The 57,671-nt window shown below is 47.2% G+C and carries 51 protein-coding genes and 3 tRNA genes (2 of these 54 cut by a window edge); 42 read left to right on the top strand and 12 right to left on the bottom strand.

Annotated features, from left to right (window positions below; translation table 11 throughout):
• The 16 genes from Q7P68_RS02475 to lepA form a co-directional block, all read left to right on the top strand.
• Positions 1-798: the 3' portion of a 4-(cytidine 5'-diphospho)-2-C-methyl-D-erythritol kinase gene (locus tag Q7P68_RS02475; protein WP_304222370.1), read on the top strand. It extends 219 nt beyond the left edge of the window; 798 of the gene's 1,017 nt are visible here — the last part of the coding sequence; the start codon falls outside the window, past its left edge; the stop codon is at positions 796-798.
• Positions 799-838: 40 nt separating this feature from the next.
• Positions 839-1,120 carry a septation regulator SpoVG gene (gene spoVG, locus Q7P68_RS02480; protein WP_304222372.1) on the top strand — a complete coding sequence of 94 codons (282 nt, stop codon included), beginning with the start codon at positions 839-841 and terminating at the stop codon, positions 1,118-1,120.
• Between the two features lie 6 nt (positions 1,121-1,126).
• Positions 1,127-1,198, top strand: a tRNA-Gln gene (locus Q7P68_RS02485).
• A 48-nt stretch (positions 1,199-1,246) separates the two neighbouring features.
• Positions 1,247-1,858, top strand: a complete 612-nt coding sequence (locus tag Q7P68_RS02490; protein WP_304222374.1) for a 50S ribosomal protein L25 — start codon at positions 1,247-1,249, stop codon at positions 1,856-1,858.
• Positions 1,859-1,939: 81 nt separating this feature from the next.
• Positions 1,940-3,421, top strand: coding sequence for a tRNA lysidine(34) synthetase TilS (tilS, locus tag Q7P68_RS02495; protein WP_304222375.1), 1,482 nt, complete (start codon positions 1,940-1,942; stop codon positions 3,419-3,421).
• Positions 3,414-5,303, top strand: coding sequence for an ATP-dependent zinc metalloprotease FtsH (gene ftsH, locus Q7P68_RS02500; RefSeq protein WP_304222377.1), 1,890 nt, complete (start codon positions 3,414-3,416; stop codon positions 5,301-5,303). The genes tilS and ftsH overlap by 8 nt, the downstream gene beginning before the upstream one ends.
• A gap of 8 nt (positions 5,304-5,311) precedes the next feature.
• A complete protein-coding gene (locus Q7P68_RS02505) occupies positions 5,312-6,898 on the top strand; it encodes a hypothetical protein (RefSeq protein WP_304222379.1) in 1,587 nt (528 codons plus the stop codon).
• Between the two features lie 46 nt (positions 6,899-6,944).
• Positions 6,945-8,750 (top strand): S1C family serine protease, encoded by a 1,806-nt coding sequence (locus tag Q7P68_RS02510; RefSeq protein WP_304222381.1) that lies wholly within the window; start codon positions 6,945-6,947, stop codon positions 8,748-8,750.
• A gap of 44 nt (positions 8,751-8,794) precedes the next feature.
• Complete coding sequence (locus tag Q7P68_RS02515; protein ID WP_304222383.1) at positions 8,795-9,145, top strand: STAS domain-containing protein; 351 nt, start codon at positions 8,795-8,797, stop codon at positions 9,143-9,145.
• A complete protein-coding gene (locus Q7P68_RS02520; RefSeq protein ID WP_304222385.1) occupies positions 9,142-11,304 on the top strand; it encodes a chemotaxis protein CheA in 2,163 nt (720 codons plus the stop codon). The genes Q7P68_RS02515 and Q7P68_RS02520 overlap by 4 nt, the downstream gene beginning before the upstream one ends.
• Positions 11,305-11,310: 6 nt before the next feature.
• On the top strand, positions 11,311-12,168 hold the full coding sequence (locus Q7P68_RS02525; protein WP_304222386.1) for a CheR family methyltransferase: 858 nt from the start codon (positions 11,311-11,313) through the stop codon (positions 12,166-12,168).
• Positions 12,165-13,247: a protein-glutamate methylesterase/protein-glutamine glutaminase gene (locus Q7P68_RS02530; RefSeq protein ID WP_304222388.1), complete on the top strand. Its 1,083-nt coding sequence runs from the start codon at positions 12,165-12,167 to the stop codon at positions 13,245-13,247. Before Q7P68_RS02525 ends, Q7P68_RS02530 begins: the two co-directional genes overlap by 4 nt.
• A gap of 60 nt (positions 13,248-13,307) precedes the next feature.
• Positions 13,308-13,682, top strand: a complete 375-nt coding sequence (locus Q7P68_RS02535) for a response regulator (protein WP_304222390.1) — start codon at positions 13,308-13,310, stop codon at positions 13,680-13,682.
• A 1-nt stretch (position 13,683) separates the two neighbouring features.
• A complete protein-coding gene (locus Q7P68_RS02540) occupies positions 13,684-14,142 on the top strand; it encodes a chemotaxis protein CheW (protein ID WP_304222392.1) in 459 nt (152 codons plus the stop codon).
• 27 nt (positions 14,143-14,169) lie between these two features.
• Positions 14,170-16,053 (top strand): ATP-binding response regulator, encoded by a 1,884-nt coding sequence (locus tag Q7P68_RS02545; RefSeq protein ID WP_304222395.1) that lies wholly within the window; start codon positions 14,170-14,172, stop codon positions 16,051-16,053.
• A gap of 105 nt (positions 16,054-16,158) precedes the next feature.
• Positions 16,159-17,964 (top strand): translation elongation factor 4, encoded by a 1,806-nt coding sequence (lepA, locus tag Q7P68_RS02550; RefSeq protein ID WP_304222398.1) that lies wholly within the window; start codon positions 16,159-16,161, stop codon positions 17,962-17,964.
• A gap of 27 nt (positions 17,965-17,991) precedes the next feature.
• On the opposite strand, the gene Q7P68_RS02555 is transcribed toward lepA, so the two are convergent.
• Both Q7P68_RS02555 and Q7P68_RS02560 read right to left on the bottom strand, forming a co-directional pair.
• Entirely contained in the window at positions 17,992-19,716 is a 1,725-nt protein-coding gene (locus Q7P68_RS02555) for a 6-hydroxymethylpterin diphosphokinase MptE-like protein (RefSeq protein ID WP_304222400.1), read from the bottom strand.
• Positions 19,717-19,725: 9 nt separating this feature from the next.
• Complete coding sequence (locus Q7P68_RS02560; RefSeq protein ID WP_304222402.1) at positions 19,726-21,264, bottom strand: peptidylprolyl isomerase; 1,539 nt, start codon at positions 21,262-21,264, stop codon at positions 19,726-19,728.
• A 233-nt stretch (positions 21,265-21,497) separates the two neighbouring features.
• Here Q7P68_RS02560 and Q7P68_RS02565 point away from each other — a divergent pair.
• Both Q7P68_RS02565 and Q7P68_RS02570 read left to right on the top strand, forming a co-directional pair.
• Positions 21,498-21,571 (top strand) — tRNA-Asp (locus tag Q7P68_RS02565).
• 76 nt (positions 21,572-21,647) lie between these two features.
• Positions 21,648-21,720, top strand: a tRNA-Pro gene (locus Q7P68_RS02570).
• A gap of 408 nt (positions 21,721-22,128) precedes the next feature.
• Here the strand turns inward: Q7P68_RS02570 and Q7P68_RS02575 are convergent.
• Both Q7P68_RS02575 and Q7P68_RS02580 read right to left on the bottom strand, forming a co-directional pair.
• Positions 22,129-23,046, bottom strand: a complete 918-nt coding sequence (locus Q7P68_RS02575; protein WP_304222404.1) for a DUF6544 family protein — start codon at positions 23,044-23,046, stop codon at positions 22,129-22,131.
• Positions 23,043-23,441 (bottom strand): FMN-binding protein, encoded by a 399-nt coding sequence (locus Q7P68_RS02580; RefSeq protein ID WP_304222406.1) that lies wholly within the window; start codon positions 23,439-23,441, stop codon positions 23,043-23,045. Before Q7P68_RS02580 ends, Q7P68_RS02575 begins: the two co-directional genes overlap by 4 nt.
• A 236-nt stretch (positions 23,442-23,677) precedes the next feature.
• On the opposite strand from Q7P68_RS02580, the gene Q7P68_RS02585 reads away from it, so the two are divergent.
• The 7 genes from Q7P68_RS02585 (at position 23,678) to Q7P68_RS02615 (ending at position 29,878) form a co-directional block, all read left to right on the top strand.
• Positions 23,678-24,661, top strand: coding sequence for a potassium channel beta subunit family protein (locus Q7P68_RS02585; protein WP_304222408.1), 984 nt, complete (start codon positions 23,678-23,680; stop codon positions 24,659-24,661).
• Between the two features lie 97 nt (positions 24,662-24,758).
• Positions 24,759-25,727 (top strand): LEA/WHy family protein, encoded by a 969-nt coding sequence (locus Q7P68_RS02590; RefSeq protein ID WP_304222411.1) that lies wholly within the window; start codon positions 24,759-24,761, stop codon positions 25,725-25,727.
• Between the two features lie 103 nt (positions 25,728-25,830).
• Positions 25,831-26,388, top strand: a complete 558-nt coding sequence (locus Q7P68_RS02595) for a hypothetical protein (protein ID WP_304222413.1) — start codon at positions 25,831-25,833, stop codon at positions 26,386-26,388.
• A 46-nt stretch (positions 26,389-26,434) separates the two neighbouring features.
• Complete coding sequence (locus tag Q7P68_RS02600; RefSeq protein WP_304222416.1) at positions 26,435-27,310, top strand: ribokinase; 876 nt, start codon at positions 26,435-26,437, stop codon at positions 27,308-27,310.
• Positions 27,311-27,511: 201 nt separating this feature from the next.
• Positions 27,512-27,745, top strand: coding sequence for a thioredoxin family protein (locus Q7P68_RS02605; RefSeq protein WP_304222417.1), 234 nt, complete (start codon positions 27,512-27,514; stop codon positions 27,743-27,745).
• A gap of 3 nt (positions 27,746-27,748) precedes the next feature.
• Positions 27,749-28,933 carry a permease gene (locus tag Q7P68_RS02610; RefSeq protein ID WP_304222420.1) on the top strand — a complete coding sequence of 395 codons (1,185 nt, stop codon included), beginning with the start codon at positions 27,749-27,751 and terminating at the stop codon, positions 28,931-28,933.
• A gap of 9 nt (positions 28,934-28,942) precedes the next feature.
• Complete coding sequence (locus tag Q7P68_RS02615) at positions 28,943-29,878, top strand: cation diffusion facilitator family transporter (RefSeq protein ID WP_304222422.1); 936 nt, start codon at positions 28,943-28,945, stop codon at positions 29,876-29,878.
• A gap of 97 nt (positions 29,879-29,975) precedes the next feature.
• Here the strand turns inward: Q7P68_RS02615 and Q7P68_RS02620 are convergent, their stop codons facing one another.
• The gene (locus Q7P68_RS02620; RefSeq protein ID WP_304222424.1) at positions 29,976-30,995 is read right to left on the bottom strand and encodes an endo-1,4-beta-xylanase; all 1,020 of its coding nucleotides are present in this window, start codon (positions 30,993-30,995) and stop codon (positions 29,976-29,978) included.
• A gap of 99 nt (positions 30,996-31,094) precedes the next feature.
• Between Q7P68_RS02620 and Q7P68_RS02625 the strand changes: the two genes are divergently transcribed.
• Positions 31,095-31,922, top strand: a complete 828-nt coding sequence (locus Q7P68_RS02625) for a glycoside hydrolase family 16 protein (protein ID WP_304222425.1) — start codon at positions 31,095-31,097, stop codon at positions 31,920-31,922.
• On the opposite strand, the gene Q7P68_RS02630 is transcribed toward Q7P68_RS02625, so the two are convergent.
• The 3 genes from Q7P68_RS02630 to Q7P68_RS02640 form a co-directional block, all read right to left on the bottom strand.
• Entirely contained in the window at positions 31,903-32,580 is a 678-nt protein-coding gene (locus tag Q7P68_RS02630) for a hypothetical protein (RefSeq protein WP_304222427.1), read from the bottom strand. The two genes, Q7P68_RS02625 and Q7P68_RS02630, sit on opposite strands and share 20 nt — an antisense overlap.
• Positions 32,581-32,623: 43 nt before the next feature.
• On the bottom strand, positions 32,624-33,739 hold the full coding sequence (locus tag Q7P68_RS02635; RefSeq protein WP_304222429.1) for a DUF362 domain-containing protein: 1,116 nt from the start codon (positions 33,737-33,739) through the stop codon (positions 32,624-32,626).
• Positions 33,740-33,812: 73 nt separating this feature from the next.
• A complete protein-coding gene (locus tag Q7P68_RS02640; protein WP_304222431.1) occupies positions 33,813-34,814 on the bottom strand; it encodes a diguanylate cyclase in 1,002 nt (333 codons plus the stop codon).
• A gap of 209 nt (positions 34,815-35,023) precedes the next feature.
• Between Q7P68_RS02640 and Q7P68_RS02645 the strand changes: the two genes are divergently transcribed.
• From Q7P68_RS02645 to bamJ, 7 genes are all read left to right on the top strand, one after another.
• On the top strand, positions 35,024-36,331 hold the full coding sequence (locus Q7P68_RS02645) for an ABC transporter substrate-binding protein (RefSeq protein ID WP_304222433.1): 1,308 nt from the start codon (positions 35,024-35,026) through the stop codon (positions 36,329-36,331).
• A gap of 83 nt (positions 36,332-36,414) precedes the next feature.
• Positions 36,415-37,395 carry a carbohydrate ABC transporter permease gene (locus Q7P68_RS02650; protein ID WP_304222434.1) on the top strand — a complete coding sequence of 327 codons (981 nt, stop codon included), beginning with the start codon at positions 36,415-36,417 and terminating at the stop codon, positions 37,393-37,395.
• Positions 37,388-38,260, top strand: coding sequence for a carbohydrate ABC transporter permease (locus tag Q7P68_RS02655; protein ID WP_304222436.1), 873 nt, complete (start codon positions 37,388-37,390; stop codon positions 38,258-38,260). Before Q7P68_RS02650 ends, Q7P68_RS02655 begins: the two co-directional genes overlap by 8 nt.
• A 40-nt stretch (positions 38,261-38,300) precedes the next feature.
• Positions 38,301-39,350: a LacI family DNA-binding transcriptional regulator gene (locus Q7P68_RS02660; protein ID WP_304222438.1), complete on the top strand. Its 1,050-nt coding sequence runs from the start codon at positions 38,301-38,303 to the stop codon at positions 39,348-39,350.
• Positions 39,337-42,375, top strand: coding sequence for a beta-phosphoglucomutase (pgmB, locus tag Q7P68_RS02665; RefSeq protein WP_304222440.1), 3,039 nt, complete (start codon positions 39,337-39,339; stop codon positions 42,373-42,375). The genes Q7P68_RS02660 and pgmB overlap by 14 nt, the downstream gene beginning before the upstream one ends.
• Before the next feature lie 31 nt (positions 42,376-42,406).
• On the top strand, positions 42,407-44,083 hold the full coding sequence (locus Q7P68_RS02670) for a sensor histidine kinase (protein WP_304222443.1): 1,677 nt from the start codon (positions 42,407-42,409) through the stop codon (positions 44,081-44,083).
• A 131-nt stretch (positions 44,084-44,214) separates the two neighbouring features.
• Entirely contained in the window at positions 44,215-44,913 is a 699-nt protein-coding gene (gene bamJ / locus Q7P68_RS02675) for a BamJ family beta-barrel-assembly machinery protein (RefSeq protein WP_304222445.1), read from the top strand.
• Between the two features lie 100 nt (positions 44,914-45,013).
• On the opposite strand, the gene Q7P68_RS02680 is transcribed toward bamJ, so the two are convergent.
• A complete protein-coding gene (locus Q7P68_RS02680; protein ID WP_304222447.1) occupies positions 45,014-46,198 on the bottom strand; it encodes a nucleoside-diphosphate kinase in 1,185 nt (394 codons plus the stop codon).
• A 156-nt stretch (positions 46,199-46,354) separates the two neighbouring features.
• Here Q7P68_RS02680 and Q7P68_RS02685 point away from each other — a divergent pair, with 156 nt between their 5' ends.
• The 8 genes from Q7P68_RS02685 (at position 46,355) to proC (ending at position 53,954) form a co-directional block, all read left to right on the top strand.
• Entirely contained in the window at positions 46,355-47,515 is a 1,161-nt protein-coding gene (locus Q7P68_RS02685) for an ABC transporter substrate-binding protein (RefSeq protein WP_304222450.1), read from the top strand.
• 92 nt (positions 47,516-47,607) lie between these two features.
• Positions 47,608-48,501, top strand: coding sequence for a branched-chain amino acid ABC transporter permease (locus tag Q7P68_RS02690; protein WP_304222452.1), 894 nt, complete (start codon positions 47,608-47,610; stop codon positions 48,499-48,501).
• Positions 48,498-49,547: a branched-chain amino acid ABC transporter permease gene (locus Q7P68_RS02695; RefSeq protein WP_304222455.1), complete on the top strand. Its 1,050-nt coding sequence runs from the start codon at positions 48,498-48,500 to the stop codon at positions 49,545-49,547. Before Q7P68_RS02690 ends, Q7P68_RS02695 begins: the two co-directional genes overlap by 4 nt.
• A 2-nt stretch (positions 49,548-49,549) precedes the next feature.
• Positions 49,550-50,320 carry an ABC transporter ATP-binding protein gene (locus tag Q7P68_RS02700; protein WP_304222457.1) on the top strand — a complete coding sequence of 257 codons (771 nt, stop codon included), beginning with the start codon at positions 49,550-49,552 and terminating at the stop codon, positions 50,318-50,320.
• Entirely contained in the window at positions 50,314-51,024 is a 711-nt protein-coding gene (locus Q7P68_RS02705; protein ID WP_304222459.1) for an ABC transporter ATP-binding protein, read from the top strand. Before Q7P68_RS02700 ends, Q7P68_RS02705 begins: the two co-directional genes overlap by 7 nt.
• 13 nt (positions 51,025-51,037) lie before the next feature.
• The gene (locus Q7P68_RS02710; protein WP_304222462.1) at positions 51,038-52,309 is read left to right on the top strand and encodes a glutamate-5-semialdehyde dehydrogenase; all 1,272 of its coding nucleotides are present in this window, start codon (positions 51,038-51,040) and stop codon (positions 52,307-52,309) included.
• Between the two features lie 14 nt (positions 52,310-52,323).
• Positions 52,324-53,127, top strand: coding sequence for a glutamate 5-kinase (gene proB / locus Q7P68_RS02715; protein ID WP_304222464.1), 804 nt, complete (start codon positions 52,324-52,326; stop codon positions 53,125-53,127).
• On the top strand, positions 53,124-53,954 hold the full coding sequence (gene proC / locus Q7P68_RS02720) for a pyrroline-5-carboxylate reductase (RefSeq protein ID WP_304222467.1): 831 nt from the start codon (positions 53,124-53,126) through the stop codon (positions 53,952-53,954). The genes proB and proC overlap by 4 nt, the downstream gene beginning before the upstream one ends.
• A gap of 14 nt (positions 53,955-53,968) precedes the next feature.
• Here proC and Q7P68_RS02725 read toward each other — a convergent pair whose 3' ends face one another.
• From Q7P68_RS02725 to trxB, 3 genes are read right to left on the bottom strand one after another with little or no spacing between them, the layout of a single operon-like run.
• Positions 53,969-54,859: a GNAT family N-acetyltransferase gene (locus tag Q7P68_RS02725; protein ID WP_304222469.1), complete on the bottom strand. Its 891-nt coding sequence runs from the start codon at positions 54,857-54,859 to the stop codon at positions 53,969-53,971.
• Positions 54,860-54,865: 6 nt separating this feature from the next.
• A complete protein-coding gene (locus tag Q7P68_RS02730) occupies positions 54,866-56,563 on the bottom strand; it encodes a glycoside hydrolase family 3 protein (RefSeq protein WP_304222472.1) in 1,698 nt (565 codons plus the stop codon).
• Positions 56,560-57,498, bottom strand: a complete 939-nt coding sequence (trxB, locus tag Q7P68_RS02735) for a thioredoxin-disulfide reductase (protein ID WP_304222475.1) — start codon at positions 57,496-57,498, stop codon at positions 56,560-56,562. Before trxB ends, Q7P68_RS02730 begins: the two co-directional genes overlap by 4 nt.
• 150 nt (positions 57,499-57,648) lie before the next feature.
• Here trxB and Q7P68_RS02740 point away from each other — a divergent pair, with 150 nt between their 5' ends.
• Positions 57,649-57,671, top strand: partial view of a methyl-accepting chemotaxis protein gene (locus Q7P68_RS02740; RefSeq protein ID WP_304222476.1) — the beginning only. It continues 1,960 nt past the right edge of the window; 23 of the gene's 1,983 nt are visible here — the first part of the coding sequence; it begins with the start codon at positions 57,649-57,651; its stop codon lies off the right edge, out of view.

The raw sequence follows: 57,671 nt of genomic DNA on the forward strand, positions 1-57,671 counted from the left end.
GAGCAAAATATAGCATATAAAGCGGTTCGCTTGTTTCAAAGCGCGTCTGGTGACGATTCTGGCTGGTATATATGCCTAGAAAAGCGTGTTCCTCTTGGAGCTGGTTTGGGAGGAGGTTCTTCCGATGCCGCTGCGGTCCTTTTAGCGCTTAACCAGCTGACAGGTTATCCGCTTTCTAGGCAGCAATTAGAGAATTTGGCTGCAAAACTGGGAAGTGATGTTCCTTTTTTTATTAAGTGCGGCATCACAGAAACCACCGACTATAGCGCAGCTAATGCCAGTACGGTGAACACCGGTACGACTAACGCCGGTACGGCGTACGCTGGTACAGCGTACGTAACCGGCCGGGGTGAACAAATCGAACTGATCGATGTCCTTGCTCCCTGGTGTGTTGTGCTGGTTAATCCAGCCTTGCATAGCAGCACTCCGGAGGCTTTTGCTATGCTGGATACGTTCCGTCAGAAGAGTGGAGCCTATCCAAAGCCGCTTATTGGTAGGGACCGGTTAGTGCGAATGTTAGAAACGCATCCCGCTTCATGGACCTTTTATAATGATTTTTTAGAAGTGTTCATGGAAATTGGAAGACCGGAGATGCAGCAAAGTTATTCTGCAATTCTTCGGGATTTAAAAGCCCTTGGAGCTGATTTTGTGAATTTGTCGGGCTCTGGTTCTACCTGTTATGGGGTTTTTTCAGCTGTCGAGAGCGCAAAAACAGCTTATAAAACGCTTTTGAATCGCTGGCCCTTTGTAGAATTAACGTTTCCCCTTGCGCGCAGAGGTAATGCAGTAGTACAATAAGGTGTACAACTATACCTGGGCCGAAAAAGAGGAGAGCGTCATGGAGATCACCGACATCAGGATTCGCAAGGTGGCCGGAGAGGGAAAGCTTAAGGCATACGTGACGGTTACATTTGACGACTGCTTTGTTGTTCATAATGTAAAAATTATCGAAGGCAAAAGCGGTGTTTTTATCGCCATGCCAAGCAGGAAAACCCGTTCCGGAGAATACAAGGATGTCGCCCATCCAATCCATCCGGAATTTAGGGCAGAACTGCAAAAGAAAATCCTGGATGTATACGATTCCGGAAATGTTCAGGATGATCCAACGGTAGAATTGTAATTTTTTTGGGACGTCGGCAAGTGGTAAGCCACCGGGTTTTGGCTCCGGCATTCGCAGGTTCGAGTCCTGCCGTCCCAGTTAGGTGCATAAATATTTTGAAAGCGCGGTCAGGGAAGGAGTTATATAATGGATCACGTTGTTTTTACTGCTCAGAAAAGAGCTACCACTGGGTCTGCTGAGGCTGCCCGTTTACGACGCAGCGGTAAAATTCCTGCGGTAGTATACGGAAGGTCGGGAAAGGCCTTTTCGATTGTTTTGGATGCCCTTGAGTTCGGAAGAAAAGTAAAGGGTATTTCTGAAAGTACCCTCCTCAATCTTAGCATCGATGGAGCAGAGCATGAAGTCTTTATTAAAGATACCCAACGGGATATCTTTAAAGGGACCTTCCTTCACGTCGATTTTTATGAGGTCGAAAAAGGAAAAGCCCTGCACGCAAAGGTTCCTGTACATGTGGTAGGAACAGCCCAGGGTGTTCGTGAAGGCGGTGTTTTGGAAGCTCCGCTGCATGAATTGGAAGTTGAGTGTCTTCCGAAAGATCTGCCTGAACATATCGATGTAGATGTATCCAATCTGAAGGGTAATCAGTCTATTCATGTTCGGGATCTTAAGTTGGCTTCCGGTATTAAGATTTTAACAAGCCCCGATCAGGTAGTAGCGCTGGTCAAGTTTTCCAAAGCAGAAGCAGCCGCTGAATCTGCTGCTGAAGCTGCCCCTGCGGCAGAAGCCCCTAAGGCATAGGTTTCTTGCTTCCGATGAAGGCCGGATAGGACAGGTATTGGCCTGTCTCTGTTCCGGCTTTTTTGTTTTTATGGAAAGAATATGAAATCCCGAACAGCGAAAACCGCAGCAGAAGAGGTAGAGATTTCGGTGGACGCTGTAGTCAAAAAATATAGCGAGAGTCTGGCAGGACAAACCGTCCTTATCGCCCTTTCTGGCGGTGCTGATTCTGTGTCTCTTTTATATGAATGCGCGAAATGTGCTGAGCGTTTGGGATATTCTCTTCGTTGTGTTCATGTTAACCATCGATTGCGTCCTGCCGAAGAGGTAGAACGGGATGCATATATAGCAAGACAGCATTGCAAAAGATTAAAAATACCGCTCACCATTGTAAACATTGCACCCGGGGCTATAGAAGAGTATGCAAAAAAAAATAAGGTAGGGATTGAAGCTGCAGCGCGTTTTTTTAGGCATAGGATTTTTCGTAAACAAATGGCGCGCTGGTCTGCCCGTTGGTTGTTTTTAGGCCATACCCAGGATGATATGCTTGAGCTCGCTCTCATGCGATTTTTACAAGGCTCAGGGCCTGCAGGGTTAGCCTCGCTTCCTGAAAAGCGAGGCCGGATATTGAGACCCCTTATCAATACCAGCCGCCGAAAAATAGAAGCCTATCTTAAGGCTCGGAACATAGAATATGTAACGGATTCCACTAATTCTGACACGAAGTATTTAAGGAACCGAATACGTCATATCGTAATGCCCGTTTTAGATAGGGAGTTCCCCTTCTGGAGGTCTGGCGTACAGCATGGAGGAAACACCCAAGGCCTTGTAGCAGCTTTCCTTCGCGATAGGGCTTTACAGAAGATCAATTGGGAGCCCTATGCATCCGGTTCTGTTCGCGGCTATCGTACTATGGCCTCTCATTTCTGGAACCAAAGCATACCAGTCCGGGAAGAATCGATGTTTCAGGTGATAGATACAATAAGGAAAAGTGAACATCGATTGGCTTTGCCTCGTTTGGAACCAGATGCTCAAGTATCTCGTGTAGTTCCATCGGTGAGGCGGAGGGCTATCCGGCAATTTGCTACAGCTCATGTGGATAATTTAGAAATATCCGATTGCAGGTTCATCAACACACCGGAATGGATTGTTATCCAAGAAAAAACATCATTCTTTTCCGATTCCGGCTTTTCAATTCTATTAACAGCTCCCGGCATTCATATAGTGGAGAACTATGAAATTGTTATACGAGCTCCGCAATCTTTGGAAGCCTATGAGCATGAACAAACCAGCGCCCTTGTTGGGCTGCCCTGTGTGTTTCGGTCCCCTCAGGAAGGGGATAGTCTGCTCTACAAAGGTCACCATCGGAAATTGTCCGAGCTCAGGACTATGGTTGGGAAAACCTCTTGGCGTAACCACTGGGTTGTGGAAGATGCGCTGGGTATTGCCGTTTATATGCTTAAAGATATACATTCAGAACTATCATATTTCTGGCGCCACCAAAGGCTCTTAGCAGCTACTGGGGCAGTGGATAGAAATGCCAGTTATATGTTAGAAATAAAATTACGGGGGAACCATGCTTAACGATCAGAAAGATGATATGCCGTCTCGGCCACCGGTACAGGGCGGCCGAGGCAGCCGTTTTGCCTTGATCTTTTTTATACTCGTTTCAGGCCTTTTTATTGCCTATTTTGTGAAAAATGACAAACCGGTCACCCAGGAGGTGCCCTATTCCACCTTTGTCATGCGTCTGGAGCGAAACGAAGTCGATGCGGTTAAAATTATCGATGGTAACGAGATACAAGGAGCCTTTAAATCCTCTAATGGGGATCTTGTTCAGTTCAGGACCCTTATTCCCTATCAGGATCCGCAGCTTATTCCGCTGCTTAAAGAGAAAGGGGTTCGTATTACAGGATCTGTGAGCGGTATTTCCCCTATGATGATTTTTCTGGAATTCCTTCCCTGGCTTATTGGTTTTGTTTTCATATGGCTCATGTTTAGAAATGCTCAAGGGGCAGGGAATAAGGCTTTCCAATTTGGCAAAAGCAGAGCTAAACGGTATCTGGAAATAGGTAAACGCATCACCTTTGCTGATGTGGCAGGCCAGGAAGAAGCAAAATACGAACTCCAGGAAGTGGTTGCATTCCTTAAAAATCCACAGAAGTTTACCAAAATGGGCGCTAAAATTCCCAAGGGCGTGCTCCTTGTCGGCATGCCTGGTACCGGAAAGACCTTATTGGCCAAGGCGGTAGCGGGAGAAGCGGGGGTAGCATTCTTTCACATGTCTGGTTCGGATTTTGTGGAAATGTTTGTCGGTGTCGGCGCAAGCCGGGTTCGAGATCTGTTTGAACAGGGCCGCAGAAGCGCCCCCTGTATTATTTTTATTGATGAACTTGATGCGGTGGGACGCACCCGTGGGGCCGGTTATGGCGGCGGTCATGACGAGCGGGAACAGACACTGAACCAAATGCTCGTTGAGATGGATGGTTTTGATTCCAAAGATGGGGTCATTATTCTTGCCGCTACAAACCGCCCCGATGTCCTTGATCCGGCGCTTCTGCGGCCCGGCCGCTTTGACCGTCAGGTAGTGGTGGCCATGCCGGATATAAAGGAACGGGAGGCTATATTCCGTATACATGCAAGCAAGGTACCCCTTGGTTCCGATGTTGATTTTTCTCGGCTTGCCCGGGCGACTCCGGGTACGAGCGGCGCTGATATTGCTAATTTGGTGAACGAGGCGGCCCTCTTTGCGGCCCGAAAGGATAAGGCCGTTGTAGAAATGGCAGATTTCGAAGAAGCAAGGGATAAAATTCTTATGGGTGTGGCCCGAAAATCCCTTGTTATGTCCGAGCGGGAACGGCGAATGACAGCGATTCACGAATCCGGCCATGCACTGCTGCATTATTATCTCAAGAATGCCGATCCATTGCATAAGGTTACCATTGTACCCCATGGCCGAGCCCTGGGCATGGCCATGTCATTACCCGAAGAAGACACTTACAGCAGAACCCGCGGCTGGATAGAGGATAGAATTACTATCATGTATGGCGGCTGGGCTGCCGAAAAATTGATATATAACGAAACAACAACAGGAACTAAGCAGGATATACAGCAAGCCACCGATTTGGCACGCCGGATGGTATGCGAATGGGGCATGGCCGAAGATATCGGACCTATTTCCTTTGGACAGGAAGAGGAACCCATATTTATCGGTAAAGAGATAGCCCGTCACAAGGATTACTCGGAAGATACGGCCCAGAAAATCGATAAGGCTATCCGAACCGTCCTGGCAAGGGCGATAGAAACGGCTCAGACTATACTGCATCGGGAACGGGAAAAACTGGAGCGGCTTGCGGATTCCTTAATGGCCAGGGAAACCCTTTCTGACGAAGAAGTCAGAGAGCTCTTAGGGCTTCCTCCACGGCAGCCGACCAATTTTGAGGGGGCCATGGTCCAGACTGAATAGGAGTGTTTATGAGAGGAAGGTCCATATTGGCGGGAGTAGTAATTGTTATTATCAATTTTTTGTCCAGCCTTCCTCTCTACGCTCAAATTGATGAGTTTCCCCTGGCACAGCAATATGTGGAAGGGGCTATAAAGGCTATTCATGAAGGCCGATGGCAGGATGCGGAAACAATCCTCGAAAGCGGATATGATTTTGCATCCGCATCTTCCGATTTATCCTATCTTATGGCCCTTGTTCGTTTGCAGCTTGCAAGGCCCATTGGTTCGGTGCTGGAATCGATACGGCAGGCCCAAATGACTGACCGATGGCACCGATATTCGGCAGAGTCCGCTTCTTTTTTAGAGGCCCAAACACTCATTGTCCTGCGGCAATTTGATCAGACCCAACAAATACTCAAATCCCTTTCTACCTCTGCAGATGTAGTATATCTGCAATTAAAAATCCTCGCTTTGCGCAATGCTCAGGGTGAGTTTTCTCAGCTATTCTCAAAAGCGGTACAATTATATCCATTGGATCCACGATTTGCAGCCCTTTATTTCAGCTACATGAAAGATAAGGTTCCCTCCTCTCAGGATACAAAACTTATTCCTCTCCTTTTAAACCGCTTACCCGCCCTGCAAAAGGCAGATCCCTTATTGCCAATTTTAGCTGTTCCTTTTATTCAGGATACTGCTGAAAAGCGACGTGTCCTCGAAGCCTATCGTGCCCTTGGGAACGACATGCTTCCTGTGCTTCCTCTCGCCTTGGATCTAGGTGTTATAGATGAAAAAAATGCAATCCTAGAACTATTTCGTTATAAAACTCTTGATGCAGCGCTGGTACGGCGTGTTTGGTCCCGGTTGCGGACAAATGAGAGCCGCCAGATCTTTTCGCAGCAACTTTCAGTGTTCTCGGGGACTATGACCGAGGATTCTGACTCTGATGGCATCCCAGAGGTAGAGGTCGGCTACAGTAATGGCAAGCTCAGCACCTATCAATATGATGCGAATCAGGATCGCATTCCTGAAATTAAAGTGTTATTTGAACAGGGACTCCCTAAAGAAGGCCATATAGCTCCCTTTGAAGGAACCCTAGATGTCCAGGTTCTCTGGGATTCCTATCCTGTTGTGGAAAAGTTTACCACAAGAGATCTTACCTACATACCTGCGCCGTCTAGCTTTAACTATGCACCCTTTACATTAAAGGCTCTCGTTGGTTCCTATCCCGATGTATCGGTTCTTTTCCCGGAACGGGAATCCTTTGTACCTCGGCTTACAGAAAGGGCTCTCATCTCTTTTGCTGCAAAAATAATTCGGCCAGGTACAATAGCAAATGACGCGATAGAAACGATAGAGTTGAGTAGTGGTATTCCTCTCCGTGCTGTCGAAACACGAAAAGGCCGCATTGTTTCTATACTCGAGTTCTCGCTGGGAAAGCCTATACTGCAGCGCCTCGATATGGATCTGGATGGCAGAATGGAAACGATACGGCGTTTTCCATCCACTATAGGAATTGTAGATTCACTTAATGGGCTCGATTATCGGTATAAATTTGAGGTCATTGAAAGTGACTGGGACGGGGATGGCATTTATGAATACAAGGAACGGCTTCGATAAATAATCTCTGTAACCTCCGCATCTATGAAAGGATTTAATTGATACTATGTCTTTAAAGAAAATAGGCTGGCGGCTTTTTCCTCTTTTGGTGTTTCTCTTTGTATCCTGCGTATCCGCATCGCATCGTCTTGAGCCTCCCCGTTTTGCTATGGAACTCAGATTTTCAGATCTTGAGCGGCTTACAGAAGCGGAGCCGACACAGGCTATACATGCAATTCAAGTTTTTAAGGAGCGGTATCCCGCTCTCGATGCCCAACAGACAGAACAGCTTGATACACTATATCAACGGGCTTGTAAAACCATTATTGCAAAGACCCATGAAGCAATAGATGCAAAGCAGTGGACTAAAGCGCGATCTTTGCTTCGTTCCTTGTTTGTATTGGACTTAGCTCAGGAATTTCCCGAAATCTCGGAGGGCAAAATCCTTATGTTGCAGGCGGAGGATTTTCTTTCCGGGGGTAAAGACTTGGAAGCCTTTCTCGCATTATTGCAGGCAGCCCAATCCGGTTTCGATGTATATGCGGATAGGGCATTGCCTTTTTTTAAAAGGGCAATAGAACTCAATCTGAGACCCCTGGCATTATACATTTATCAATTGGCTTTACAGTCTGATTCACGAGTGCAGGATTCAGAAAAAAGCTATTTGCGGGGGCGAGACAGCACGGCGGAAATGATTCGGGGCGTTGCCACAGTTCTCGTGGACCGGGGGATCCGTATAGAAAAGGGCCGTTCCTATGCGGACCGTGTGCTCGGTTCGGCATTTTTTATTGATAAAAGCGGGCTGCTTATTACTAATTATCATGTCATTGCCAGCGAGGTTGATCCTAAATACAACGGGATTTCCCGTATGTTTATCCGTATGGGGGATGCTTCCAGCCCCAAAATCCCTGCCAAAGTGATTGGCTGGGACCCAATAATGGACCTGGCGGTTATCAAGGCCGAAATTGTGCCCGAATATGTGTTCTCTGTAATAGGATCCGATACGGCCCAGGTTGGTGAAAAGGTGTATGCTATTGGGTCTCCAGCGGGCCTTGAAAAAACGGTTACCTCAGGTATTATTTCCGCCCTTAACAGGCGTCTCTTGCAGCTTGGTGATGTTATCCAACTGGATGCGGCGGTAAATCACGGAAACTCTGGCGGCCCTGTGGTAAATGAACAAGGGAATCTGCTTGGCGTTGTATTTGCCGGGATTGAACAATTCCAGGGGATTAATTTTGCAGTTCCTGTTCAGCGCTTGGTTTCGGCTCTTCCAGCGCTTCTTGCCGGCGGGGAGGTAGAGCGGCCATGGTTAGGCCTCGTTTTAAGCGAGGACCGTTACGGGGTAAATGTTTTATATGTTGCACCAAATACTCCCGCATTTGAGCAAAATATACCCGTGGAAAGTACTCTGAAGCGGCTCAATGGGAAAGCTCTCTCAGATTTTCACGGCAATTCCATTGCCGCCTTGCAAGACCAATTATTGCTCTGTCAAAGCGGGGAGCTTGTTTCCCTTGAAACAACCGATGGACGGCAAAGGCTTTTAGCACTAGCGAAGCGCCCCATAAAACCTTTAATTGATGCCATCAAATTAGATACAAAAGAGCGGCTTACTGCACCTCTTTTTGGAATGCTCCTTTCTCCGGGCTTTGGCTCTGCCATAGCCCCCCAATATCAGATTAAAAAAATAGTGCGGGGATCCATTGCTGATGAGAGCGGCCTCTCAGAAAATGACCCCCTGATCATTCAGGGATTTTCTGTGGACGAAAAACAGGGACTAGTCTCTCTCGATATTTCGATTAAAAAGCGAAAAATGGGGTATTTAGAAGTCATGATGCGGCTTTACGGATCCCTAGAAATCACAGATACGTTGTAAATATAAGGGATTGCATTATTCTGAAGCTCCTCTATACTAGAAGTATGACACAAGATCGTTCGAGCAAGGAACCGGCTCATGCCTTTCAAATGGCATGGAATGGCTCCTTATCAATTGAACAGGCTCAGAATCTGTATTTGGATCTCGTGAAAGCATTTGCACAGAGCCAGCATGTTGTTTTGGATCTTTCTGAGGTCACCGATATGGACACCGCGGTAATTCAGCTTATCTGTGCTGCGTCAAAGGAAGCAAGCAATCGCGGCGCTGAATTCCAGGTTAGCGGCAAACTCAGAGAGGAGCTCCAGTCTAAACTACAGCGATACGGTTTTGTTTCAAAAATTACCATTTCGGGGCAGGAATTTGATTCCCAATGGTGCATGCAGGGGAAGTTATGATTGATAAGTTCAAGGATGCCTTTAAAGAAGAAGCTTCTGAACTGTTGAGCAATCTGGAAGATCAGCTGCTTGCACTGGAGCAGGATCCGGGCAACCAAGAAATTATCTCCGCAATTTTCAGAGCCATGCATACCATAAAAGGTTCTGCTGCTATGTTTGGCTTTGATGAAATTTCCCGTTTTACTCATCAGGTCGAAAATGCCTTTGACAAGCTGCGGAATGGCCTTATTCCGGTAAGTAAACATCTTATCGATATAACCCTGCAAGCGAGAGACATCATCAGTACCTTACTTACTGAACCTTCTGCGGACTTACAGAAGGAAATGTTAGGTTTAGAGCAGGAATTTAACCTGTTGGCGAATGGAGAGAATCAGGAAAAGCCCAAACAAGAAAATATAGCAGAGCTACAGGCTGAGAAGAAAACTGAGGGTGAGGTTCCTGCAGAACCATTCCCAGATGAACACAATAAAAAAATAACCACCTATCGTATCCATTTTGAACCTAAGCCGGACCTCTTTAAAAATGGCACCAATCCGCTGCCGCTGATCGATGAGTTATATGGGTTAGGGCAGCTGTCCATCATTGCGCTGAAAAGTAAGATTCCTCCCCTTTCTGAATTAGACCCTGAATCTTGCTATATAGCATGGGATATGACACTGACAACCCCTGAGGGGATAGATGCGATACGGGACGTTTTTATTTTTGTGGAAGATCTGGCCCGGATTGATATCGTACCATTGCAAACGGCTGATGCAATTTCAACTCAGCCAAGCGGTGAGGAAGTAAAAAGGCTTGGTGAAATACTCGTGGATCGGGGTGTTGCAAGTCCCGATACCATAGAGCATATAGAACATGAAAAGCGAAAAATTGGAGAGCTTTTGATAGAAAAAAATATTGCCAGCCCAGAGGATGTACAAAGTGCGCTGGTTGAACAGGAACATTTAAAGCAATTAAAGGAACGTCAGGAAGTTTCTACTTCTACTATCCGGGTTCCCAGCGAACGGCTGGATTCTCTTGTAGATCTGGTTGGTGAACTCGTGACATTACAAGCCCGGCTTGCCCGTACCGCCGCATCTATTCAGGACGGTGGACTTACGGTGATTTCAGAACAGTTTGAACGGCTGGTATCCCAGCTGAGAGATACCACCATGGGTATCCGCATGCTGCCCATAGGTACTACCTTTAATCGGTTCCGCAGACTTGTGCGGGATTTATCCGCCGAACTTGGCAAAGAAATAGATCTTGTTACCGATGGTGAAGAAACGGAACTGGACAAGACCGTTATAGAAAAATTAACTGACCCGCTTGTCCATATTATTCGCAATAGTGTAGATCATGGAATCGAAGTCCCTGAAGAACGAGAACGGAGAGGTAAAAAACGAAGGGGTACGATTAGTCTTTCCGCCCTGCATTCGGGGGCTTATGTACTTATCCGAGTGAGTGATGACGGTGCTGGAATGAACCGTGAACGGATCTATGCAAAGGCGGTAGAAAAGGGTCTCATTGCTGAATCTATGCCGCTCTCGTCGTTAAGCGATCAGGAAATTTTCCAGCTGGTTTTTGCCCCCGGTTTTTCTACTGCCACAAATGTAACCAGTGTTTCAGGCCGCGGGGTCGGAATGGATGTGGTAAAACGGCAGATAGATTCTCTGGGGGGCTCGGTGATTGTTGAATCATCCCCAGGAACGGGAACCAATATAACCTTAAAAATACCTTTAACCCTCGCAATTATCGATGGACTCCTTGTAAGGGTAGGGGATGAGCTTTATGTAATTCCCTTGTCGGTTGTCGACGGATGTGTGGAAATTAAACGGGAAGACCTGTTACTACAGCAGAAGAGCCGGTCTATTTTAACGTATCGCCAGCGGGTGCTTCCCTATGTGGCGTTACGGGATCTCTTCGCTATTCCAGGTTCATTGCCGGAGATAGAACAAATCGTGGTGGTCAATGCTATGGATTCTCCAATCGGTTTTGTGGTGGACCAAGTTATTGGAGACTATCAAACAGTTATAAAGCCCTTGGGGCTTTTGTTTAAGAAAAATGATGGCATTTCGGGGGCAACCATACTTGGGGATGGAACGGTTGCCCTCATTGTGGATGTGAACCGGCTTGCTTCGCTGGCCCAGCAGCGGGAAGCCCGTAAAACACAGACTGTATAGATAGTCATGGAGCCATTTTTTACTCCAGATACACTTACCGAAGCAGATTTTCAGCGCCTCTCCCAATTTATAGAAGGACATCTTGGTATTAAAATGCCGCCTTCAAAGCGGATCATGCTCGAAAGCAGGCTGCAAAAGCGGCTGCGGGCACTGAAGTATGCTCACTTTTCCCAGTATATTGATTTTGTATTTAGCAATGAGGGTCTGCGTTCGGAACTGTATCATATGATTGATGCGGTTACGACAAATAAAACTGACTTTTTCAGGGAAGCGGATCATTTTAATTTTTTAATGAATCAGTGGCTGCCTCAGCATGTTTCTCAATGGGATGCTTCCCGGCCATGTAAAATATGGTCCGCAGGCTGCGCGAGCGGAGAAGAAGTATATACCCTCATGATTGTTATGGAGGAATTCAAACGTGTACATCCTTCATTCTGTTATTCGATAATAGGAACCGATATTTCCGTTAAAGTGCTTCAGGAAGCCCTGAATGGAGTCTATGATGAAGAAAAAATTGCCAGTTTACCCCTGGAATATAAAAAACGGTATTTCCTGAAGAGCAAAGACCCAAGCCTGCATGAGGTGCGAATAAAAAGCGAATACCGTAACAAGGTACGTTTTGAACGGCTTAATCTTATGGATTCTGAATATCCATTTAAACAGGACTTTGATATTATTTTTTGCAGAAACGTCATTATTTATTTTGACAGGACAACCCAGGAGCAGCTCGTGTATCATCTTGCACATCATCTTAAGTATGAAGGCTTGCTCTTTCTTGGTCATTCCGAATCTATGACCGGCATGGATCTGCCTTTTACTATTGTCGCTCCGACTACTTATTGTAAAAATAAGGAGCTCTTATGAAAGGTTCAAAAATAAAAGTCCTGATTGTCGATGATTCTGCGGTGGTCCGTCAGACACTTACTGAAGTTTTAGAATCAGACAACCAGATTTCTGTCATAGGTACCGCCATGGATCCCCTGTTTGCAATAAAGAAAATACAGGAAGAACGGCCCGATGTAATCATATCTGATGTAGAAATGCCTCGCATGGACGGTCTTAGCTTTCTTAAACAAATCATGTTGGATCCCCATCCCATTCCGGTGGTCATTTGTTCATCCAAAACTGAGACCGGAAGCGAAAACGCACTTAAAGCTCTCGAATATGGGGCTGTTGAGATTATACAAAAACCCAAAATGGGAACCAAGGAATTCCTTGCAGAATCTAAAGTCCGCATCTGCGATGCAGTAAAAGCTGCCTATCAGGCAAGGGTAAAGCAATTACCTCCCAATTTTGCAGCCCCGGTGGTTCAGCCCAAACTAACCGCCGATGTAATATTGCCAAAACCAGAACCGGTTTCGGGAAATTTAGAGACAACGGAAAAGGTGGTCGTTATTGGGGCATCCACAGGCGGAACGGAGGCTCTCCGAGAGTTTTTAGAAGTACTGCCAGTCGATGCTCCTGGTATTGTTATTGTACAGCATATGCCAGAACATTTTACCGCCGCCTTTGCTAAACGGCTTGATGGTCTCTGCAAGATAACGGTAAAAGAAGCAGAGGATAATGATACGGTGCTCCGAGGTAGGGCTCTCATTGCACCGGGTAACAAACATACGCTCCTTAAGCGCGCCGGGGCTCGATATTTTGTTGAGGTGAAGGATGGCCCCTTGGTATGCCGTCACCGGCCGAGCGTAGACGTTTTATTCCGTTCTGCAGCCCGCTATGCGGGAAAAAATGCCCTGGGGGTCATCATGACCGGTATGGGAGACGATGGCAGCAGAGGTATGAAGGAGCTGCATGATGCCGGTGCGTATACTATTGCACAAGATGAAGCATCCTGTGTGGTGTTTGGCATGCCCAATGAAGCCATTAAAGCGGGGGCAGTGGATATAGTACTGCCCTTGCAGAAGATTGCCAGCGAGGTGCTGCGAAAAGCCTATTAGAAATAATTTGATAAATCTGATAAATTGGTTCATACTTAAAGTAGCTCTGGGAGGATATGTATGCCTAAACGGGTCCTGGTTGTAGATGATTCTGCTGCAATTAGACAAAGTATTACCTATGTGCTGCAACAAGGCGGCTATGAAGTAATCGAAGCCAAGGATGGCCAAGATGGACTTGATACGATGGCTCGTATTGAAGTTCCTGATCTCATAATTACCGATGTGAACATGCCAAATTTAGACGGTATCGGGTTTATACGCAGGATTAGGGAGCAGATTAAATATAAGTTTGTACCCATTGTTGTTTTAACTACCGAATCTCAGGGTGAAAAAATGAATGAGGGCAAGGAAGCGGGGGCGACCGCATGGATTGTAAAACCCTTTAGTGCCGACAAACTGCTTGGGGTCGTAAAGAAAGTAATTGGTGCGGCTTAAAATGGCAGATCAGTATCTAACCTTTGATATCAATGACGAACGCTATGGTTTTTTAGTCCGGAATATCGAAGTGGTGCTGGAAATGCTTCCCATTACCAGGGTGCCAAACTGTGCCGCGTCTATACTGGGGGTCATAAATCACCGAGGATCGGTGGTTCCGGTTATTGATTTACGCAGAATGTTTGGCTTACCCCCCCTCGAGTCTCTCGGAGCAGCTTCTATAATTATTGCGGAAACAGAATATCAAAACGAAGCTGTCACTATCGGCATACTTGCTGATCAGGTGTATGAAGTTATTTCAATATCAGAAAAAGATATTGAATCCCAGCCTCAGATTGGGAAAAATATCCAGGAAAGTTTTATTTCAGGGCTGGCAAAGGTCCAGGATAGATTTATTATTTTATTTTCTCTTGAAAAAATTCTTAAAGCCATAATGAATGAGTCACTCATCATGAGGTAAGTATAATTTAATATCCTAGGATGAATCATGGCAAAAATCATAATCTGCGAAGATGAAAATATCGTAGCCCTTGATATTAAGCGACATCTGGAACGATTTGGTTATGAAGTCGCAGGAATATATGATTGTGCAGAAAATGCAATTTCTGCATGTGCTCGTGATAAGCCCAATCTGGTATTGATGGATATACAGCTATCCGGTGCTATGGACGGACTGGACGCCTCAACTATTATTTATCAGAACCACAACATTCCAGTGATCATGCTGACCGCATACGCTGACGATATTACGCTAGCACGGGTAAAAGACGGACTCCCCTTTGGCTATATTCTGAAGCCCTTTGAGGACCGGGAATTAAAAACTGCGATAGAAATTGCTCTTTTTCGCCATGAAATGGACGAAAAACTCCGTAAAAGCGAAGCCCGGTACCGGACCCTGTTCGAAGATGCTCCGACGGCTAATTTTACTGCCGATGGTAATGGTATTTTAACAGACTGCAATACAACCTTTATCAAACTTCTCGATATTAAAAACAAAGAAGATGTAATAGGGCAGTCTATTTTTTCATACTTTGCCGATACAGACAATGGCAATCGTCTTTGGCAGTCCTTTTTAAATCGTACTAATGGTGTTTCACAGGATTGGGAACTTAAAAGATCTGATGGAACTAGAGTGTTTGTGCTGGCAACCCTTTCTATCCTACCCCGAACCGAAGACAAACCCTTGGAAATACAGGGCTATCTCCTGGACAATACGGAACACCGAGATCTGGAAAACCAATTGCGACAGGCTCAAAAAATGGAAGCCATCGGCCGTTTAGCTGGCGGTATAGCCCATGATTTTAATAACATTATTACCGCCATTATGGGGTACGGTAATCTGCTCCGAGAAGATATTGAAGATAATCCGCTGCTCAAAGAAGAGGTAGAAGGAATACTTTCTGCTACCCAGCGGGCGGTTAACCTTACAAGGCAATTGCTTTCTTTCTCCCGCAAACAAGCTGTTGAGGCAAAGGTGGTCAATATCCACGATATCCTCAAGGATCTGGAAAAAATGATCCAGCGCTTGGTAAACGAAAATATTCAGGTGACTTTGGCGCTGAACGCCAGTACCCCCTTTGTTTCGATAGATCCAGGGCAGTTTGAACAGACTATTGTGAACCTGGTAGTAAATGCCCGGGATGCCATAAAGGGAAATGGGTCTATTATTATTCAGACAAAAAGCGTGATCTGTGATAATACATGTCACCAACATGGTATAAAACAAGGGAAATGGCTGCAAATAATAGTAAAAGACAATGGTTGCGGCATCTCCGCAGAAGATATGCAGCATATATTTGAACCCTTTTTTACCACTAAGGAAAAAGACAAAGGAACCGGTCTCGGCCTTTCCACGGTGTATGCAATTATTTCACGCAGCGGCGGCCAAATTGCTGTAGAAAGTACGGTCGGCGCGGGGACTACCTTTTTTATCTACTTACCCGAAGTAGAAGAGAAATCAGAGTCTATCTCCAATACAGCCCAGAAGGTAGAACCAAAAACCCGGTCGGGTACCATTATTGTCGCTGAGGATGATGAGTTTATTCGAGGGCTTATTAGCAGGCTGCTTGCAAAAAGCGGCTACCGAGTATTAGAGTCCACCGATCCCCATGATGCGATCCGAATAGCGGAACATGAAAAAGACTATATGCTTCTCACCGATATCGTCATGCCCCAAATGAATGGATATGATCTTGCCACCAGGTTAAGTGAGAAGAGTCCGGGATTAAAGGTTCTTTTTATTTCAGGGTACCAGGACCGGTCTTTTATTGTGCCGGAAAAGAACCTTGAAAATATAAAAAGTCTTTTCCTTGAAAAACCTTTTTCCCACGAAGTACTGCTTGAGACGATCGATAAACTCGCAGTACTCTAGGTACATACCAAAATTGTTCTGATACCTTCTCTGCCAGCTAAGAAAAGTAATATTCAGGCATCGAGTCCTTGCGGTTTTAGAGAATTTCCGCTATAGTCCGCCCATATGAATGAGACAGAGCATATCAGGAATTTTTGTATTATAGCCCACATAGATCACGGAAAATCCACCCTGGCGGATCGGCTTATCCAGAAGGCAAAACTGGTGGATGACCGTAATTTCCAGAATCAAATTCTGGATAATATGGATATTGAACGAGAACGGGGGATTACGATTAAGAGCCAGGCAGTAACGATTCCCTACCATAGCCTGGACGGCAAGGATTATGAACTTAACTTTGTAGATACCCCCGGCCATGTGGACTTTACCTACGAAGTTTCCAGGGCAATCAGCTCCTGTGAAGGGGCCCTTCTTCTTGTGGATGCAACCCAGGGAGTACAGGCCCAAACCCTTTCCAATATGTACCTTGCATTGGAACACAATTTGGAAATAATTCCGGTAATTAACAAGATTGATATGCCTGCCGCCGATGTAGAGTCCACTAAACATCAAATTGAACACGATTTGGGGCTCGATGCGGAGCATGCGCTTTTAGTCTCTGCTAAACAGGGAATCGGTATTGATGAGCTTTTCGAAGCAATAGTTCATCGTATCCCCGCGCCTCGCGGCAGTTCGGACAATCCTCTCCAGGCTCTCATTTTTGACTGCCACTACGATCCCTATCGGGGCGTCATTGTCCACCTTCGGGTGTTCCAGGGACATATAAAGCCGGGAATGAAAATCCGCTTTATGAACAACAACGCAGAGTATGAGGTAGAAACGGTTGGTGTCTTTAAGCTTGCCCTGGTCGAACAGCCGGAACTTAAAGCCGGAAGCGTGGGCTACATGATAGCGGGCATAAAAACCGTGAGCGATGTACGGGTCGGTGACACGGTTACCAATGCAGAGCGTCCCTGCGACAAGCCCCTGCCGGGCTTTAAGGAAGTAAAACCCGTTGTATTCTCATCAATATACCCTGTGGATTCAAATGACTACGAAGAACTCAAGGACAGCCTCGAAAAACTTAAATTAAACGATGCCTCGCTTATTTACGAAAAGGATTCATCCGCTGCCCTCGGGTTTGGGTTCCGATGCGGCTTTCTTGGCCTTTTGCACCTGGAGGTTGTACAGGAACGGCTCGAACGGGAATTTGACCAATCTATTATCTTTACCGCCCCCTCGGTTAAATATAAGCTCCATTTGCGGAACGGCGAAGAAATCTATGTGGACAATCCCACCGAATATCCCGATGAGGGGAAAATAGACAGCGCAGAGGAACCCTACATCCGCGCATCCATTATCACACCCACGACCTATCTGGGGTCAATTATGAGCCTCTGCACGGAAAAACGGGGTGTCCAGACCAACATGACCTATTTGGACGAAAAACGGGTGGAGCTGATTTATGAGATGCCCCTGGCCGAGGTCCTTTTTGATTTTTATGACAAGCTCAAAAGTATAAGCCGCGGATATGCGAGCTTTGATTACGACATAACGGGCTACAAGCCCACAGAACTGGTTAAGCTTGATATTCTCTTAAACGGCAAGGTGGTCGACGCCCTTTCCCAGCTTGTGTTCAAGGGCAATGCCTACGAACGGGCCCGTACCATTTGTGAGCGCCTCAGGGATGAAATTCCCCGCCAGCAGTTTAAGATTCCCATACAGGGTGCTATCGGCAGCCAGATTATCGCTCGGGAAACCGTAAATGCCCTGCGAAAGGACGTCCTTGCCAAGTGTTACGGCGGAGATATTACCCGTAAACGGAAACTCCTTGAAAAACAGAAGGAAGGCAAGAAACGCATGAAAATGGTGGGCGACGTAGAACTACCCCAGAATGCATTTCTTGCGGTCCTAAAATCTAAGGACGAGTAAGACGGGAAAAGGGGGCTAGGTGGTTGCTTAGGGTTGATTAGCATTTTTAAGGGCCAGCTCTACTATTTTGATGAAGTAGTCGAGCTCTGCGCGAACCCGTTTTAAAAAACTGATGTCATTGGTCCCGGGACGCTGCCTGCCGGCAGCGGCGCATTCCGGGACATGGGCCCATAGGTAATCGCAGTAGTCTATTAGCTGGTCGAGCTCGTCCGCCGCCGCCGGAGCTTCACCGGAGAGTATAGCCCTGAGCCGCCTCAGAGACGCAAGCTCCTCGGTGAGCAGGGCCTGGATGGCAGCACACCTATCGGTGCCATCTCCATCATGGGGGCTAGTTGCAGGCGATCCGCCTTGTAGGTTCATCAATATGCTAATATTCTGCTCTTCTCGTACAAAATTATTTGGTGAGAGCTCTGATTCGTGACTTGAGGGCTCTTCAAAAAGCTCCGAAAGGCTCCCTCGGCGGATATGCAAATCAAGCCCCGCGGGCCGTATATCTACAAGACGCTCATGGGAAGCAAATTCCCTGACAAAAAGATCCCGGTACCGCTGCAATACCCGATCGGTGTACATCATTTGTCCATTTATATCTAAAACTTTTTGTATATCCCGATGATAAATAGCTGTTTCCATCGCAAGCGGAGCGAAGCGGTTGTGCGTATTATAGCGTTTTTGATACCCGGGGCTGGATTTTGCATGGTACTGTTCCGGTGTAAAAGCAAAGTCGAGACCCGCAATATACACAGGTCCATCGGTTATGGTTAGTGCAATATGGGTAGCCGAGAGTCCTACGGAGCCTAGGGGCGGAAAGGTTGTTGGCAGCAGGTCTCTTTGTTTAAGTCTTTTAAAAAAGGCAAGCTCAGTCCAGGGGGTAAAGAAAAAGCAGGTTTTATCCTCGGGGATTAACAAGGTTCCCGGATGAGCAGAAAGGTCCATGGCAAGCAAAAAATCCTGTGAGCCGTAACCGACAAAATCTTTGAGGTTCCAAATTTGGGATTCCAGGGCAACTACGATATCAACCGGAATGGATCGGGCAATAAAAGACTGAAGGGCCGTATCGACACAGAGTATTCTAAATGGTCTCGTTTCCTTGTGTCGAAGTCCAGGATATTCTCTAACGAGCTGGTCTAAAAGGGTATCCAGGCTGGGGCCCGCTGCAGCCATGAGCAGCGGTGTCTTACCGAAATGTATTTTATGCATTGGCGTTGTTCGGCCGAGAAGCGGGAGATTGCGCAGGGCGTTTTTTGCATAAAGACGTCCCATACGGGTTAGGGTCATTGCATTTGCCCAGTCTGTCGCAATATCAGTCTGCAGGCTATGGAGCAGCTCTTTGTATTGGTTTTCATATAAGGTCCATCCGGCATTGAGAGTTATTAGTTCTACCCGGCGAAATCTTCGAGGGCCCCAGTGCATGCGGACAAAGCTGCACAACTTTTCTGATGAATCTGTTGAAATATATGGAACTTCAGCGGGTATGTGGGCTAAAAACTCATCCTTTGTTGCATGAAAGAGAGCTTCATCTATTTCTAATGCCAAGATAGAGGAATTTACAGGTAATGACTGCAGGATCAGAGAAATGCCATAACCAAAGAGGGGGCTGGCAATTAAGTAAAGCGTTCTTTCTTTTAATTGGTATGTCCGGGCTGCTTTCTCTGCCTGTGCGATAGGATCGATGGTAGAAAGCAGCGTTTTGCCCTGGTAGGAAAGTGAAAAACCCCGGCGAGCCGGTAGCTGCCGGGGAAATTCATGCATCATAGAATACGGTTATTTATTGCTGGCCATAAAAGTGCGGACAAAGGTATCAAAGAACTGGTCCTTAAGTTTTTTGCTGTTTAAGAAATAATTCCGCAAGGTCCGCTCAGAGTACTGGCCGGCAACATAGTTATAATAGTAATTGATGACAGCAGAGGTAGAATCATCAGCTTTTATTTCAGAAACGGGATTGAGAACAATCACGTTGTCACCCACCACGAAAGGCTTGGATGGCGTCTGTAGGGGCGTAGAAAAAGCGGTTTTCCAGAATGTTTCGTTTATAGACGCTGAAGCAAGCTCTTTTACATTCATCGAGCTTAATCCTTTAAAAATCTCGATATCACCATAGTTGAGAGAGAGGGGACCAAAGGATTTCTTTTCCAAAGCCATTGCGGATGCGGCGTTAGCAAAACCCATGGTACGCGCTTTTTCAGCAAAACTATTAGCCTGAGCGATGAGGTAATCTTCAATTTTTCCTTTTTCAAAGGAAACCATATAAGATCGGGCCTTTTCGAGCAGTGCTTTGTCAGGGGTCGTGACAGGCCGGGGATCTTCTTCTGCGCGGTAGAATGCCCAGCCGGATGGACCTTTAACAATTTCACTCAGAGAACCCTTTGTAAGATTGAGTACCTTTTCTTTGCTTGCAGTATCGGTTATTTCAGTGGCGAGTTCATAGGCATATTTTAGCCCCGTGTCTCCGCCCTTGTCGGCAAATTCATCCTTTGAATGGGTTTTTGCTGCATCTTCAAAACTGACGGTGCCATTTTTTACAGAATCATAGACCTTTTTTGCATCCCCTTCGCTGGAGCTGATAGTAATTTTGGAAAGGTGTACCTGTTTGAATAGATCGGGATTTGCACTTATAAAGGCAGCTACTTCGCTGTCGGGATAGGATGCGAGAGGAAATACGACCATATCAAAACTGCGTTCGGGGGATGCCATGGAAATAACGAAGTCTTTTTCCTGGCTCGAGATGCGCAGATTGAGGGTGTCTTCCATATAGCGTTCTAATGCAATCTGGGCCTCCAGATCTCGCCGGAGATTCATCCTGTCCGCTTCCGATATAGCTTTATATCGGGCCGCAGAAAATTTACCGTTTTCCTGGAACACCGGAAGGGCTGCCATTCGTTTATCCACGAGCACCTCTGGGGTTTTGTATCCAGTCTTTTTCATTTCCTGCAGGGCAGCGGTCTGAATAACGGTGCTTTCAAAAGCGGCCCGCCAAACCTGGAAAGCAGCGTATTGGTTATTTTGGTCCTGACCGGAGGATCGTAGCTGTTCACTATAATAGTCCCGTTGCTGGGCGAAGTAATTGCCGGGGATAAACTCAATCGGAACACCGTCATAGGAGCCGAAGGATAACCTGCCACCTTCAGCCAGGCTGTTTGCTTTGGGCGCCATAGCGGGAACCAGCACAAAGGCAATCACAGTAAAAAGGGTGATGAGGATAGAGCCCGTATAAAGAGCGGGATGGGCTTTGAAACGGCGGACAAATTCCTGCCATCCAGAGACCTCATTCTGTGCAACAGGCTTTTTTTCTTTTGATGCCATAGAGTTATGTACCTCTCTGCGTTGAAGCTCGACGTTTACGGTTCAATAAAAAATTGCACCGCGGGCAGTAAACCATACCATGCAAGCAAAGGGTCGTCAATGACTTTGAACCGATATGAAATGGAGAAGAAAAGGTAAAAGTCGGTTGCTTATGAAAACGCTTCGGTCATTAAAAATTTTAAGCAAAACTGCTTGACATAAAAATAGTATTTCGATATATTCACAACCGTTACGGGGGCGTAGCGAAGCTGGTTATCGCGCTGGCCTGTCAAGCCGGAGATCGCGGGTTCAAGCCCCGTCGCTCCCGTAAAGCCCGTCCAATTTTGGACGGGCTTTTTTCCATATAAGCGTTGTAACAAAATTAATAAAAAGCAACAGAATGACGGGCTGTAGCGCAGGGGCTAGCGCGCTTGGTTCGGGACCAAGATGTCGGCGGTTCAAATCCGCCCAGCCCGAGGAATACTCAAAAGATCACCATTTCTGGTGGTCTTTTTTATTTAGCGGGCAGTGTCTTTAATAAACGTAGAGGCGAGGGCGGGCGGATTTGAAACGGAGCAGGCGCGCCGCGAAGGCGGCTGAAAGCGCCCAGGGATGGGCGCGGCAGCCTGCGGAGGCGGGCTGGAGTGTGGATGCAGGAAGCGTCCGCACGGAAGCCAAATCCGCCCAGCCCGAGGAATACTCAAAAGCCGCATTGTTCAATGCGGCTTTTTCGTTTTAAGGATGAAGCGGGCGCTGCATAGCAGCGTCCGCCCAGCCCGAGGAATACGAGAAGGGGATGTCCAACTAGTTTAGGACATCCCCATTTTATTTAACGAGCAGTGTTATCAGTGAACCCATAGGCGGAGGCGGGCTGGAGTCTACCCTTTATAAGTCCTCAGGTAAGCTATTAGCATCTAAGACAAGAGAATGGATCCGGTCAAGTTCTACATAGATATAGGGGTTCCCATCATAATCATGGATTCCTGCACCTTTTTCAGGAATACGGAGCCCTGCAATCTCCTTGGAACCCTCAAAAGGAGTAGCCCACCTGTCTTTTAGATTACGGCCCTTTACCTCCGCATAACGATCTTCGGAACGCCAGTTAACAGGCCGGCCTTCGCTGTCCACAGTCATCACCGCCGATACGGCCATTCCTGCATAGGTCATGGAAAGTTCGATGCTGTTGCTTCCAATCTGACGAAACTTAAGCGGCAGGCTAAAGTACGCGAGTGGACAAAGGGTGAGATCGTTGAGGAATGTAACGAAGGCGGAGATGGCCATTTCAGGCCCTTTGGAATCCACAACCTTAATGAGGTCCATCGCCTTGATAAGCATTCTGCCCTGGCCTTCTAAAAAGGAGTCGATACCCTTCATAGGTGGCTTGGTGGAGCTCAAGTAAACCACCCTGGCAGGATTGTCTAAACGGTTATACTGTCTCATGATGAGAGGCATCCAGGGTTCAGTCGGGCCATTTCGTATTCGGCCTTCCAGAATCACCGAAAAGGATGAAATGCGGTTTTTCCCTGCTACCTGTGCGTTACGGAAATACCGCTGAGCTGGTTCTGGTAAAATATCAATGTCAGCTTCTGTTATCACAGATCCAGGCGCACCCATTGATATTGAAACCCATTGAGCGGTTTTATTCTGCGGTGCTGTGCCTCTTGCATAGTCAAAAGCCTGTGGAAGGGAGCGAGCGCGTTTTACATTTGCTTTAGCTTGACCTTCGAGGCCGACAAAACGTATTGCTATGATGAGGGCTGTGCAAAGAGTAATGGAGATGATGAAAAGTATAGGTTTGTTCATGGCGTCTCCATCTTTTCAGCGGTAGCTTTTTCCAGGGCGTCCTGGATTGCCCGGAGAATCACCCTGCTGCTGCCGGTAGCGCCGCTTACCGCATCTACTTTAAGACTCTGAGCCTCGACCACCCGGTCTACAATTGCCTCAGCAGGCTTCCCTCTGCCGCAGTCATGCCGGAGTATGGTAATTTGAGAGATCCTGTGATCAGCAGTATCAACCGAAACTTGAACCTTTACCAAGGTGGTATTCCACGCTCCAATCCATGTTCCGTCCGCTGTTTTTGAAAGATCCGGATCGACGATTTCTATGTTGTCGAATTCTTCCATAAAATTACAGCTGCCTAATGTAAGGGAGAAAATAACTGCAAGCAGTACCGCCCATGGTTGTTTTGTCAGTATCATATAAGCTCCTTCTGTGCTTTAATGCAAATGTACTAGCCGCCCCCCAGGGCTTAGTTCTCATCAAACTGTAATTGTTAACAGTGTTCACATTTTCTAATCTATAGTTAACGATGTTAACATTATTTGTCAAGGGGGTCTTAATACCATGTTTTTATACACCATTGCAATCATATATAAAAAATAGTATATTTAAATTGATTGATAATTATCAATCAATTTAATGCAAGGAGACTATCATGGAATATCGACGGCTTGGTTCGGCGGGGGTAAAGGTTTCGGCCCTATCCTTAGGCTCATGGGTAACCTATGGATCCCAGGTTGATGTAGATGCAGCGGCGACCATGCTTAAGGCTGCTTATGATAATGGGGTTAATTTTTTTGACAATGCCGAATCCTATGCGGGGGGCAAATCTGAGGAGATTATGGGGGCAGCCTTGAAAAAACTGAGACTCCGCCGCGCAAGTTATCTCGTGAGCACCAAGTTCTATTGGGGGCTTAACGAAGGCCCCAACGAGAAAAATACCTTAAACCGTAAATACCTCATGCAGGCCATAGACGGTTCACTCACACGGTTCGGCCTCGATTATGTAGATCTGGTTTTCTGCCACCGGCCGGACCCGAACACTCCTATGGAAGAAGTGGTCTGGGCTATGAACGATATGGTCGCCTCAGGAAAAGCCCTTTACTGGGGAACCTCCGAATGGAGCGCCGAGGAAATACGGCAGGCCTGGGAAATCGCAGACCGCCGCAACCTCCGCAAACCCCAAATGGAACAGCCCCAGTACAACCTGTTGTTCCGAGACCGGGTGGAAAAGGAATATCAGCGGCTGTATCGGGACATCGGCCTTGGTCTTACCACCTGGAGCCCCCTGGCTTCGGGGGTCCTTTCGGGTAAATACGCCAAGGGTATACCCGCAGGTTCTCGCCTTTCCCTCCCTGGCTATGAGTGGCTCCTTGAGCGGTTCCCCAAGGATGTATTAGGAGCAGTAGCAGCGCTCGATCCCATAGCCCGTGACCTGGGAGGGACCCAGTCCCAGCTTGCCCTTGCCTGGTGCCTTAAAAATCCGAACGTGAGTACGGTTATAACCGGTGCAAGCCGTAAGGAACAACTGGAAGAAAATCTAAAAGCCCTTGATATGGTTCCCCGACTTACCCCATCGGTGCTTGATGAAATTGACCGGGCTTTGGCGCCGGCTCTGGCTATAATGTCAGGAAAATAAGGTTCCCCGTTTCAAGAGTGACCGACTTTTAAAGTTGGCTCACTCTTGAAAAACCGCCCCTTTTGTCTCAAGCTTATGCTATAAGGGGGGATGTCTTATGATGAAACGTGGCTGGTTTTTGTTCTTTTTAGGTATACTTTCTGTTGCTGCCTACGCTCAGACCTTGCCAAAACCGACAGCAGAAATAACCCAGTTTCAAATTAAGGAGATATCACTTCGGGATGTAACCTTCCAGTTTGAGCTCACCGTTAGCAATCCTTATCCGCTTGAGCTTAGTTTTTCAGGTATGACCCTGGATTTTTCCGTAGAGGGTTCAAAGGTTTTTAGCGCGGCAAATCAAGGAGGGTTCAGTGTTTCCGCTAAGGGCAAGAAAGCGAACCGGTTCAATGTAAAACTTGCCTATGAGGATATTTATAAATTAGTACAGAATTACACCACTAAAGAATGGCTTAATACGGTTATTAACGGAACCCTCTCTATTCCGCTGCCTAAATTGCTGGGTGTTCCTCCCAGTATCAGTTTTAACTACAAACTTGAAAAGAAAATCCCTGCTATTAAACCAACCGTAGCTATTATCGGCTTTACGGTTACTCCACCCAGCGCTGCTGAAGTATCCGCCGCCCTTACCAAGGCGGGTAAAAAGGCTGATCCTGAAAAAGCCCGAGGCGCCATAGCGGATATTTTGTCGGGTAAGAAACCTGACAAACCGGTTATCGATCCCGCAGAACTGGATTTACCCCTCAACGTTAGCTTTACCATTCAGATTCGCAACGATGCTCGGGGGGCTATTAATTTTACTGCGGTCGGTTACGAGCTTTATATCAATAACGAGAAACTAGTCATTGGAGACAGCAGCACGGTAAAACAGGAAGGTCAGAATGTCTATATAACGGTAAAAAACACTTTTAGTACTAAAAAGCTCAGTTCAGCGGTCAAGGCCCTGTTTACCGAGAAAAAGGGAAGTTTCAGGGTAACAGGAAGTGCTCGTATCAAGTTGCCAGATGATATCAGCAAAGAGCCGATTCCTCTGGGGTTTGATGAACGGGGCTCCTTTGCGCTGAAATAAGCGGCGGCATAGTCCCCAGAGGAGGCCATTTTTAAAGTGGCCAGCATTTGAAATTGTTCACTCCATATTGCGGCAACACTCATTTTACGTTACCTCTTTTGGTATGGATGCGTTCGGCACTATAGAATTTGTCTATGATATGAGTCTGTACCGGCTTAAGGTTCATGAGGGGCTCAAGAATATGAACTTTATACTCTACCAAGAGGGCTCTTTAATCTACAAAGACCGAATCCCCCTACGTATATGGAAAGAACAGCACTTTACTCACCATATGTACATCAATATGGACAATAAAGATTTTGCAATCATTTTCATCGTAGGACTCACAGAAGCGCAAAGTGTGGCATACAGTCTCCAGATAAACGGAACACTTGTTGCGGGGGAGGAACCTCAGCGGCTCAGGGAATTAACCAAGGATGCGGAGACCGAATTGCCTTATCAAGCTTCCCCCTGGGCTCTCTCACTGACGTACATGAGTCCTCTCTTAATTTTAATTATTACTGACCTCATAAATCAAAATCAGCGAGAGTTCTTTGATTATTTTAAGTTAGAAATAATCGGCGCCATGTCTATTGTGGCAACCGAATTTGCATCTCGGTTCCTTAACAAGGGCGGGAAGGCCCTTAGGGCGGGAAGGCCCTTAGGGCGGGAAAGTTCGTAAAACGGTGATAATTTAATTGGTAAAATAGTGCTGCCAGGAGTCCCCCATGCGTATTCTTAATTTTGGATCTCTCAACATTGATTACGTGTACCGTGTGGACGCGTTTCTTAAACCCGGTGAAACAAAGGCGGCCAAGTCTCGGTCTGTATTTGCTGGCGGCAAGGGACTCAATCAGTCCTTGGCCATGGCAAAGGCGGGGCTGACGGTGTTCCATGCAGGGAAAGTGGGAGCCGAGGGGGACTTTCTGGTGGATACTCTCAAAAAAGGCCGGGTGGACACGAGCCTTATCGGCCGCTCAGACAAGCCTTCGGGGCACACTATTATTCAGGTGGATGACCAGGGCCGGAACTGTATATTACTTTTCGGAGGGGCTAATCAAGATATTGATGAGTCTTACATTGATGCTGCCTTAGCTTCTTTCGGTTCAGGCGATTACCTGGTACTCCAAAATGAAATTTCCCTCGTACCCGAAATTATTAAAAAGGCTAAACAACGGGGGCTTTTCATCATTATGAATCCTTCTCCGTATACACAAGAGATTCTCTCTTATCCGCTTGATAAAATTGATATGTTTCTGATGAACGAAATTGAAGCTGAGGGTTTTACGGGCCTTCAGGACCCCCGGAAAGCCCTGAATGCCCTGTGTAATGAGTTCCCCCAATCTCAGATAATACTAACCCTGGGCGACAAGGGGGCCCTATGGGGCCGGGGGACGGAAGGGATTATCGAACAGCGGGCCTATCCAGCTACAGTGGTAGACACCACCGCCGCGGGGGATACCTTTTCTGGCTATTTTATCGCCGGCCTTGTAGAGGGCTCTTCCGTTCCCGAGGCCTTGGATTTGGCCTCCCAGGCCGCGGCTATCTGCGTAAGCAGGCCGGGAGCTGCTGATTCAATTCCGTGGCGGCACGAAATGCGATGAGAATTTATCTTGAAATCCGCGATTCAGCGCAGAGTTTACAATAAAATATAAGAGACTGGCTTTTGAAATTGGCTTATATATAAAATACTGTATTTGTGTTTTAATATTGCAGAATATTGCAATAATTTATAGAATTTTATCTTGACGTCTTTGATTGATGTTGCTATATTTTGAAACAATAAAACATAACAGGAGGACGTTATGAAGATACAGATTCTAGGCACCGGTTGCGCCAAGTGCCAGCTTCTTGAGAAAAATGCCCGCGAAGCAGTACAGGAATTGGGATTGACCGCAGAAATAGAAAAGATCACTAATATTGATGATATCATGTCCATGGGGGTTATGATGACCCCTGCATTAGCCATTGATAATGATGTTAAAATCGTTGGCAAGGTCCTGACAAAGGATCATATAAAAGAACTTTTAACGAGGTAAATTGTGGCTTCCAAAGAAATTTCGTCTAACAAAGCATTAGGAATTGTTGCGCTGGTCTTTTTGGCTGCCTATTTTATTCCCTTTGATGCTCCCCGTGTAGCAGGTGCTGTGCAGGAAGCATTTTTAATGCTCAGTGAATATGCACGCCAGCATGTACTGCTCTGTGTGGTACCGGCCATGTTTATTGCCGGTGCTATTACCGTTTTCCTTAACCAGCAGGCTGTCATACGGTATCTTGGACCCAAAGCTCCCAAAGCGCTGGCCTACGGAGTTGCTTCTGTATCAGGAGCTATTCTTGCGGTCTGTTCATGTACGGTGCTTCCTCTTTTTAAGGGTATCTATAAAAAAGGCGCTGGCCTTGGACCTGCTGTATCTTTCCTGTACTCCGGTCCGGCTATCAACATATTGGCTATTGTAATGTCCTACAAAATATTTGGATGGAAGCTGGGAACTGCTCGTATGGTTGGGGCTATTCTTTTTGCCATAGTTATTGGTCTTTTAATGGAACTCATTTTCCGCAAAAGCGATGAAGAACGCTTGGCGGATGAACGTATGTTTAAATACGAAAAAACCGAAGGTGAGCGGACCCTGGGCCAGATGATTCTGTATATGGCCTCCATGATCGGCATTCTAGTTTTTGTGAACTGGGCCAACTCCAAAGGAGCTTCCGCTGTATGGGACACTATTTATAATAGTAAATACTGGATTACCGCAGCCTTTGCTCTGCTCCTTATTTTTACATTGGTGAAATGGTTTTCTAAGGATGATCTCTATACCTGGGTGGTGGCAACCCGAGATTTTGCTCTCCAAATTTTACCTTACCTGTTTGGTGGTGTGTTAGTAGCAGGCTTCCTGCTAGGGCGTCCCGGCCATGAGGCCTTGTTGCCCAATGAGTGGGTCGCAAAACTGGTTGGCGGGAACTCGCTTTTCGCAAACTTTTTTGCGGCTATCACCGGCGCATTTATGTATTTTGCAACCCTGACCGAGGTTCCAATAATCCAGGGGCTTTTAGGCAGTGGCATGGGCCAGGGGCCTGCGTTAGCCTTGCTGCTTGCTGGACCATCCTTGTCACTCCCTTCCATGCTTGTTATTGGAGCTGAACTGGGCTGGAAAAAAACAGCAGTCTATGTCGCCCTTGTTGTAGTCCTCTCTACGCTAGCGGGATTGCTTTTTGGTCTAGTAGCATAAGGATTCATTATGAAAGATCAACATGACCATGACGATAATGACCATGTTCATGAACACATATTAGAAGGATCAGGAGGAAAATTACTTGCCTCTATCCTTATCACTACCCTGACCTTAGTCGCAGAGCTTGTCGGAGGTATTCTGACCGGGAGCCTTGCTCTGCTTTCTGATGCGGCTCATGTGTTTATGGATATCTTTGCACTTGCTCTAAGCTATGGAGCGGTACGGCTTGCACAAAAGGCTCCCAGCGCTTACCACAGTTTCGGTTTCCGACGAATGAAAGTTATTGCGGCCTTTGTTAATGGGACGACACTTCTGGTGATCGCTATAGAAATTTTTAGGGAAGCCTACAGCCGTTTATTTACCTCTGAGCATGTTTTAGCAGGTCCCATGCTAATTATCGCTATTATTGGCTTAGCAGCAAACCTTTTGGTAGCCTTGGTTCTTGGTGGTCATGATCATGATGATCTAAATGCTCGATCTGCATTCCTTCATGTGTTGGGTGATGCTCTGTCTTCGGTCGGCGTAATTGTAGCGGGTATTATTATTCTATTTACAGGATGGTACTGGGTGGATACTATTGCCAGTGTCCTTATCGGTATTGTCATCCTCACCGGTGCTTTTAAAATATTAAAGGAAACGGTACATATTCTTAATGAAGGAGCGCCAGCGGGATCTTCTGCCAAAGCGGTTGAACAAGGATTGTTAAAAATTCCCGGTATCCTTTCTGCCCATGATATTCATGTATGGACCATTGAACCTGGATATACTGTATTAAGCGCCCATGTCCTTCTTGAAGACCAATTGGTCAGCAATACCAGACCTGTACTTGAATTGTTAAAGAGGACACTAGATAAAGAATTTAGCATAAACCACGTAACAATTCAGTTTGAATGTGTTAACTGTGGTCAAACCTGTGTAGCCTGTGAAGGTGCGGACCTTTGAAATTAGTTCAACTTTGAACTTTAGAAGTCCTCTTTAGCCAAGCGAATTATTTTGAAGAAGTTTTCAGCTGCTTTCTAATAAACAGCTGAAAACTTTTTTATAGCTTAAAATCAGCTATCGTTTTCTTCATGAGTTCATATACCGGTTTGGGCGCTTTGTTGCGGTCAAAGGGATGGGCGCTCCCGTATCCGGCAAAGGTCCCGGGTATCCAGCTATATAGATCAGTGTAACCCCAAAGAACGAAGGAAGAAACCTTTTCTTCCAGGGCAATGCGGAGGAGATCCAGGTACACCTTCTGCTGGGCAGCTTCCTTTTCAGGCGTTACTGGCAGTTTAATGCGTACATCTACCTCGGTAAAAGAAACGGACAATCCCAGATCCCGGAAACGCTGGATGTTTGCTCTGAGCGCTTTTTCGTTGACCGGTTGTTCAGCCAGCACATGGAGCTGGAAACCAACCCCGTCGATTGGCACCTTTCTGGTCACCAGGTCCTTTACCAGATTGTAAAAGGCATCTCCCTTGGTTGTTCCTGCGTATTCATTGTTATAATCATTTAAAATGAGTTTTACCGATGGATCTGCTTGGCGGGCTGTTTGAAAAGCTATATCGATATACTCTCTGCCGATGGTCTTCATCCACACCGAGTTCCGCAGTATTCCATTGTCGTCAATGACTTCGTTACATACATCGTATTCATAAAATTTGCCCTTGTAGCGCGTGAGTACCTGGTTTATTGTATCCTTCAGAACGGAGAGGGCTTTCTCTCTATCGGTCAGGTTGTTGATAAAGGGCGGATTCTGGTTGTGCCAGACGAAGGTATGACCCCGGAGCTTCATATTGTTCTTTTGCGCAAACTCAACCAATTTGTCGGGATCGGACCAGTTCCAGAAACTTTCGGTGGGCCTGAGGTACTGGAGCTTCATAATATTTTCAGCCACCAGTATGTTGAAATTATCTTGCAGCAGTTTTGCATCCTTTGGATCAAGCAGATCACTGGGACGCACTGCTACACCGAAGAGAAACTGTTTGGAGTCTGCAACAGTTTTCATATTCTTGGGAGCACAAGAAAGGAAACCTATAACTCCGACGGCTAAAATGAACCAATATTTCGTTTTCATGTGTTTATCTTGTCATTGATTTTTTACTCTGTAAAGGGCGGCATGTAAAAAGTTGTTTGCAAAGGGCTGTAAAGGTGGCATACTATGTGGGGGGCAAATATGGAAAACAAATTGCATAAGATTTACTTTATATACGGAATCGTCTTTTTCATGATAAGTCTGGCTTTTACATCCTGTGATACTTCGGTTCCCGATCCCAAGACAGCCTATGTCCCTGCTGGATACCGTCTTGTGTGGCAGGATGAGTTCGATTATAAAGGCGCACCTAACCCCGATAAATGGAATTATTCATTAGGTGGAAATGGCTGGGGAAACGGAGAGGTTCAATTTTATACAGATAAAAGAACCAATTCTTTTGTAGATAAGGGTATGCTTACAATTAGGGCTGCCAACGAAAATGGGATGTGGACCAGCGCCCGTATAAAAACCCAATACAAGGCCGATTGGCTCTATGGTTATATAGAAGTTCGAGCCCGTCTGCCCAAAGGGATAGGTACCTGGCCAGCTATCTGGATGCTGCCATCTTTTGATTCCTACGGCGCTTGGCCGCGCTCAGGGGAGATAGATATCATGGAGCATGTTGGTTTTGATCCCAACGTAATCCATACAACCGTCCATACCCTCGCGTATAACCACAAAATAGGAACCCAGAAAAACCATCATGCGGTTGTCCCCGGTGCGACCGAAGCGTTTCATATTTATGGAATAGAATGGAACGAAAATTATATACAATGGTACATCGACGGAAAGCCCTTTTTTAAATTTACCAATGAGCAAAAAACCTATGCCGAATGGCCCTTTGATAAGCCTTTTTATCTTATTCTTAACCTAGCCATAGGCGGTTCCTGGGGAGGCCAGAAAGGCATAGATCCAAAAATGAAAGAAGCTCGGCTGGAAATAGATTATGTCAGGGTGTATCAAAAATAATATCCATTTCTGCCCCCGGTCCCTCTTTGGGGTTCGGGGGTAAAAAGGATAGCTGGACTTTGCCTTCCAAGAGCGAAAAAAAACTTCCCTGATAAATCTGGTTTAATATTTCTTCCGCCATTCGTGAATTAGTTCCTGTTTGGCAGCGGAAACGCACACTGTCTCGGTCTTTTAGATGATGGGCCTGGAGATTAATTGTATGGGAAATAGTGAACAAGCCTGCGAGGATATCGGTAATACAGATAGCTACCACTAAAGCCGTTTGGGTGTCTAAGCTGTGTCGCAGCGCCGATTCTTCAGAACGGTCAAAAAAGGTAGTAACCTGTATGCCATCAGGAGGAAGCCCAAATTCCTGCGGAGTAGTAATGAAGGATTGTAAAATATCATGCAAGTTCAGTTCTGAAAGGGTTTCATCCTTGTCATAGAAATGGTCATCGAGAGAGGAGAGTATTTTAATACGCCGTCTCAAGCTGCTTCGGTCGCCTCCTGAAGCAGCGTCCATGTCAATAATGCTGAGCAGCAATTGATGAGTTGTTCGGTGGTGAAATTCCAGATTTTTTAGCTGTTTTTCTAGCTCCGATATATGTTTTAAAAGACGTACCTGAGATGCCTGACTTTCTTCGAGGTCCAACTTGAGCTGTTCCGTACTTTCCCCCATGGTTCCCCTCCCAAAAGTTGCCACTTTTACATTGGATCGTTATTTAATCGATTCGTATTAGTTCATATTCCTGCTTTCCAAGTCCAATTTTTTCAGCATAATCGATGCCGAGCTTCCAGTTGGTGTGGGGCTGGGCAAGGGTAAAACGGTCTGAAAGCTCTTCCTGCTTTGTATGGCCAATACAGCTTGCAGGATTAATCGGCGCTTGGTTGACTAAATCTACCGAAGCCCGGTCCAGCGCAACCGGGTCAAAGCTCGCCGCTATTCCGATGTCCCCTACAATGGGCACATCATTCATACTCCAGCAGTCGCAGTTCGGAGAAACATTCATTATAAAGTTGATATGGAAACTGGGCTTATCCTTAACAACCGCAAGCGCATATTCGGCGATCTTTTCCTGGGCACCTACCGAGTCCCATTGGGGCTGGGCCGCATCGTACATACATACCGCCACACACTGGCCGCAGCCGACGCAGCGGGTATAATCGATGACCGCCTTTTTATGTTCCAAATGTATGGCGTTCTGGGCACAATTTTTTACACAGATGCCGCAGCCAATGCAGTTTCCCGAATCGATTTTGGGCTGCCCATTGGAGTGCATTTCCATTTTACCCCCAATGGATCCGGACCCCATACCGAGGTTCTTTATTGCTCCTCCAAAACCGGTGAGTTCATGGCCCTTAAAATGGTTCATCGATATAAGTACATCGCTTTCTGCGATGGCAGAACCAATCTTTGCGGTTTTGCAATGTTTCTGGTTAATTTCGATTTCCCGATATTCGGTGCCCTTAATGCCGTCTGCAATGATCACCGGGCATCCTGTCGCAAGGGGGTTAAAGCCGTTTTCAAAAGCGCTTTCGATATGGTCTACCCCATTGGCCCGGCGTCCCTTGTACAGGGTATTGCAGTCGGTCAGAAAGGGCAGGGCTCCCTTGCTTTTCAGGACCTGAACGAGCCTGAGTACATAGTTGGGCCTGATATAGGCCAGGTTCCCTGGTTCTCCAAAATGGATTTTAATAGCCGTCAGTTTTTTATCAAAATCGATGTCTAAAAGGCCCGCTTTTTTTACCAGGGTTTCAAATTTGTCGAGCAAGTTTTTTCCCGGTTTTGTCCGGAGATTGGTCACATAGACAAGAGGTTTTTGTATAGAATTATTCATATTTTGATGATAGACGCACCCGCAGACTTTGTAAAGGGAGCCACCTTAAACGGCTCACCTTTATGCAATAGCCTCATTCTGACATGATAACCCTGTTTCTTCCTTCTTTTTTTGCCCTGTATAAAGCCTTATCAACTCTTTCTAGAATGCTTTCAATACTATCATGTTCTTTGTAAGAGGTAACACCAAAACTGGCAGTTTTGTGCCCAATTATTTCAAATATAAAATTTTCTACAACCTGTCTTATTTTGTTTGCCATATGCATGGCTCTCTCAAGCTCGGTTTCTGGACAAATTATCAAAAATTCTTCTCCACCCCAGCGGCCGCAAACATCAGTATTTCTTGTGTTTTCTAAAATTATGTTTGCAAATTGTAACAAGATTTTATCACCCACTAGATGGCCAAAAGTATCGTTCACCTCTTTAAAATGATCTATGTCTAACATTATAATTGAAAACGGTCTTATATAACGTTTTGATCTTTCCAATTCCATATAAATTGTTTCTTCTAAAACACGTCTGTTATATAGGGATGTCAATTTATCAGTAACCGCAAGTTTATTTAATTCTATATTTAAAGATCTTAATTCCTCTGTCTTCTCATTAACCAATCTTTCTAGAACAGCGTTTCTTTCTTCTATTTCCTTTACTGGATATGCTTCATCTTCTCCATGTTCAACTGTTGGTAAAGAAATATGCTTATGTTCCATTTGCCATCGGTTTTGATTGAGGATCCAGACTGTCGAATATCTTAATCCATTTAGCCTTACCTCTTCTTTGAGGATATAAAATTTTAGATTTAATACACAGGCTACTATCCCGACGTTATCAAATGGTTTTTGAATATGCATACTTAAAATTTCATAATCTATTGGGTCAGGAACCTGAGAAATGTCTCTTTCAAATAATGAAATTGATGCATCGAGCTTAAAAGAAACTTCATCAAGACCAGTGCCAAAGACAGAAAAACGACGACTAAAAAATTGTTTTACTTCCTCAAAATTTCTTTCCTTAAAATAAACCCTTAAATACGAAAGAAAAGCTTGTTCTAAATCGCCTGTCTCAATATCGCTCATGAGGACTCCAACATGAACTATAAATGGATCTACTTATTTGTCAAGGAAAGGGGCACGGCCCCTTTTTTTCCGTAACCGACTTTTGAAATGAGCTCAATTGGCTCAATTTTTAAAAATTTTACTTGCATTTTCTAAAAAGTGGGTTTATAGTGTTACTAACAAGCGTTAGTAACGCACAGAACGAACAAATTGGACAAATGGAGGTACCTATGAAAAAGCTCGCAATGACACTCGTCATGGCACTTGCGGTGTTTGGTCTCGTATTCGCCGGTGGCGGCACCGAAAAGGCCGCATCTGGCAGCAGCGGCCAAAAAACCATCAACTTTTTAGCCGTATGGGGCGGCCAGGAAGCGGAAGTATTCCGTGCAATGGTTAAACCCTTTGAAGAGCGGACTGGCATAAAGGTAGAACTGGAAGCGACACGGGACCTGGATGCGGTCATTACAACCCGGGTTGAGGCGGGAAATCCTCCGGATGTGGCGGGACTTCCCGGTCCTGGTAAGCTGGTTGAACTGGCCAAGGCTGGTAAGCTTGTAGATCTGTCCCAGGTTCTTGATATGAACGAATTCAATAAGAACTATTCTGCTGGCTGGAAGGATCTTGGTACGGTAGATGGCAAACTCTATGGTATCTTTACCAAAGCGGCCATCAAAGGTCTTGTCTGGTACAATCCTAAAACATTTAAGGCCGCTGGTGTTAATCCGCCTACCAATGCCTGGACCTGGAATGATATGATGAACTATTCCAAACAGGCGATTGATAAGGGTCTTGCTCCTTGGGCGATTGGTGTAGAAAGCGGTGCTGCATCTGGCTGGGTTGGAACTGACTGGCTCGAGAATATTTTCTTGCGGGTAAATGGCCCAGAAAAATACAAGGAATGGTACGAAGGTAAACTGGCATGGACCAGCCCTGAAGTACGGAAAGCATGGGAAATTTGGGGCCAGATTATTGCGGATTCTAAAATGATTTACGGTGGTTCAAAATATGTTAATTCGACCAACTTTGGCAATGCTCATGAACCGCTCTTTAGCAATCCTCCCAAAGCTTTGTTCCATCATCAGGCTAGCTTTATCCAGAGCTTCATTTTGAATCAGTTCCCGAGCCTGAAACCTGTTGAAGACTTTGATTTTGTAGCCTTCCCCAGCATCGACGCAAAATATGCTAAGGCAGTAGAAGGTGCAGCTGATGTTATCGGTGTATTCAAGAATACCCCGGAAGTCCGCGCTTTTGTAAATTACCTGGCGAGTGCAGAAGCTCAGGCTTATTGGGCAGCCGGTACGGGAGCCCTGGCTACCAACAAGAATGTTTCTCTCGTATTCTATCCCGACGCTCTTACCAAACGGGCTGCAGATATTATGAACAAGGCTGAGATTGTTGTATTCGATGCTTCTGACATGATGAAGCCTGAAATGAATGCAGCTTTCTGGTCCGCTGTGGTGAGCTATATTGAGAATCCGAAAAACCTGGATTCCATATTGGCCGGTCTCGAAAAGGTCCGTAAGGATGCATATAAATAATAGATAGAAAAATCAGTTCTTCAAGCCGGAACTTCACGGTTCCGGCTTGTTAGTTGTAATCACAAAGCATAAGGCGGAACAGCATGCATGTAAACTATTTTTTAATAGCCATCCTGGCAATAGGGATTATTCCAGTTTTTATATGGTCATACCTTGTGGTAACCGAGCTAGTGGTTTCCCGCACACCTCGAAAAATATCTGGTTCTCTTCGGCCTTGGCTTTGGTTACTTCCGGCCCTTTCTCTCCTCGTCGTATTTTTGGTATATCCCGCTGCGAATACGGTATATCTCAGTTTTTTAGATGCCAAGTCTGCTAATTTTGTAGGCTTTGCCAATTACCTATATATATTTACTGATGCCAACATGCTGGTGGTACTCCGCAATAATGTGTTATGGCTGGTACTCTTTACGCTCTTTTGTCTGTTCTTTGGCCTCTTGATTGCACTGCTGGCCGACCGTGTTCGCTATGAGTCTGTCGCGAAGGCCTTTATTTTTCTGCCCATGGCTATTTCTTTTGTTGCAGCCGGTGTAATCTGGAAATTTATGTATGAATATCGCCCTGCTGGCTCCCCGCAAATCGGTACGGTGAATGCTGTCCTTTCAGTAATAAATCCAGCTTTTGAACCAAAGGCATGGCTCTTTGACCGTTCTACCAATAATATAGCCCTCATTGTGGTGGGTATATGGATGTGGACCGGTTTTGCCATGGTGATCCTTTCTGCAGGGCTTAAGGGAATCAGCGAAGACCTCTTGGAGGCAGCCCGTATGGATGGGGCAGGGGAGTTCACCATATTTATAAAGATCATTTTACCCTTACTGCTTCCGACGATTACCGTGGTAGCTACCACGCTTATTATAAATGTTTTAAAAGTCTTTGATATTGTATATGTGATGACCAATGGTAACCTTGGGACCGAGGTTATCGCAAACCGCATGTACAAGGAAATGTTTAATTATCGTAATTATGGTCGGGCCAGTGCCATCGCCACGCTGCTCCTCGTGGCCATAATTCCTGTCATGGTCATCAACATTAAACGATTTAATGCGGAGGGTTCCCATGAGTAAAAAAATCATTTCCCTGGAAGCTCAGTACCGTAAAGCCCTGTCCGCTATTCCACTTCACTTCGTGCTTATTCTTGCCTGTGTAGTCTGGATGGTTCCTTCAGTGGGGCTTTTTATAAGCTCTTTTCGGCCGAAAAATCTTATAGCCATAAGCGGCTGGTGGGAGGCGCTAAAAAGTCCCTTTGCCTTTACATTGGATAACTATATCCATGTCATTTCCCGGGGTAATATGGGTAGGAGTTTTATTAACAGCCTGCTCATTGCTGTGCCTGCAACGGTTATTCCGATCTTTATTGCCGCAGCGGCAGCCTATGCCTTTGCATGGATGCGTTTTCCCCTCAGGAAGGCCCTTTTCTTGCTTGTAGTAGCCCTGATTGTGGTTCCGCTCCAAATGACCATGATTCCGGTTTTGCGCATTTTTAACAGTCTGGGGCTTACAGGAAGTTTTACCGGCATTTGGCTTGCCCACACGGCCTATGGACTTCCCTTTGCGGTATATCTCTTGCGGAATTTTATCGCCCAATTGCCCCCTTCCATGATAGAATCCGCCGAGATTGATGGAGCTTCCCACCCATTAATATTCCTCAAACTGATAGTGCCCACTTCTATTCCCGCCATTTCATCGCTTGCTATTTTCCAGTTCATGTGGGTATGGAATGATCTTCTGATTGCCCTTGTTTACCTGGGCGGTACTCCCGACGTAGCACCTATGACGGTTACTATCGGTAACCTGGTCAATTCCTATGGCGGCGGCTGGGAATATTTAACCGCAGCGGCCTTTATATCTATGGTCCTGCCCCTTGTGGTCTTCTTTGGATTACAGCAATATTTTGTTAAAGGTGTTCTCGCCGGTTCGGTCAAAGAATAGAACCTTGAGGGCATAAATAAAACAAAAGGATTTATGGCAGATGAAAAAGCGTATGGTTTCAGCATCCGATGTGGCTAAGCTCGCAGGTGTATCCAGAACGACGGTTTCGTTCATTCTGAATAATACTCCCGGGAAGCATATCAGCGAAGCTACCCGCCAGCGGGTGCTCCAGGCTGCCAGTGCATTGGAATATGTGCCCGATGAGGATGCGGTTAGCATGGCTCGGCGGACTCATTTTACCATAGGCTTTTTTATCAGCCACTCAAGCTCAATCTTTACCGATGCCTATATTATCCGCCTTATTGATGGGATGGCCCTGGTGTTCAACAAAAACCGATGCCGGCTTGTATTGCAGCCCCTGCGTCAGTCCCAGACCAACTATGTTGAACTCGTCCGGTCCCATGGCCTTGACGGCGTGATACTCATCAACACCCATACCAATGATCCTGGTATTACTGATTTAGAGCAGGCCGATATCCCGTTGGTTGTTATAGGTTCTATTCAGGGGCTTCATATTCCTCAGGTGGATATTGATAATACCGCTGCGGCCCGAGAAATGGCAGAATATTTAATTTCACTGGGGCATACAAAAATCGCGATGATTGTCCATGCACCGGTTAGCTATTATGCCGCAGCGCACCGGCTCGCGGGATACAAAGCAGCCCTTGAGGCAGCGGGGCTTCCAATTCAAGATCAATATATTCGAATTGCCGATTTTACCGAAGCTTCGGGCTACCGGGCTATGCGGGAATTGCTAGATCTGGCAGACCGGCCAACCGCGGTGTTTGCGGGAAACGATGTGGTGGCCTACGGTGCCATGCAGGCAATTCAGGACGCGGGGCTCGATATTCCTGGTAATATATCCCTTGCCGGCTTCGACGATGACTATCTTTCCCGCTATTTAAACCCGCCGCTCACCACCGTAACCCAACCAGCAGAGGGGCTTGGTGAGGCCGCCGCACGTCTTGTATTGCGGCAGATACTTTCTCCATCAGCGGTGCAACAAGAGGCGGAAATGCACCGTATCATTTTACCAACCGTACTTGCACAACGAGATTCTTGCAGGAGCATACAACATGAGCAGCACTGAAATTCAGGAATGGAAAATAACAGAAAGAAAATGGAATAAGCAGAGCCTTGGAAAGGATGAAACACTTTTTACCCTGGCAAACGGACACTTGGGACTCCGGGGCGATTTTGATGAACCTCAGCCGGCTTTTCACCGGGGTACCTATATTAATGGCTTTTTCGAAAAGGAACCAATCGTATATGGCGAAATCGCATACGGTTATGCGGAAAACCATGAGACTATTCTTAATCTGCCGGATCCAAAACAGGTACGGCTCTTTGTAAACAATGAAGAATTCCGGCTGGATACGGTACGGATTCTTTCTTATAACCGATGTCTTGATATGAAAGAAGGGCTTCTGGTCCGCAATGTGGAAGCCATGCTTCCCAATGGATGCCGTATAGGGCTTAAGAGCCGGCGGCTTGTGAGCTTTGTCCGGACCACGATTGGTGCCCTTGAGTACCAATGTACCCTGTTAGATAGTCCTGGCGGAATGCCCGTTTCTATTAGGCTCGAAAGTCCGCTGGAAGCCCTTGCATCTAACCGTAAAGCAGAAAAGGATCCCCGGGTCGGCTCCAAATTTTCCCGGCATCCATATAAAGTCGTTTTATTGGAAGCTCATCAAGACCGCTCTCGTCTTGCCGTGGATACCCACAAGAGCGCCCTTGCTGCGGTACTTGACCTTCGCTATCATTTAGTTCCTCAAAATACATTATCGCTTTCTTTTAAGGCTAGTGATGAGTCTGCCCAGTATAGCTGGGCGGGGACTATGAATGTCGGTGAATCTTTTACGTTCTATAAATATTTTTCCTATGCCAGTGGTTCATCATCGGAAATCGAAGCCCTGAAAAACCAAAACGAATCGATGCTGGATGCGGCCTTTCAAGCAGGTTTTTCCGTTCTCGTTCAGGAGCAGCATGACTTCTTAAAAGCCTTTTGGGCTGTTGCGGATGTGCAAATAGAAGGAGATCCAGAAATTCAGCAGGCTATTCGTTTTAATATATTCCATATTCTGCAATCCTCCGGTCGGGATGGAAAAACCAGCATCGCAGCCAAAGGCCTCACCGGTGAGGGCTATGAGGGCCATTATTTCTGGGATACAGAAATATATGTGTGCCCCCTATTTACCTATACGCAGCCAGAAATTGCCCGGAGTCTCCTTGAGTATCGGTATTCCATTTTAGATAGGGCCCGCAAGCGTGCCCAGGTTATGGCTGAAAAGGGGGCCCTCTTCCCCTGGCGTACCATCGATGGGGAAGAGACAAGCGCTTATTATCCTGCTGGTACCGCCCAGTATCATATTAACGCGGATATTGTATATGCCATGGAAAAATACTGCCAAGCCTCTGGTGACCGGCAGTTCCTGTTCCATAAGGCCGCAGATGTGGCGGTTGAAACGGCCAGGCTTTGGTTGTCCCTGGGCCATTTCGGCGCCGATGGTCTGTTCCGCATTGACTGCGTAACCGGGCCCGATGAATACACCGCCCTGGTGAATAACAATGCATATACGAATCTCATGGCCCGGAACAATCTCCGCTTTGCCCTGGATACACTGGGACTCATGAAGCAGGCAGCCCCTGCCGACTATAAGGCTTTGCTTGTACGGCTTAATCTTGATGAATCTGAGCTGGAGCTATGGAAACGGGCCGCAGAGGCTATGTACGTTCCTTTTGATCCAAAAACTGGAATTTATCCTCAGGATGATTCCTTTATGGCAAAAGAACCCTGGCCCTTCGAGAGTACTCCCCGGGATAAATATCCTTTACTGCTTCATTTTCACCCCCTGGTGATTTACCGGCACCAGGTGCTGAAACAGCCTGATTTAGTTCTAGCCCAATTTTTACTTTCTGAACAATTCAGCCTGGCAGAAAAAATCCGGAATTACCGCTTCTATGAGAAGCTCACCACCGGAGATTCATCCCTTTCCCACTGTATTCAAAGTATTATGGCCGCTGAAATCGGTGACTCGGAAAAGGCATATGACTACTTCCTTAAAACAGTCCGGATGGATTTAGATGATGTACATGGCAACAGCAGTGATGGCATCCATACCGCTGCCATGGCCGGCAGTTGGCTCTCTGTTATCTATGGATTTGCCGGTTTCCGGGACCGGCGGCATGTAGACAGCGATATCTGTTATTCGTTTAATCCAAGGCTCCCGTCGCAATGGAAGCGACTTGTTTTTTCATTACAGTTAGAGGGCCGAACTCTCAGGGTAGACCTGGGACGCTACGCGGTACAATATAGCCTCTTAAGGTCCACAGAACAAAACTCTTCCGATGTTCCGAAGCCCCTTACCTTCCTGCACCGAAACCAAAGTATCACCCTCTATGAAGGAGATGCGGTGACGGTCTCGCTCAAACCGGTTTTGCGGGCCGTTGTTTTTGATCTGGATGGCGTTATAACCGATACTGCCAGGCTGCATTATACCGCTTGGAAGCAGCTGGCAGACGAACACGGCTGGATTTTTGACGAGAAACTTAACGAAGCGCTTAAAGGTGTTTCACGGTTGGGCTCCTTAGAAATAATTCTACGCCATAACAGTATCCGCCTTTCGCATCAACAAAAACATGAGCTTGCGGAACGAAAGAACGCTTATTATATGAAGCTATTGGATAATCTGGGGCCCCAGGACATTCTGAGCGGTATTCAGAATTTGCTTCTTGAGTTGGGCAAAAGGGGTATAAAACGGATTATTGCATCGGCCAGCAGGAATGCGCCGAGAATCATTGAACAGTTAGGACTCGGTCCTGTGCCTGGTACCTATTTCGAAGGTATTGTGAACCCAGATACGGTCTGCTGCGGAAAGCCGGATCCTGAACTATTTTTACGGGCTACCGAGCTGGCTAAGGTATCGCCACATGACTGTATAGGTATAGAAGATGCCCAGGTTGGTATTGATGCAATAAAGGCGGCTGGTATGAAGGCTATTGGAATCGGTCATAATTTGAATGGAGCTGATATAAGAATACATGATACCAGTGAATTGTCCGTGGAACTCCTAGAACGGCTCATTCAGGATGGAGGATTCAGGGGAAAAGATTGACGAAAACAATAAAGAATGTCAAACTAATTGTATGTTTGTGTATACACCCTACATTTGGCCCTTAATCATTGCCACGGTGCTTTGTATCGTTATTGCACTGTATGTGCAAAAGTATCCGGAAACACCGGCTTCCAGGCCCTTTATTTACATGATGTGGGTCGGTGCAGGGTGGACCTTCTTGTACGGACTGTCAATAATTACCGTGTGGTATCCGCTTCGGCTTTTTCTTTCCATGGCAATGTATATTCCGTCCCGGCTCATGGCGCCGGCAATTTTGTACATGGCTTTGGAATACAGCGGAAAGGAACGCTGGATTACCACACGGAATGTAGTTCTGGTTCTCAGTATTCCAATCATCTCAATTATTGCTTCAATGACAAGCCCCTGGCATCGCCTTTTCCGTTACGATTTTGCTCTGGATACTTCGGGCGTTATTCCAATCCTGTACTATACAGTTGGACCGATCTTTACGTTGAGCAACATCTATAATGCAATAGTTATTCTCTCATCCCTTTTGATTATGTTCTTTTCTTTAAGAGACCGGGCTCTTAAACCACAATCCACTATGCTGCTGATAATTGGGATTCTCATTCCTATCTTGGTGGAAATATTGTTTACCAACAATATCACTCCTATAAAAGGCTATAATTTTGCAGCCAGCACCATTGTGTTTACCGGCGGTGCATACCTCGTAGCCCTCATGAAATACCGCCTCTTTGGGTTTATGCCGATTGCCCGTTCTACGGTGCTCGAACATATTTCTGATCTGGTGGTCGTTTTTGATAATCAGGCTCAAATAGTAGATTGCAACCCCGCAGCCCTCCAGGCTATCGGATTGAATTCGCAAAATTATGTTGGTATACCCAACGATTTTTTACCCGCACCATGGAAAGATTTTTTTGATGCCCAGGCCAAATTAGGCTCTGGCCAGCGGGATGTGGAACTCACCGTTCAAGGTGAAAATAAGGTCTTTGATCTTTCAGTCAAAAAAATTGCAGACAGCCGATCCAGAATTTTGGGTACTCTTTTCTTGCTCCACGATATAACAAGCCTGCGCTCTTCGGAAAGAAAAGTGCAGCAGCTATTGGAAGAAAAAAATCTTTTATTGCGGGAAGTACATCATCGGGTTAAAAATAACATGAGCGTTATTGCCAGTATACTTTCCCTGCAATCAGAAACAGTTCAAGACGAAGCTGCAAAGGCTGCGCTGCTAGAAGCCAGAAACAGGGTCCAAAGCATGTCAGTTCTGTATGACCGGCTCTACCGATCCGATGGCGCTAATGAGATGCCCCTGAGCGATTACCTTTCTCCCCTTATTGATAAATTAGTTGCCATGTTCCCAAGCGATCCCTTTATTAAGGTTGAAAAATGTCTTGAACCGATTGTACTGAACGCTCGTATACTTTTTTCTCTAGGTATTATCGTCAATGAACTTTTAACCAATGCATTTAAATATGCTTTTAAATCCGGTGAAACAGGATTTATTCGTATTAGTGCTGAAAAAAATGGATCCCTTGTAACGGTTCAAGTGATAGACAGCGGCGGGCGCTATCCCGATGAAAGCACAGGTCAAGGTCCACTTGGTTTCGGTTTACAGGTAGTTCAATTGATGGCTAAACAGATTGGTGCCAATTTCATGATTAAGCGGACAGGAATTCAGGTAAAAGAAACGGTCGCAAAGCTCACGTTCTCTTTATCAGAGTCCTGAAATCAAATCCTATTACTGTCGCTCCGTTACCTCTTGCGGCTTTTAATATTTCCCTGTATGCTGGTAAAGACCCTCTTTCAGGGCCTTCAGGTGCCTGGAACCTGAAAATTCTTTAATATGGAATACTTTGTATGAAAAAGACAGTCTTATCGCTTGTTTTAGCTTCCACAGTTTTATTCGCCTGTAATGCAAAAGGTAATGCAGATGCATCTAAAGATGCTACCGCTACAAAACCAGCTTCCAAGGCAGATATAAGCTATGCAGTAGGCATGGCCCTCGGCAAGAGTGTGAAAGACACGGGTATTGAACTGGATTATAACGCGTTTATGCAAGGCTTTAAGGATAATATGGAGAGCAAGAAACTCAAGCTCACCGAAGAACAGGCCTCTTCGTACATTCAAGAAGCTATTACTAAGGCTCAGGAGAAAAAAGCCGCTGATAACAAAGCAAAGGAAACCAAATTCCTCGAAGACAATGGTAAAAAACCGGGGGTTAAGACTACTGCGAGCGGCCTTCAGTACGAAGTGATTTCAGAGGGCACCGGCGCAAAACCCCAAGCCAGCGATACCGTAAAGGTTCACTATACGGGAACTTTGATGGACGGCACCAAGTTTGATAGTTCTGTAGATCGCGGCGAGCCTGCGGTATTCCCCCTGGATCAGGTTATTCCCGGTTGGACCGAAGCTATTCAGCTCATGAACGTGGGCAGCAAATACAAATTTTTCATTCCTTCAAGTCTTGCGTATGGTGAAAGCGGCGCTGGCAACGTTATTCCTCCCAATTCACCGCTCATTTTTGAAGTAGAACTGATTGGTATCGAAAAGAAGTAAATCGATAAGTCGAAGATAAAGGAAAAGCCCCCTGCAACATAGTGTTGGAGGGGGCTTTTTTGTTGGCTGCACCAGATATTGAGGTCCTAGTAAAACTACTTTATTTTACCGCAAAATAGGCATTGATAACATCCATACAGGTGTTATGGTTGATTTTTACAATACCCATTTCGCGTTTCGCATTTTCCGTAGAATCCGACGCATGAGCCGTGTTAACCATCACATTGCTGCCAAATTCGCGTCGTACCGTCCCCATGGGTGCCTTAAGCGGATCTGTCGGTCCGAGCACATCCCGAATTTTATTGACCGCATTTTCGCCTTCATAGACTAGGATCATACATTTAACTGACCCGGGCTGGTTCATTTCTTCTACTGGACATGCACTCGGTTTCTTTCCGGACATAAACTCAACAATTTGTTCAAATTGATCTATTGCATATTCCACGCCAAAACTATCGGTTAACATCTTTTCGGTGTTCTCGCTCAAGGTGATTTTGAATTCACTTTCTAGAATTTCCTTGGCCTTTTTACCGAATATAGGACTCAGTTTGTTCTTGAGCGCATCCTTTACCGGGCCGTAGAATTCGAGGGCTTCTGCAATAGAGAAACGGTGTACCTTTACCGAGATAATCCGAAGACCCGTTCGGGAGAACATATCGATAATGGTTCCTGGACGGGATGAATTGTATTTCCAGTTGTCGGGCTTGAGTATTACCAGGGTCCGTTCGATTTTTGATGGATCCGGATAAGCCATGTTTTCAATAATGTTGGGCTGGCCCTTGAGAAAGCGTGCAAAGAGAGCAAGGTTTTGGTCTGCCGCTTCCTGGCTGCGGGGAGTTAAGACCGCAGGCTCCAGATAGGTTACCTTATTCGGGTCATTGGGATCTACGATCATATCTGCATAGGTATCCCGAATTGTTTCACCGGTAATCGATTCAATACCCATGTTTTCTGGATACAGGGCCCCGACAATATCAGAAAGCTTGCGGACCGCGTCGGTTCCGCGGAAAAGAAGCAGCAAAGATCGATGCCGCCGTCCACCTGAGGGCGCTAGGTTTTTTTCTACATAGTCTGCCAGGAGATCCGCTGCTTTAGGATTAGACGGATCTTTTTGGCTGCGGATAAGTCCGGCATATTCTTTTACAAAAGCCTCGTCGGGAGCAATCATTTGAGCGCCGACCAGCTCCAGATCCAGCCGTGAAAGTAAACGAGCGATAACCCCGCCGGTTCGGCTTTTTGCAATAGTATAGGGGGTTACCAGAACATACGAAAGGGTTTGATCCATATATAAAAACTCCTATGAAGATCCTATCATAAACAGTTTTATATATTTTGTCTATATAAGTTGTTCTGGTATAGTGAAATGCATAAATATTTATAAAATACATTGACAATTTATATTTATGCAATTATTATGCAATCTACAGTAGGAGGAACTGTTATGAAAAAGAGTATGGGAATTTTTCTTGCTCTGTCCTTAGTATTTAGCTTTGCTGTCATTCTTGCAGGTTGCGGAGGTAGCGCTCAATCTAATGTTATTAAGATCGGTGTCTTTGAACCCTTGACCGGCGCAAATGGTGCGGGCGGCGCTGACGAAGCAGAAGGAATTAAACTTGCCAATATGCTGTATCCCACGGTAACGGTGGGCGGTAAGGAATATAAAATTGAACTTGTAGTGGCTGATAATAAGTCGGACAAGGTAGAAGCTGCCAATGCGGCCACTATGCTTGCTCAGAAAGCCAAGGTAAATGCTGTTATCGGCAGTTGGGGATCTTCCCTGTCTATGGCCGGCGGACCCATTTTTGCGGAAGCAAAAATCCCTGCCGTTGGGGCATCCTGTACCAATCCTAACGTTACCAAGGGCAACGAATACTATTTCCGGGTCTGTTTCCTGGATCCCTTCCAGGGCGAAGTAATGGCAACCTATGCCTTTAAAAACCTGGGGGCTAAGAAGGCTGCCATTGTTCGGGAAGTCTCCAACGATTACTCCGTTGGGCTGGCTAAATTCTTCGCCGACAGCTTCATCAAGCTGACCGGTGATCCGAATGCTATTGTTGCCCAAGCCGATTACAACACGGGGGACCAGGACTTTAATGCCCAGCTTACCAATATCAAAAAGGCGAACCCTGACGTTATTTTTGCTCCCGGTAACTTTACCGAAAGCGCTCTGCTTATTAAACAGGCCCGGCAGCAGGGGATAACAACTCCCTTCCTTGGCGGTGATACCTGGGACGAAGCGGCGTTCCTTGAAGTGGGCGGCAAGGAAGTCGAAGGAGCGGTACTCTCTACATTCTTTGCGAACGATGTGCCCATAAATGCTACGAGTGCTTTGTTCCTTAAGGAATTCCGGGCTAAGTTCAACAAAGAGCCCGCTGCTGTAGCAGCTCTCGGTTTCGATGCATATCTGGTGATCCTCGACGCTCTTAAACGGGCCAACTCCACTGACCCAGTTAAGATCCGGGCTGAAATCGCCAAAACCACCAATTTCGAAGGTGCTGCCGGCTCTATTACCATCAATGCTGAACGGAATGCCGAAAAAGACGCGGTTATTAAGGTCGTAAAAGACGGAAAATTCCATTACCTGACTACCGTAAAGCCCTGATATACCGTTAGTTCGGAACCATTTTAATCATCGGGGGTGTTTCGTTGTGGCAACCAGAGCGAAACACCCCTTTCAATTTACATGAAGGACCTATGGATTTATCTACCTTTTTTCAATACTTAGCTAATGCCCTCTCTCTGGGAAGCCTGTATGCCCTCATAGCTATTGGCTATTCAATGGTTTACGGTATCTTGCGGCTTATCAATTTTGCCCATGGGGATGTGTTTATGCTGGGGGCGTATATCGCGTTTTACCTTGTCTCCGCGGCCATTATGCCCTGGTGGGTTGCTTTTATTGTTGCGATCGGGCTGACCTGCCTTTTTGGTATCGGCCTAGAACGGGTAGCTTACCGGCCGCTGCGGGATTCTCCTAAAATTTCCATCATGATCAGTGCAATTGGAGCTTCTTTTTTAATAGAAAATCTTGCTATTGTGCTATTCGATGCCCGGCCCAAGGCGTTCAAAGTGCCGGAACTTTTTTCCACCGTGGTCAACATTGGCGGCGTTTCAATCGTAAGTGTGAGTTTCTTTATCCCCCTTATAACCTTTGCGCTTCTGGGGATCCTTCTTTTTATTGTGCACAGGACGAAAACTGGTATGGCTATGCGGGCTGTTTCTACCGATCAGGATGCGGCCCGGCTCATGGCTATTGATGTTGATAAAACGGTCTCTTTCACCTTTGGCATAGGGTCTCTTTTAGCTGCCGTCGGCGGCATTATGTGGTCCCTGAAATACCCGCAGCTTTTGCCTCTCATGGGAGTCATGCCTGGCCTTAAATGCTTTATCGCGGCGGTTATCGGCGGTATCGGTTCCATAGGAGGAGCCGTGCTTGGGGGCTTCCTTTTGGGTATCATTGAAATTATGACCGTGGCTTTTTTGCCGGATCTCACGGGCTACCGGGATGCCTTTGCTTTTATTTTACTCATCATAGTACTCTTGGTCCGGCCTACCGGGCTATTGGGTAAGAATCAGGGGGAAAAGGTATGAACAAAAGGCTTTATTTATCCCTCGGAGCAGCTCTGCTGTTTGTGGTGCTGCTCTTCTTAGCCGATGCGTTCCTGGATCCCTTTTCCATGCAGATATTTAAGCTCTGTGCCATCAATATTATTCTTGCCCTGTCGCTCAATCTCCTTAATGGATTTACGGGCCTCTTTTCTCTGGGACACGCAGGTTTTATGTCTATCGGTGCCTACACCTGCGCCCTTCTTACCATGACGACGGCTCAAAAGGAAATGAACTTTTTCCTCAAGCCCATAGAACCTTTTTTGGCCCATATTACTATTCCCTTCCTGCCCGCCCTGCTCATTGCGGGGCTTGTGGCAGCCTTTTTTGGATTTATCATCGGGGCTCCAGCCCTGCGCCTCAGGGACGATTATCTGGCAATCGCTACCCTGGGATTTTCTGAGATTATCCGGGTTGTGTTTACTAATCTGCAAAGTATTACCAACGGATCTCTGGGTATAAAGGGCTTACCCCGCTTTACCACCATGTGGTGGGCCTGGGGGACCGCGGTGGTAACGGTGGTCCTCATTGTCAGCCTTATCCACTCAAGCTATGGACGAGCCTTTAAGGCGATTCGGGACAATGAAATTGCAGCAGAAGCCATGGGCATTAATGTGTTCAAAATGAAGCTTCTTTCATTTGTCATCTCGTCATTCTTTGCCGGTATCGGCGGGGCTCTCTTAGCTCATCACCTTACCACTATAGATCCTAAACAGTTTATGTTCCTCAAGACCTTTGATATCCTCCTGATTGTGGTATTGGGAGGCATCGGTTCTATTTCAGGCTCCATTATAGCCGCCGTGGTGGTTACTATTTTGATGGAAGCCCTCCGGTTTCTCGACGGGCCTCTTAATTTTATTTTCTTTTCGACCCCCGGTGTCCCCGGGATCCGGATGGTGGTTTTTTCCATACTCCTCATGGTGGTTATCCTCTTCCGCCAGCAGGGGCTTATGGGGCGTCATGAGTTATCCTGGTCTATGATAGAAGGCTGGGTCAGAAGCCTGGGCCGCAAGGGCCGAACAAGGAGCTAGCGGTGGAACATCTATTGCAAACTAAACAACTGACCATGAAGTTCGGCGGCCTTACGGCGGTATCAGAACTGAATATCGAAATAGATCCCGGGCAGATTATTGGTCTTATCGGGCCGAACGGGGCTGGAAAAACTACGGCCTTTAACATGATTACCGGGGTGTATAAACCGAGCTCGGGAACCATACTTTTTAAGGGCCACCGGATTGATGGATTAAAGCCTCATCGTATAACTGATCTGGGTATTGCCCGCACCTTTCAGAATATACGGCTTTTTAAGGAAATGACCGTACTGGAAAATGTCCTTGTGGCCCACCACTTTAGGATGGGTACTAACCTCGCAGAAGCAGTTCTTAAGCTTCCCAGTTACAGGAAGAAAGAAAAGGAATCCAGAGACCTGGCTATAACCCTGCTTGAGCGGCTGGGATTGGCTGACCAGGCCCATGAACGATCAACTTCGCTGCCCTACGGCAAGCAGCGGCGCCTTGAAATAGCCCGGGCTTTGGCTACGGGGCCTACGCTCCTCCTCTTAGACGAGCCTGCGGCGGGAATGAATCCCCAGGAGTCCCGGGACCTCATGGATTTTATTTTTAAGATCCGGGAGGACTTTAAGCTTACCATACTCCTCATTGAACACCATATGCAGGTTGTCATGGGAGTCTGCGAGCGGATGTATGTACTGGACTATGGCATAACCATCGCCCAGGGGAGTCCCGAACATATCAGAAAAGATCCAAAGGTAATCGAAGCCTATCTGGGGGCAGACGCATGCTGAACATAGAAAATTTGTCGGTCCATTACGGTGGCATCCATGCTCTTCAGGGCATCAGCCTCGAAGTCCCCGCGGGGAAAATCGTGACCCTCATCGGGGCTAACGGTGCAGGAAAAAGTACCACCCTGAACGCTATTATCGGACTTGTTAAAAGCTCTTCCGGTTCTGTGACCTTTGAAGGGAAAAATATCCTAGGCCAGCCTACGAAAAGCCTCGTAGAGCAGGGGATCGTACTTGTGCCAGAGGGCCGTCGGATTTTTCCGAACCTGACGGTCCAGGAAAATCTTACCCTCGGCGCCTATGCACGAACCGATAAGGAAGGTATAGAAAAGGATAGGGAACGGGTCTTTAGTCTCTTTCCCCGGCTCAAGGAACGGATTAAGCAGAAGGCCGGAACCCTGTCAGGGGGAGAACAGCAAATGCTTGCCGTGGGCCGGGCCCTCATGAGTAAACCCAAAATGCTTATGATGGACGAACCATCCCTGGGGCTAGCGCCTATCATTGTGGGAATGATTTTTGATATTATAAAAGAAATAAACAGGTCAGGCGTCACGGTACTCCTCGTTGAACAGAATGCCAAGGCTGCGCTGGAAGCCGCAGACCTGGCCTATGTACTTGAGACTGGCCGGATTACCCTTTCTGGTACAGGCAAAGAACTGCTGGCCGATGACCGGGTCCGTAAAGCCTATCTCGGAGAAGGGGAGTAAAAAGGGGTACAGGATGGGAAATCTCGATACAGTGTTTGCTTCCCTCAGGGAAGCCCAAAAAGCCCTTGCATTGGTGAGCCGGAAGGAAAAAGATGAAGGTCTCAGGGCGGTAATGAAGGCCATTGATGCAGATAGGCAGGCTATTCTGACGGCCAACCGGCTCGACGTTGAACGGGCCCGCGCATCGGGCATGAAAGAAGCCCTGGTAGACCGGCTTGCCCTGAATGACAAACGAATCAACGAAATGATCGATGGCATTGATGTGGTAATACGGCAGGATGATCCCATCGGCCGGGTCCTCGACGGCTGGACTTTACCCAATGGGCTTTTTATAGAAAAGATAACCGTTCCCCTCGGGACTGCGGCGATTATTTACGAATCCCGCCCCAACGTTACGGTGGACGCCTTTTGCCTAGCTTACAAGGCAGGCTGCGCTATTCTGCTCCGGGGGAGTTCCGCAGCCCTTGAGTCCAACCGAGCCCTGGTTACAACCATGAAGAGGGCCCTTGCGGAAGTGAACCGCTTCCCCGATGCGGTCGCTTTGGCAGACTCAGGAAGCCGGGACGAGGTTGATGAAATTCTTACCGCCCGGGGCCAGGTGGATGTGGTTATTCCCCGGGGCGGTCGGGACCTCATTCGCCGTGTGGTGGACAATGCCCGGGTACCGGTTATTGAAACCGGAGAAGGAAACTGCCACATCTATGTGGAGCCCAGCGCCGACTTTGAAAGCGCCCTGGCCATTGTGGAAAACGCAAAGATCCAAAAACCCGGAGCCTGCAACGCCGTGGAGACCCTGCTCGTCCATCGGGATGCGGCTCATCAATTTATACCCCTCCTTGCCAAGCGGCTTGCGGGTCGGGTCCTCTTACGCTGCTGTGATCGCAGTAGGGCCATACTGGCCGGTGCAAAAGACCTGCCTGCGGCCCTCAAGGTAGAGGCCGCTGCCGAAGCAGACTGGGAAACTGAATACCTGGACTATATCCTTGCCATTAAGGTGGTCGATACCCTCGACGAAGCCATCAGCCATATTAACCGGTACGGCACTAAACATTCGGAAGCAATCCTCACCAATAACCTTGCATCGAGCCAGGAATTCGAACGGCGGGTTGATGCAGCCTGTGTGTATACCAATGCTTCCATTCGCTTTACCGACGGCGGCCAATTTGGATTCGGGGCCGAACTCGGCATCAGTACCCAAAAATTCCACGCCCGGGGTCCCATGGGCCTTGAAGCCCTGACCACAATCAAGTATCGTGTACGGGGAACAGGTCAAATACGGGAGTAATTATAAAAGCTATTATGATACCTCAATTAATTGAAGATGCCCGAAAGATCGTAATAAAAGTTGGGTCCAATACGCTGGCGGACAAGCAGGGGCACATAAACCGTGCGTTCCTCGCTGAATTCGCCGAGCAGGTTGCGGATTTGCTTTCCCAGGGGAAGCAGGTTGTACTTGTGTCCTCAGGCGCTCGGATTGCGGGCATATCTACCATCGGCAAATGGGAGCGGAAACGGGACATTCACTACAAGCAGGCCCTCTGTGCGGTCGGCCAGGTGGAACTGATGGAAGCCTGGCGCAAGGCCTTTGAGCCTAAAAATATACACATTGGTCAGCTCCTCCTCACTGCCGATGATTTTTCCAACGATATAAGGACCCTGCACATGCGGAATACCCTCTTTACTTTAGTTGATGAAGGGGTGGTTCCCATCATTAACGAAAACGATTCGGTTTGTGTTGATGAAATTAAAATCGGCGACAACGACAATCTTGCTGCTTTATCAGCTATTTTGTGGAGCGCCGATCTTTTGATTCTTTTCAGCGATATTGACGGTGTCTATACCAAGAATCCTAAGGAACACCAGGATGCGGAACTCATAGAAGAAGTGCGGGACCTGGCGGCCTTAAAGTCTTCCATCTCCATGGGCAGCACCAACAGTTTCGGAACTGGCGGTATCGTAACAAAACTGGAAGCCGCCGAAAAAGTTCTTTCTTACGGCATTCCCATGATACTTGCCCATGGGGGCAAAAGCCGGGTATTGGAAGCTCTTCGCAGCGGTACCCAGCGGGGAACCGCCTTTATTCCGCCGGGAGGCAAACCGTGAAATATACAATTACCTGTATTGGCAGCGGCAATATGGGCGGTGCGCTGATGAAGGCCGCCGCCCGGATGATCGGAGGGGCCGCTATTGGCGTCACTGACGCGGATACAACTAAGGCAGCGGCCTTTGCTGCCGAGCTGGGCGGCGGCGCCCTGGCGGCGAACAAGGAGGCCGCAGCGGAAGGCCGTTTTGTGCTCCTCGCGGTAAAGCCCCAGGTGGCGCCTGCGGTGCTGGCGGAGATCGCCCCCGTACTGGCCCAGCGGATCCAGGAAGGAAGAGCTGCGGTGCTGGTTTCCATCGTAGCGGGGCTTTCCATTGCGGCAATGCGGAAGCACCTCGGTGAAGCGGGCTGCTTGCAAAACCAACCGATAATAAGGCTTATGCCCAACACACCAGCCTTGGTTGCCAAGGGGATGATTGCCCTGGCTTCATCAGCGGATGTGAAAGCCACGGATGTGGCAGAGCTTGAGCATATTTTAGGCGAAGCGGGCATTATCGATCGAATAGAAGAGAAATATATGGATGCCGTGACCGCCCTGTCCGGGTCGGGGCCTGCCTTTGTGTACCTTTTTATTGAATCCCTAGCCGATGCGGGGGTACGGGCCGGCTTAAGCCGTGACAAGGCTCTGCGCTATGCGGCCCGGACCGTTTTGGGTTCCGCCGCCATGGTGGAAGAAACGGGCCAGCATCCTGGGGTGCTCAAAGATGCGGTGACCTCTCCTGCGGGAACGACCATTGCGGGCATTGCAGCCCTGGAGGAACGGGCCTTCCGGGGCACGGTAATGGCTGCCGTGGATGCGGCGTACCGGCGGGCAAAGGAACTCGGATAGCCCTTGGATCTTCATCAATAGTAGCTTATCCTGTATTCTCCGATAGTCTTAAAGCCAAGCTTTTCGTAGACCTTTATAGCGGACTGGTTTCTTTTTTTTACAAAAAGGCTCACCGCGGCGCCGGTTTGCTGTATCCGTTCCACCAGGGCTGCCACTACATAGGTTCCAATACCCAAGCCGCGCAGGTCGGGCCGAACATAGACCCCGCCAATCTGCCTATATCTGTAGGACGCTGCGTTGGTATTAGCCTTGGCGGCAGGAAGCCCCTGGTACTCTCCATAGACAAGCAGTTCTTCTCGTAAAATTCGCTCGACCCCCTGCCGGCAGTGTTTTTCGCTGAAACTGCCATGGGAAGGTATAACCTCTTCCTGTTCATAGGCGGCCTGCAATTGGTAGAGTGCTTCCAGAGTAGGATTAACTACGAGTTCTAGTCCATCCGGTTTTAGCGGCAGGCGGACTGTTTCGGTGAGGTTCATGAGATAATAATCAAAAGAGTCGCGCATGCTGTAGCCGCTGGATTTCAGGGCTCGTTCAGCGATCCGCACATCCTCAGTAAGACCCTGTACCGAATATATTTTTTTAAAGAATTGCTGTTTTAGCATTCTGCATATTATTTTTTCTGCTCTTTCGCTGCTGCAGCCATGAAAGAATGGGTGGAGTATGGCGCCTGAGCGGAATACAAAGCTTTGGATTGTATTGTCTGCATTTTGACAGATAAGGAGTTCTCCGGGTGGGGCTCCTGTCTGGGTATAGGTAATAAAACGGCTTGCTGCGGCCACAAGAAAGGGTTCATGGACTCTTAAGAAAGTTTCGATAGCTCCCAGGTCCCTATTGTTCGCTTTGTGCCACCGGCACGCTTCTGTATATTGTTCGGTGCTAGCCGGTAAGAGCTCCCTGTCTTGCATGATGGACTATCTTGTATTCCCTTTGAGCGCAAAAGGGAGTCTTCCCTGCATGGGTATCCTTCCGAGCAGGGCCGAAAAGGTGGCGATAAAGGATTCCTGAGAATAGCTGTACACCGCAATGCTGCTGGAACTCCAGGGAACACGCTGGAGGTGGACCGGAGAAAGGGCGGAAATAACAATTATCTTTTTCCCCGAATAACGGATGCTCTGCAGGAGATCTACGCCATAACTGTTGGCGAGGCAAAATATAATGGTGTCGGCAGATTTTGCCATGGACATAAAATTGATCTTATCGGTTTGGGAGCTTGCATCAGAATAGGGATATTTGAAACGCTGTGCATCAGGATAAGCCCGCAGCCCGATGGTTAAAAAATCTTCAAAGGGAGAGGCAAGGAGCACTTTGCCTGCTTGGGTAGGATTGAGGGGTGCCGGGTTAGTTCCAGAGACGAGGGTTACACTGCGGGCCGCCAGATCCAGGAAAAAGGCTTTGCCCTGGGGATCGGGAATCCGTTTTTTTATTTCATCAGTCTGAGGATAAAGGGGCGGGGCAGCGCTGCGGCGAAGGTAATCGAGCTTAAGAATGAGTATTCTCCGGGCTGCATCCCGTACCCTGGAACGAAATTTTGGATCCCTTTTCATGGCTTCTAAAAGGTTGTTCCACACCGGGTCAGAAAGATTGGGGGTCTTGGACATCATAATGATATCGTTTCCCGCTTCCAGGGCTTTCTGAGCTGCCCGGGATAGACTGCCTGCGGAAGTAGTTACCCCGTTCATCAATAGGTCATCCGTAATAACAAGCCCAGTAAAACCGATGGTATCTCTCAGTATGGTAGTGATGAACCAAGGGCTGATTGAGGCTGGTTCATTCCCTCCTTTGGTGAGCGGAAATGCCAGGTGACCAGTCATGATGGCGGGGATTCCCTCTTTACTGAGCATCCGGTACGGAAGCAGTTCCCGGTTCCAGAGGGTCGCAAAGGGAATAAAAATTTCGGGAAGCACCCCATGGGAATCGAGTTCCGTATCGCCATGGCCCGGATAATGTTTTGCTGTTGGGATGATACCTGCCTTTTCCTGTCCCTTGGCAAAGGCGATGCCGAGAATACCTGCTGCAACTGGATCATCACTGAAGGCTCGGGGGCCGATGAGTACGGATTGCTGGTTTGTAAAGAGATCAACCGAGGGGGCAAAATTCATGTTGATGCCCAGGGCAGCCAGTTCCCTGCCTATATAATAGCCCGCCATATAGGCGTCCCGGGGAATACCGGAAGCCCCAATGGCCATATTACCCGGAGTTTCGCTCGTAAGGCCTTTTACATGGCGTATCCAGCCCCCTTCCTGGTCTGTCGCTACAAGGAGGGGGATTTTTTTTTCGCTTGTTAAAGCCGCCTTCTGGAGCTGCCCCACCGTGTTAGCGAGCCGGTAGGTATCTTCGGTATTCCAGCCGAATATTTTTATACCCCCAATACGGCGTTTCTGGATCCAGTCCATAATGGCCGGAGAAGGGTCAGCTCCTACCCAGCCCAGCATGAAGGTCTGGGCCAGGGCTTCTTCATCTGACATGCCTGCAAGGAGTTTTGCCGCCAGTTCATTCGGATTGCCGGGGCTGTAAAAATCCTCCGCCCGGGCGATGCTGCTGGCAGTATTGTATGAGAAAATAAAAATGAATAGGAGAAATATACCGTTTTTATATAATCCAGGCTTCACCTATATGCTTCACCCCTGATTTCATCAATATACTGGGATGCGCAATGGGCTGCAATAGCCCCCTCTCCGGCAGCCACCACAACCTGGCGGAAGGGACTGGACCGGACGTCTCCTGCGGCAAAAAGGCCCTTTATAGAGGTTTCCATGCGCTGATTGGTAATGATATAGCCTGCTTCATCCTTTTCTGCCTCAGGAACCAGGTCCGTCTGGGGAATGGAGCCGACAAAGATAAAGACCGCTTCTGTATCATCTTCGTACCGTTCGCCCGTATCGGTTCGTTCTAAGACTACCGAGCGGACCTTGGTGTCACCCTTAATTTCCACAATCCGGGTATTAAAGTGGACCTGGATATTTTTATTGTGGAGTACCCGGTCTGCAATTGCCTTTTGGGCCCGGAAACGATCTCGGCGATGGACCATGACGATCTGGCTCGAAAGGTTGGAAAGGTACTGGGCTTCGTCGCAGGCCGCGTCGCCGCCGCCGACCACATACATTTTTTTGCCCTTAAAAAATGGACCGTCGCAGGTGCCGCAGTAGGAAACGCCGCGGCCCTGGAACTCCATCTCGCCGGGGACTTCCAAGTGCCGGTGCTTGGCTCCCGTGGCGAGGATAACTGCCGGTGCGGTCATGGTATCCCCGGAGCCCAGGTGGGCGGTAAATAGGTTGTGTTCTTTAGTGAGTTTGGTTACCGTATCGTTGACAAATTCGGCGCCGAATTTCTCCGCCTGCCGGTGCATGTCCTGGGCAAACTCAAAGCCGCTTTTTGGTTCAATATATCCGGGATAGTTTTCCAGGTGGTCGATGAGTAGAGCCTGTCCGCCGGGGGCTATCTCTTCGATCATAACAGTTTTTAAGTTCGCTCGAGCGCCGTATTGTGCTGCGGTAAGGCCTGCGGCGCCTGCTCCGATTATAATTAAATCTACTTCACGATTCATTTGTAATATCTCCTATATATGAAAAATACTATAAACGCCAGGCTCTGTCAATTACCTTAAAATCTGCGATTTGGCGCGGCGGCTGCAATGCAACTGAAAATGATTATACAGTAATTTTACTTTTTGGAGAATAATGGTATACTGTTCTTTATGAATATACGCGCTAAACTGGT

The sequence above is a fragment of the Gracilinema caldarium genome (genome assembly GCF_029265695.1).
Taxonomy (GTDB): domain Bacteria; phylum Spirochaetota; class Spirochaetia; order Treponematales; family Breznakiellaceae; genus Gracilinema; species Gracilinema caldarium_A.

Excerpts from the sequence above, each read along its gene's own strand:
- Q7P68_RS02655 (WP_304222436.1), top strand. The coding sequence starts at position 37,388 with ATGAGTAAAAAAATCATTTCCCTGGAAGCTCAGTACCGTAAAGCCCTG.
- lepA (WP_304222398.1), top strand. The coding sequence starts at position 16,159 with ATGAATGAGACAGAGCATATCAGGAATTTTTGTATTATAGCCCACATA.
- Q7P68_RS02520 (WP_304222385.1), top strand. The coding sequence starts at position 9,142 with ATGATTGATAAGTTCAAGGATGCCTTTAAAGAAGAAGCTTCTGAACTG.
- Q7P68_RS02555 (WP_304222400.1), bottom strand. The coding sequence starts at position 19,716 with ATGATGCATGAATTTCCCCGGCAGCTACCGGCTCGCCGGGGTTTTTCA.
- tilS (WP_304222375.1), top strand. The coding sequence starts at position 1,940 with ATGAAATCCCGAACAGCGAAAACCGCAGCAGAAGAGGTAGAGATTTCG.
- Q7P68_RS02670 (WP_304222443.1), top strand. The coding sequence starts at position 42,407 with ATGTTTGTGTATACACCCTACATTTGGCCCTTAATCATTGCCACGGTG.
- ftsH (WP_304222377.1), top strand. The coding sequence starts at position 3,414 with ATGCTTAACGATCAGAAAGATGATATGCCGTCTCGGCCACCGGTACAG.
- trxB (WP_304222475.1), bottom strand. The coding sequence starts at position 57,498 with ATGAATCGTGAAGTAGATTTAATTATAATCGGAGCAGGCGCCGCAGGC.
- Q7P68_RS02650 (WP_304222434.1), top strand. The coding sequence starts at position 36,415 with ATGCATGTAAACTATTTTTTAATAGCCATCCTGGCAATAGGGATTATT.
- Q7P68_RS02710 (WP_304222462.1), top strand. The coding sequence starts at position 51,038 with ATGGGAAATCTCGATACAGTGTTTGCTTCCCTCAGGGAAGCCCAAAAA.
- spoVG (WP_304222372.1), top strand. The coding sequence starts at position 839 with ATGGAGATCACCGACATCAGGATTCGCAAGGTGGCCGGAGAGGGAAAG.
- Q7P68_RS02600 (WP_304222416.1), top strand. The coding sequence starts at position 26,435 with ATGCGTATTCTTAATTTTGGATCTCTCAACATTGATTACGTGTACCGT.
- bamJ (WP_304222445.1), top strand. The coding sequence starts at position 44,215 with ATGAAAAAGACAGTCTTATCGCTTGTTTTAGCTTCCACAGTTTTATTC.
- Q7P68_RS02620 (WP_304222424.1), bottom strand. The coding sequence starts at position 30,995 with ATGAAAACGAAATATTGGTTCATTTTAGCCGTCGGAGTTATAGGTTTC.
- Q7P68_RS02660 (WP_304222438.1), top strand. The coding sequence starts at position 38,301 with ATGAAAAAGCGTATGGTTTCAGCATCCGATGTGGCTAAGCTCGCAGGT.
- Q7P68_RS02525 (WP_304222386.1), top strand. The coding sequence starts at position 11,311 with ATGGAGCCATTTTTTACTCCAGATACACTTACCGAAGCAGATTTTCAG.
- Q7P68_RS02515 (WP_304222383.1), top strand. The coding sequence starts at position 8,795 with ATGACACAAGATCGTTCGAGCAAGGAACCGGCTCATGCCTTTCAAATG.
- Q7P68_RS02680 (WP_304222447.1), bottom strand. The coding sequence starts at position 46,198 with ATGGATCAAACCCTTTCGTATGTTCTGGTAACCCCCTATACTATTGCA.
- Q7P68_RS02595 (WP_304222413.1), top strand. The coding sequence starts at position 25,831 with ATGGATGCGTTCGGCACTATAGAATTTGTCTATGATATGAGTCTGTAC.
- Q7P68_RS02530 (WP_304222388.1), top strand. The coding sequence starts at position 12,165 with ATGAAAGGTTCAAAAATAAAAGTCCTGATTGTCGATGATTCTGCGGTG.
- Q7P68_RS02540 (WP_304222392.1), top strand. The coding sequence starts at position 13,684 with ATGGCAGATCAGTATCTAACCTTTGATATCAATGACGAACGCTATGGT.
- proB (WP_304222464.1), top strand. The coding sequence starts at position 52,324 with ATGATACCTCAATTAATTGAAGATGCCCGAAAGATCGTAATAAAAGTT.
- Q7P68_RS02635 (WP_304222429.1), bottom strand. The coding sequence starts at position 33,739 with ATGAATAATTCTATACAAAAACCTCTTGTCTATGTGACCAATCTCCGG.
- Q7P68_RS02690 (WP_304222452.1), top strand. The coding sequence starts at position 47,608 with ATGGATTTATCTACCTTTTTTCAATACTTAGCTAATGCCCTCTCTCTG.
- Q7P68_RS02685 (WP_304222450.1), top strand. The coding sequence starts at position 46,355 with ATGAAAAAGAGTATGGGAATTTTTCTTGCTCTGTCCTTAGTATTTAGC.
- Q7P68_RS02695 (WP_304222455.1), top strand. The coding sequence starts at position 48,498 with ATGAACAAAAGGCTTTATTTATCCCTCGGAGCAGCTCTGCTGTTTGTG.
- Q7P68_RS02575 (WP_304222404.1), bottom strand. The coding sequence starts at position 23,046 with ATGAACAAACCTATACTTTTCATCATCTCCATTACTCTTTGCACAGCC.
- Q7P68_RS02615 (WP_304222422.1), top strand. The coding sequence starts at position 28,943 with ATGAAAGATCAACATGACCATGACGATAATGACCATGTTCATGAACAC.
- Q7P68_RS02630 (WP_304222427.1), bottom strand. The coding sequence starts at position 32,580 with ATGGGGGAAAGTACGGAACAGCTCAAGTTGGACCTCGAAGAAAGTCAG.
- Q7P68_RS02605 (WP_304222417.1), top strand. The coding sequence starts at position 27,512 with ATGAAGATACAGATTCTAGGCACCGGTTGCGCCAAGTGCCAGCTTCTT.
- Q7P68_RS02705 (WP_304222459.1), top strand. The coding sequence starts at position 50,314 with ATGCTGAACATAGAAAATTTGTCGGTCCATTACGGTGGCATCCATGCT.
- Q7P68_RS02510 (WP_304222381.1), top strand. The coding sequence starts at position 6,945 with ATGTCTTTAAAGAAAATAGGCTGGCGGCTTTTTCCTCTTTTGGTGTTT.
- Q7P68_RS02545 (WP_304222395.1), top strand. The coding sequence starts at position 14,170 with ATGGCAAAAATCATAATCTGCGAAGATGAAAATATCGTAGCCCTTGAT.
- Q7P68_RS02580 (WP_304222406.1), bottom strand. The coding sequence starts at position 23,441 with ATGATACTGACAAAACAACCATGGGCGGTACTGCTTGCAGTTATTTTC.
- Q7P68_RS02590 (WP_304222411.1), top strand. The coding sequence starts at position 24,759 with ATGATGAAACGTGGCTGGTTTTTGTTCTTTTTAGGTATACTTTCTGTT.
- Q7P68_RS02640 (WP_304222431.1), bottom strand. The coding sequence starts at position 34,814 with ATGAGCGATATTGAGACAGGCGATTTAGAACAAGCTTTTCTTTCGTAT.
- Q7P68_RS02505 (WP_304222379.1), top strand. The coding sequence starts at position 5,312 with ATGAGAGGAAGGTCCATATTGGCGGGAGTAGTAATTGTTATTATCAAT.
- Q7P68_RS02725 (WP_304222469.1), bottom strand. The coding sequence starts at position 54,859 with ATGCAAGACAGGGAGCTCTTACCGGCTAGCACCGAACAATATACAGAA.
- Q7P68_RS02585 (WP_304222408.1), top strand. The coding sequence starts at position 23,678 with ATGGAATATCGACGGCTTGGTTCGGCGGGGGTAAAGGTTTCGGCCCTA.
- pgmB (WP_304222440.1), top strand. The coding sequence starts at position 39,337 with ATGAGCAGCACTGAAATTCAGGAATGGAAAATAACAGAAAGAAAATGG.
- Q7P68_RS02535 (WP_304222390.1), top strand. The coding sequence starts at position 13,308 with ATGCCTAAACGGGTCCTGGTTGTAGATGATTCTGCTGCAATTAGACAA.
- Q7P68_RS02560 (WP_304222402.1), bottom strand. The coding sequence starts at position 21,264 with ATGGCATCAAAAGAAAAAAAGCCTGTTGCACAGAATGAGGTCTCTGGA.
- Q7P68_RS02625 (WP_304222425.1), top strand. The coding sequence starts at position 31,095 with ATGGAAAACAAATTGCATAAGATTTACTTTATATACGGAATCGTCTTT.
- Q7P68_RS02490 (WP_304222374.1), top strand. The coding sequence starts at position 1,247 with ATGGATCACGTTGTTTTTACTGCTCAGAAAAGAGCTACCACTGGGTCT.
- Q7P68_RS02645 (WP_304222433.1), top strand. The coding sequence starts at position 35,024 with ATGAAAAAGCTCGCAATGACACTCGTCATGGCACTTGCGGTGTTTGGT.